This window comes from Microbacterium sp., assembly GCF_051860965.1.
Taxonomy (GTDB): Bacteria; Actinomycetota; Actinomycetes; order Actinomycetales; family Microbacteriaceae; genus Microbacterium.
On sequence record NZ_JBIMKU010000002.1, the window covers coordinates 1 to 55,620 of the forward strand.

Here is a 55,620-nt window from a genome sequence, read left to right on the forward strand (position 1 = left end):
CCATCGACCCCACACCGGGCTCGGAGGCTCAACCCCCGCCGAACGCGTTCACAACCTCACGGGGAAGAACAGCTAGATCAGACCTCCGTCGACGGAGCGCGAGTACTCGGCAGGGTCCTCGGGAACGAGCACGGGCGTCTCGCGGTTGAGGCTCTCGCCGCGGAAGAACGGCTTGGAACCCGGGAACGCGAACCACAGGAACATGAGCAGCACGCCGAACGCGAGCGCTCCGATCCCGAGGACGAACGTGCCGCCGATGCCCAGCAGCACGGTGTAGCCGTAATCGACGTCGTACATGTCGATCGCCGACTGGATGAACGCGTACGTCAGCATGGCGGCGCCGAGCAGCGGGAACAGGAAGCGGTAGAAGAAGTTGCGGGCGGAGGTGAAGAGCTCCTTGCGGAAGTACCAGACGCACGCATAGCCCGTGATGGCGTAGTAGAAGGCGATCGCGAGGCCGAGCGAGAGGATGGAGTCCTGCAGGATGTTGTCGCTGATGAGCGACATGCCGACGTAGTAGACGATCGCGACGATGCCCATGACGAGCGTCGAGAAGGACGGCGTCTTGTAGCGCGGGTGCACGGTCGCGAACCGCTTCGGCAGAGCCCGATAGGCAGCCATCGCGAGCGTGCCGCGGGCCGTCGGCAGGATCGTCGTCTGGGTCGACGAGATCGCCGAGATCATCACGGCGACGACGAGCAGCCAGCCGGCGGGTCCGAGCAGGCCGTCCTTGATCGCGAGGAAGAAGTCATCGGCGTTCGCCTCGTTGCCCAGGCCCGTGCCGGTCTCGCCGAGGCCCGCGTACATCATGGCCGCGATCGTCACGCCGACATAGGTGACGAGCAGGATGACGGTCGTCAGGAGCGCCGCGCGACCGGGGATGCGCTTGGGATCCCTCGTCTCCTCGTTCAGCGCGAGGCAGGTGTCCCAGCCCCAGTAGATGAAGAGGGCGAGAAGGATCGCCTCGGTGAATCCGCTCCAGTCGGTGAACGCGAACGGGTTGAACCACTCCCAGTCGAAAGGCGTCGGGTCGGGGGCCGTGCCCGCGAAGAAGTGCCAGAGGGCGGCCACGACGAAGATCGCCAGGGCGAGGTACTGGAAGCCCAGCAGGATGTTCTGGATCCTCTCGCCGATCTCGACGCCGCGCCAGCTGACGTAGGTCATCGCGGCGATGAACACGACGCCCGTCGCGGTCACGAGCACGTAGTTCTCGGCGAGGGAGCCGTCGCCGAACAGCGACCAGAAGTAGATGCCGGCGATCTGCGCGAGGTTGGCGAGCACGACCATTCCCGCGACGGCGACACCCCAGCCGCCCATCCATCCCACCCACGGTCCGAACGCCTTCGTCCCCCACGTGAAGGTCGTGCCGCAGTCGGGCACGTCGTTGTTCAGCTCGCGATAGGCGAAGGCGATGAAGAGCATCGGCACGAACGCGATGACGAAGGCGATGGGCGCCTGCGCACCGACCGCGAGCACGACGAAGCCCAACGTCGCGACGAGCGAGTACACCGGCGCCGTCGACGCGAGGCCGATGACGGTCGATCCCCACAGTCCGAGGGTTCCCGCCGCGAGCCCCTTGCCTTCGGGTCGGTCGAGGTTGGTGGTTGCCATGCCCTGAACGTAGGGTCAGCGCGGGAGCGGGTCAAGGGCGGCGCGCGCGACGGACCGGCCGGAGGTGTCGTCATGAGAGGACGATCCGGACGGCGTCGCCTCCGGCGCTGAGCAGCCACGCGCGACCTCGGCCGTGGTCGGCGTACGGCGGCAGTTCGCGCGACGCGCTCAGCACCCGGTACTCGGCCCCGCAGCTCGTGTCGATCACGAGATCGTGATCCGCCCGCACCGATGCGAGCAGCCGCCAGTTCGCCTGCCACTCGTCGGGGTCTCCGACGAGCACGACGGGACCGTCGGCGATGACAGAAGGCTCGTCGGCGTACTGGGCGAGCGTGAGCGTCCGGATGCCCTGCTCGGCCCATGCGTCGAGCACGGCACGCGTTCTCGACGCGCGACGCGTCACGAGCCCGGTGAGAGGCGCGCTCGGCGCCCAGACCCGGTCGATGTCGATCCGATCGCGCTCGAGGGCATCGGTCCACGCGATCTGCACGGCGAGACCGCCGAATCGCCCGCGCCCCGATGGCGCGTCGGGCGCATAGTGCGCAGGGTCTCCGCCCGCGGCGAGGTGCTCCGCGCGGGAGGCGGTCCCGAGCACCAGTCGCTTGGGCAGCAGGTCGCCCAACCGCGCGGCGGGGCCCGTGAGGCGCTGCGCGGACGCGACGACGAGGATGCCGCATTCCCCGGCGCTCCGGAACACGCGCTCGAGCCGCTCGACCAGCACCTGCGCATGGTCGGGGCTCAGTCGCGCTGCCAGTGCGTCCAGATCGTCGATGACGACGACGGTGCCGGGCGCCGGAGGCGCGTCGACGAGCGCTGTCACGGCATCCCACGCCCCCTCGCCCGACGCCGGCACGCGCACGAGCGACGCTGCCTGTGCGGCGAGCGTGCGCAGCGCCGTCGAGCGGCCCGAGCCCGCCCCGCCCACGACGAGGAGCCCGCGATCGGAGATGTGCACTCCGATCGCGCGCTGCCGCTGGCGGTCGGGCTCGTCCGCGAGGCCGAGGACCAGTTCACCCGAGGTGACGTGCCCGAGCTCGTCGAGGGCGACCCGCGTCGGCAGATCCGGCAGCCACGGTCGTCGCGGCGAGGGACCGACGTCGCGTCGCGTGACGGCGGCGACATCATCGGCGTTCGAGAGCGCGATGCGCACCCGTTGCGGCGCGGCGTCCGACCCCCGCCGCACATACGCGAGCCCGCGAGCGCCGACCGTTCCCGGAAGGCGCGCCGCATCGTCGGTCCCGAGCACGGCGCGGCTGTCACCGGCATCCGTCACCCGAAGGCTCACGCGCAGCGGACAGTTGGCGAGCAGGCTGTCGCGCACGACGCCCGCGATGCGCTGCGTGCCGAGCACGAGGTGCATGCCCAGGGCGCGCCCGCGCGCGGCGACGTCGCCGAAGACGGCGTGGAGTTCGGGATGGTCGCCGAGCAGGGCCGCGAACTCGTCGACCACGATGACGAGACGAGGCATCGTCACGCGCGGGTCGAGGATGTCGCGCGCGCCGCATCGGGCGAGCTCCGACTCGCGCCACCGGACCTCGGCTCGCAGACTCTCGATCGCGCGTCGAGCGCCCGACCCGTCGAGGTCGGTGATCACCCCGGTCACGTGCGGAAGTCCGCGCAGCCCGTCGAACGCGGTGCCGCCCTTGAAATCGGCGAGGAGGAAACTCACCTCGCGGGTGGAATGCGTCGCGGCGAGCGCGAGGATCCACGTGATGAGCAGCTCGCTCTTGCCGGACCCGGTCACCCCGGCGACCACGGCATGCGGACCGTCGAGGACGAGATCGACGAAGGATGCCGCGCCACCGCCCCGGCCGATGGCCGCCAGGAGCGACCCCGGCCGCGACACCGGCGCGGAGGCGATCAGCTCTGCGAACGCGACCGGCTCGTCGCGGGCGGCGGCTGCGCCGAACGTGCGTTCCGCCCGCGCGGCGAGGGCCTCGGCCGCTTCGATCGCCTGATCGACACCGATGCCCTCCACCGCGAGCGGCACGACCGCGCCCTCGTGATCGAGCGAGGCACGATTCGGGCTGTGAACCGTGAGGATCGCGCCGCACTCGGGCGGCGCGGGTTCGTCCGCGTCGACGCGTGCGATCACCACGTCGGCGCCCGCACCGAGCGCCATCGCGACGGAGACGCCCGCCGTCGCGGTGCGATGAGGCAGGGCTTCGGCCCACGCGCACCCATCCGGAAGCTCGCCGACCAGGCGCACCTCTCCGGGAGGCAGAGAGAGGCACAGCTGCAGCACGAGAGCGCGCTGCACGGCTGCCGCGGTCGCCGTTCCGCCCCGGATCGCGACACCCGCGCGGAGCGGGATCGTCACGGGCGCGCCGCTCAGCCGTGCCGCACGAGCTCGCAGCGCGCCGGCATCCGGATCCCCCACCCCTCCGGCGAGGCGCAGGCCGCTCGCGACCTCGCCGGCCCCTACGACGAGGACGTCACCGCGACCGGGCACACTCCGCCAGACACCTCCGTCGCCCACGAGGAAGGATGCGACATCGGGACGCACCGACCACTGCCGGCGCCGCTCCGCCTCGTGCCGCTCGTCGACGATCGCGCTCACGCGCATTCGCGCCGTCGCTGCCTCCTCCCTTGCACGTCTTCGCTCGCGCGACGCGGCCCGCCGCCCGTCGACGACGCTCGCGACCGCGATGAGAGGACCGAGCGCCGCGAGCAGCAGCGACAGCACAGAGCCGGTGACCAGCCAGAGCACGACCGCGCCGATGATCGGCACCGTCGCGGCGACGAGGGGCAATGGGGGCCGCGGCGGTGCCTGCCACGCGTCGGGAAGCGGCGGGATGTCGGGCTCGTCGTCGAGCAGGCGATGCCGCGGCGGATCGAGGATCTGTTGCACGCGTCCAGTCCACCCGACGCTGGTACGTGACGAAGCGCGCGCGGCCGGGAGTGCGGAGTACCGCCGTCAGACCTCGTCTGTGGAGGAGACGTCGAGCGGCCCGGTCGAGCCGCGTTCGGTCGGCGCGGTCGGCTCCGTGGGCTCGGACGGCTCGATCGAGTCGCCCTCGCGCGCCACGTCCAGGACGATGATCGTCACGTTGTCGCGCCCGCCGTTCTCGAGTGCCGCCTCGAGCATCGCGCCGACGGCGTCGGCGGGATCCGAGTTCTCCGCGAGGAAGTGCTGGATGCCGTAGTCGGTCAGCTCCTTGGTGAGCCCGTCGGAGCAGATGACGAAACGATCGCCGTCCACGACGTCGAGCCGCACGTAGTCGGGCGTGACGCCATCGCTCGGTCCGACCGCACGGGTGATGACGTTGCCGTAGGGGTGGTTCTCGGCCTCTTCGGGACTCAGCCGCCCCGCGGCCACGAGCTCCTGCACGACGGAGTGGTCGGTCGTGATCTGATCGATCGCGCCGTCGCGAACGAGGTACACGCGGGAGTCGCCGATGTTCAAGGTGACCCAGTGCGGGACGTCCTGCGAAGCGTCGAGGAAGACGCCCGTCACCGTCGTGCCGGTGCCGTCGTCGGTCGTCTCGGGATGCGACGCGATGTCCTTCACGGCACGCGCGAGCGCCTTCTCGATCGCCCTCGTCGACACGTCGCCGTCGACGAGGCCGCGCAGGCGATCGACGGTGCTCGCACTCGCGATCTCACCGCCGATGTGGCCGCCCATGCCGTCCGCGACGATGAAGAGCGGGTACGCGGCGAGCACGGCATCCTGGTTGGTGTCGCGACGCCGCCCCGTGTGGGTGACGGCGGCCCACGTGAGCGTGAGGTCGCCGCTCGGCAGCGAGACGGTGCGTGAATGAGTGGATGCTTCCGCCACGCCGCTCCTCCCCGTCACCGCTTCTTCGTGATCCATGCATCGGGATCGACGTGCTCACATACTAGTCGCTTCACCGGCCCCGCCTCGGGTCGCGCCCGCGGGAGCGCGCTCGACATCGCCCCGTCGCGCTGCCACGCGGCCGTCTCGTCACACCTGCGCGCCGGGGTCCTCCGGCAGGGCGAAGAGCGCATCGATCGCCTCGATGTCCTCGGCTCCGGGCGTCCACGCGGTCGCGGCGGCGGCATTCGCCTGCACCTGCTCCGGGGTCGTCGCACCCGCGATGACGCTCGCGAGTCCCGGCTGCGCGAGGAGCCACCCGAAGGTCGCCTCGAGCATCGTGATGCCGCGCTCGTCGCAGAACACCTGATAGGCCTCGAGCGCGTCCCACGGCGCCTCCTGCCAGACGTGCTGACGCTGGCGCATGATGCGCGTGTCGGACGGCGCGTGGTCGCGGGTGAACTTCCCCGTGAGCAGTCCGTTGTGGAGCGGGAAGTACGGAAGGAACCCGAGGCCGAATCGCCGCACAGCGGGCAGCACCTCGCGCTCCGCCGCGCGCGCGAGCAGGCTGTAGTGGTTCTGCGCGCTGACGAACGGGATGCCGGCGCGTTCGGCCGCGACGTAGTGCGCCTCGGCGATCTGCCACCCGCTGAGGTTCGAGTGCCCGATGTAGCGCACCTTCCCCTCGCGGACGAGATCGGCCAGGGCATCGAGCGTCTCCTCGATCGGCGTGTGCGGATCGGGCACGTGCAACTGGTACAGGTCGATCCAGTCGGTCTGCAGACGCGAGAGCGATCCTTCGACAGCGCGGCGGATGTACGAGCGGGATGCCTTCGCCCCGGACGCCGGATATCCGATCTCCCGGCCCGAGTGGCCGAACTTCGTCGCCAGCGTGACGCTGTCGCGACGACCCTTGAGCGCCTCGCCCATGAGGGTCTCGGAGTCTCCGGCATCCTTCCCGTACATGTCGGCCGTGTCGAGGAAGGTCACTCCCGCGTCGATCGCCGCGTCCAGGACGTCCCTGGTGCCGGCGAGCGTCTGCGTGCGCGTGCCCTCACGGCCGAAGTTGTTGCAGCCGAGGCCGGTGGCCGAGACGAGGAGACCGGACGCGCCGACGCGGCGCAGCGGGATGCTGGTAGTCATGCTTCCACGCTAGACGAGGCGATGCCCCTCCGCGCTCGGCGGAGGGGCATCGTCGGTGCCGGATCAGGCCTTGGGCGGCTCGGGAGCTGCCGGCGGCTCGGTGGGCGGCGTCGTGGGCGGCTCGGGCGCGGCAGGCGGTGCAGCCGGAGGCGCCGTCGGCGGCGCGGGCGGCTCGACCGGGGGCTGTGCGGCCGCGGGCGGCGGCGTGTAGCCCGCCGGCGGAGCGGGGGGCGCCGTGTAGCCGGCCGGGGGCTGGTAACCCGCTCCGGGCTGCGTGACGGGGTTCGCGGGGTATCCGCCCGTCGGTGTCTGGGCGGGGATGCCGCTCCAGACCGTCGTGTCGCGGAGGAAGCTGTTCGCCCACGGTGCGGCCGGAACCGCGGTGTTCCAGCGCGACTTGTCGAACGCGTTGATGCCGAGCCAGACGATGGCGAGGAAGAAGTACAGGATGAGCCAGACGGCTTCCTTCTGGAGCTTCAGGCCGACGCGCCACGCGGCGAGCAGAGTGTAGACGAACGCTGCGAGTCCGAGGAGATTGCCGATCACGGGGACCCAGGACAGGACGATCGTCCCGCCCCACAGGATCAGGAGCCACCACGGGTTGAGGTCGCCGAGCTTGGCGAAGATCAGAGTGTTGTAGACCGGCACCCACGCCCGCCATTTGCCCTGGACTCCGGCCTTCTCGAAGATCCTCATCAGGAACAGCGAGGTCAGCACATAGCCGGCCAGCGCGAAGATCAGGAAGATGGGCAAGAAGACGAAGATCCACGCGAGCGCATAGCCCGTGCCGTAGTCGTCAGTGGTCATGAACGCGTCCCCTCGGAACGATTGCGACGCCAAGCGCCGGCGCGCCCTCGGCCCGCGCCCCACATGCTAGCGAGGCATCCGCCTCCGTGTCAGCAGGCGCGGCGAGGATGGCCTCGCCCGCGGTGGATCGATAGCCTGACGAAGACGGACTCGTCCGATCCTCGGAAGGAAACCCATGAGCGACTCCCCTCCCCCCGTTCCGCCGCTTCCCTCGCGTCCCGCCGCCGAAGCCGCCGCCGCGGCGCCCGCCTACGACCCCGCGACGGATCCTGACGACACGGGAGTCCCGACGTCGCTGCACGGCGAGGTCGACGACATCGGCCGCGGATTCTTCCGTGCGCTCTTCGACCTCTCGTTCCGCACGTTCATCACGCGGCGCCTCGCGAGCGTGTTCTACCTCGTCGGACTCATCGCGATCGGCATCGGCTTCATCGTCTGGTTCGTCGGCGGCATCCTCCGCGGCGTCGGCGCACTGTGGATCAACCCCGGTGCGGGCATCTCGCTCATCATCGCGACGATCATCCTCGTGCCGATCGTCTCGTTCCTGGCGATCATCACGCTCAGATTCATCATCGAGGGCGTCGTGGCCCTCATCGCGATCGCCGAGAACACCGAGCGCACGGCCGAGAACACGCGCCGCTGACGGTCAGGCGAACAAGTCGAGTTCCCCCGACCTGCCCTCGCGGACGCGGAAGCCCGCGGCATCCGCCCATCTCACGAAACCCGCGCGCGACGCGATGCGCGGCCGATCCTGCGCGAGTCGACGCACGAGGGCGCCCTTGGCGTGCTTGTTGAAGTGGTTCAGCGCACGCACCGCACCGTCGGCGCCGTTCGTGACGACGCGCACGTAGACGGACGGCACGTCGTCGGGAACCGGGCCGAGCGCGACATATGCCTCGGAGCGCATGTCGAGGACGAAGGGGATGGATGCCGCCGCCAGCGCGTCCGCCACCGCATCGGCCCACACGCGGGTCATCGCCGGCAGGCCGGGCAGCGATGCGGCCGCACCCAAGCGGTAGGCGGGAATGCGGTCGAGCGCGCCCACGGGACCGAACGGCGCGGATTGGATCATCACGTGGCGTGCGAGCCAGCGCCGGGAGGCGGCGTCGAGGGATGCCGCATCCATCGCGTCGTACAGCACACCCGTATAGCGGTCGACCGCCGGCATGGTCGGCGCCCCGCGGACGGCCGCGTTCACCGCGATCTCGTCGAGCTGGCGAGGGCTGAGCTTGAGCACCCGTGCCGCTGCCACGGGGTCGTCCGACAGCGCAACGAGCGCGTCGAGGACCTGCGCGCGCTGCGGCGCGAGGGATGGGAGAGCCAGTGAGTCGAGGTCGAGCGCGCGCTTCGACCCGCCCGGGCGCTTGGTCTCGGACGGCGGAAGCAGGATCAGCATGGGAGGTCCTCGGAGACGCCGCACGCCGCCCGGCGGAGCCGGGCGGCGTGCGAAGGTGTGAAGCGGATCAGCTGACGAGCGACGCGTTCCCCGCCACGATCGAGAGCTCGTCGCCCTCCATCGACAGGAAGCCATCCTCGGCGTTCGCGATGATCTTCTCGCCCGAGGTCTGGGTGATGCGCACCTGTCCTTCGGCGAGGATCGCGAGCACGGGCTCGTGGCCCGACATGAAGCCGATCTCGCCCAGGACGGTCTTGGCCACGACGAGCGAGGCCTCCCCCGACCAGATCTCGGCATCCGCCGAGACGAGGCTCACGTTGATCGGCATGTCAGCCGTTCTCCTTCTGGATCTTCGCCCACTGCTCCTCGACGTCCGAGATGCCGCCGACGTTGAAGAAGGCCTGCTCGGCGACGTGGTCGAAGTCGCCCTTCACGATCGCGTCGAACGACTCGATGGTCTCCTTGATCGGAACCGTCGAACCCTCGACACCCGTGAACTTCTTCGCCATGTAGGTGTTCTGCGAGAGGAACTGCTGGATGCGACGAGCGCGCGACACGACGATCTTGTCCTCTTCGGAGAGCTCGTCGACACCGAGGATGGCGATGATCTCCTGCAGCTCCTTGTTCTTCTGGAGGATCTGCTTGACGGCCGTGGCCACACGGTAGTGGTCCTCGCCGATGTAGCGCGGGTCGAGGATGCGGCTCGTCGAGGTCAGCGGGTCGACGGCGGGGTACAGGCCCTTCGACGCGATCTCGCGCGAGAGCTCGGTCGTCGCGTCGAGGTGCGCGAACGTCGTAGCCGGGGCCGGGTCGGTGTAGTCGTCGGCGGGGACGTAGATCGCCTGGAGCGACGTGATCGAGTGTCCGCGCGTCGAGGTGATGCGCTCCTGGAGCACACCCATCTCGTCGGCGAGGTTCGGCTGGTAGCCCACCGCGGACGGCATACGGCCGAGGAGGGTCGAGACCTCGGAACCCGCCTGCGTGAAGCGGAAGATGTTGTCGATGAACAGCAGCACGTCCTGCTTCTGGACGTCGCGGAAGTACTCGGCCATCGTGAGGGCCGAGAGGGCGACGCGCAGACGCGTTCCCGGCGGCTCGTCCATCTGGCCGAAGACGAGCGCGGTCTTGTCGAAGACGCCCGCCTCCTCCATCTCGGCGATGAGGTCGTTGCCCTCACGCGTGCGCTCGCCGACGCCGGCGAACACCGAGACACCACCGTGGTCCTGCGCGACGCGCTGGATCATCTCCTGGATGAGGACGGTCTTGCCGACACCGGCACCGCCGAACAGGCCGATCTTTCCACCCTGCACGTACGGCGTGAGGAGGTCGATGACCTTGATGCCGGTCTCGAACATCGTGGTCTTCGACTCGAGCTGGTCGAAGTTGGGCGCCTTGCGGTGGATGCCCCAGCGCTCGGTCACCTCGATCGTCTCGCCGGGCGCGGCGTTGAGGACGTCGCCCGTGACGTTGAAGACCTTGCCCTTGGTGACGTCGCCGACGGGGACCGTGATCTGGTCGCCCGTGTCGCGCACCTCCTGGCCGCGGACCATGCCGTCGGTCGGCTTCAGCGAGATCGCACGGACGAGGTCGTCACCCAGGTGCTGGGCGACCTCGAGCGTGATCTCGGTCGACTCGCCGTCGATCGTGATCGTCGTCTTGAGCGCGTTGTAGATGTCGGGGATCGAGTCGTGCGGGAACTCGATGTCGACGACCGGGCCGGTGACGCGCGCGACGCGCCCGACGACCGCGGTACCGGTCTTCTCTGCGGTGAGGCTCATGGCTTCATCCTCTTTCGTGTGGTCTTTACTTGCCCGATGCCAGAGCGTCGGCGCCGCCGACGATCTCGGCGATCTGCTGAGTGATCTCGGCCTGGCGCGCGTTGTTGCGCAGGCGCGTGTAGTTGGTGATGAGCTTGTCGGCGTTGTCGCTCGCGGACTTCATGGCCTTCTGCGTCGCTGCGTGCTTGGCGGCCGACGACTGCAGGAGCGCGTTGAAGACCCGGCTCTGGATGTACACCGGGAGGAGCGCGTCCAGCACGACCCCGGCATCCGGCTCGAACTCGTAGAGCGGGTACACCTGGGCCGACGCGGACTCTTCGGCCTCGACGACCTCGAGCGGCAGCAGGCGCACCGTCTCGGGCGTCTGCGTCATCATGCTGACGAAGCGGTTGTAGACGAGATTGATCTCGTCGACGCCGCCGTCGTCACCGCCGCGGTCGTACGCGTCCAGCAGCACCGCCGCGATCTCCTCCGCCGTGTGGAAGTGCGGGGTGTCGGTGTCGCCCGTCCACTCGGCGGCCGCTTCGATCCGTCGGAACTGGAAGTAGCCGACGGCCTTGCGGCCGATGAGGTAGAACACCGGCTCCTTGCCCTGCTGGCGCAGAAGCTCGGCCAGCTCGACGCCCTCGCGGAGGATCTGCGAGTTGAACGCGCCCGCGAGGCCGCGGTCCGACGCGAAGATCACGACGGCGGAACGCCGGATGACCTCGCGCTCGGTCGTGAGCGGGTGCTCGACATTCGAGTGCGTCGACACGGCCGAGACCGCCCGTGTCACGGCACGCGCGAAGGGCGACGACGCGCGCACACGCGCCATCGCCTTCTGGATGCGCGAAGCCGCGATGAGCTCCATCGCCTTCGTGATCTTCTTGGTCGTCTGAGCAGTGTTGATCTTCTGCTTGTAGACCCGGAGTTGTGCGCCCATGGTTTCTGCCCGGCCCCGCCTTAGCGGCGGCCCTTGACGATCTTCTCCTGGTTGACGTCATCCACCTCGGCGGCATCGACCTGCTCGTGACCGAGCTTGCCGATCGCCTGACCCTTGCCGGCCTGGAACTCGAGGATGAACTCGTCGACCTTCTTGCCCAGCTCGGCAGCGGTGTCGTCATCCAGGACGTTCGTGTCGCGCAGCGTGTCGAGGATCGTCGTGTTGCGACGGAGGTAGTCCAGCAGCTCGCGCTCGAACGGCAGGACGTCCTCGACCTCGATCGAGTCGAGCTTGCCGTTCGTGCCGGCCCAGATCGAGACGACCTGCTCCTCGACGGGGTACGGCGAGTACTGCGGCTGCTTGAGCAGCTCGGTCAGTCGGGCACCACGCGAGAGCTGGCGACGGGACGCCGCGTCCAGGTCGCTCGCGAACATCGCGAACGCCTCGAGCGAGCGGTACTGGGCGAGCTCGAGCTTCAGCGTGCCCGAGACCTTCTTGATCGACTTGACCTGCGCGTCGCCGCCGACGCGCGACACCGAGATGCCGACGTCGACCGCGGGACGCTGGTTGGCGTTGAAGAGGTCGGACTGCAGGAAGATCTGGCCGTCGGTGATCGAGATCACGTTGGTCGGGATGTACGCCGACACGTCGTTGGCCTTCGTCTCGATGATCGGCAGACCCGTCATCGAGCCGGCGCCCAGCTCGTCCGACAGCTTCGCGCAGCGCTCGAGCAGACGCGAGTGCAGGTAGAAGACGTCACCGGGGTACGCCTCGCGGCCCGGCGGGCGGCGGAGGAGCAGCGACACGGCGCGGTACGCCTCGGCCTGCTTCGTCAGGTCGTCGAAGATGATCAGGACGTGCTTGCCGTCGTACATCCAGTGCTGGCCGATGGCCGAGCCGGTGTACGGGGCGAGGTACTTGAAGCCGGCGGGGTCGGATGCGGGAGCCGCGACGATCGTCGTGTACTCCATCGCACCGGCGTCCTCGAGCGCGCCCTTGACGGCGGCGATCGTGGAGCCCTTCTGGCCGATGGCGACGTAGATGCAGCGGACCTGCTTGTCGACGTCGCCCGACTCCCAGTTGGCCTTCTGGTTGATGATCGTGTCGAGCGCGATCGCGGTCTTGCCCGTCTGGCGGTCGCCGATGATGAGCTGGCGCTGACCGCGACCGATCGGGATCATGGCGTCGATGGCCTTGATGCCCGTCTGCATGGGCTCGTGCACCGACTTGCGCGACATGACGCCGGGCGCCTGCAGCTCGAGAGCGCGGCGGCCGTCGAGCGGCGCGATCTGGCCGAGGCCGTCGATCGGGTTGCCTAGCGGGTCGACGACGCGGCCGAGGTAGCCGTCGCCGACGGCGACCGAGAGCACCTCGCCCGTGCGGGTGACGGGCTGACCGGCCTCGACGCCGGAGAACTCGCCGAGGACGACGACGCCGATCTGGTGCTCGTCGAGGTTCAGGGCGAGACCCTGCGTGCCGTCCTCGAACTGCACGAGCTCGTTGGCCATGACGCCCGGGAGCCCCTCGACGTGCGCGATGCCGTCGGCGGCATCGATGACGGTGCCGACCTCGGTCGCCGCGGCGCCCGTGGGCTCGTAGGCGGCGACGAAGTCCTTCAGCGCGTCACGGATGGCGTCGGGGCTGATAGACAGTTCTGCCATTGTCTTCCCTTTGTTTCCTGTCGTTCTCGATGGGGACGAGCCCCGAAATCTCCGCCGGTGGCGGGAAGTGTGTGTCAGCCAGCGAGTCGCTGGCGGAGGTCGGCGAGACGTGCGGACACGCTCGCGTCGATGACGTCGTCGGCGACCTGCACCCGCAGTCCGCCCACGAGCGACGGCTCGATGACGGTGTTGACCGAGACGTTCTTGCCGTACCGCTGCGACAGCGACGCCGTGAGGCGGTCGACCTGCGCGGCGCCGAGCGGAACCGCCGTGAAGACCGTCGCCACGATGCGTCCGCGCTGATCGGCGACGAGCTTGGTCGCGCGCGAGAGCAGCTGCCGCACACGGCGCTCGCGCGGCTGCTGCACGAGCGATGCCGCGATGAGCGTCGTCGCGGGGCTCGTCTTGCCGCCGATGAGCTTCTCGACGAGAACGCCCTTGGCGGACGCCTCACCGAGCCGGCTGCCCAGCGCGAGCTCGAGCTCCGAGTTGCCGGCGATCGCGCGCGAGAACCGGAACAGCTCGTCCTCGACGTCCGCGTTCGGCTCGGCGATCGCCGCGGCGCGGATCGCGAGCTCCTCGACACCGTCGACGAGCTCGGATGCCGACGACCAGCGCTGCTCGGCGACCGTCGTGAGGAGCTTCACGGTCGCGGCCGAGACGCTTCCGCCGAAGGCTGCGGCGACGAGACTGCTGCGTGCGGCCGGGGCCGCGGCGGAGTCGGCGAGCGCGCCGCTCAGCTGCGACGAGTCGCCGAGGGCGCGCGCCGCGGCGAAGAGCTCGCGGGCGACGTCCAGGTCGACACCCGACGCGGCGTCGAGCGCCGCCGTCGTCGCCGCGAGGGCCTGAGTGGTCGCGCTGCCCATTACGCCTTACCCGCCGTCTCGGACGCCTCGAGCTCCGCGAGGAAGCGATCGACGACGGCCTGAGCCTTCTTGTCGTCCGAGAGCGTCTCGCCGATCACGCCGCCGGCGAGATCGAGGGCGAGGGTGCCCACTTCGCTGCGCAGCGACACGAACGCCGTCTGGCGCTCGGCCTCGATCTGCGAGTGCGCCGCGGCCGTCAGACGCGCGGCCTCGGAGGTCGCGGTGTCCTTCGCCTCGGCGACGATCTTCTTGCCGTCCTCACGGGCGGCGTCGCGGATCTCACCGGCTTCCTTGCGAGCATCGGCGAGCTGCGCCGTGTACTCCTCGAGCGCGGCCTCGGCCTTGCGCTGGGCCTCGTCGGCCTTCGCGATGTTGCCTTCGATCGCAGCACTGCGCTCGTCGAGCAGCTTCTTCATCCGGGGAAGGGCGACCCTCCAGAAGATGAAGAGGATGATGACGAAGCACACCGCCGACCAGATGATGTCGTACGGAGCCGGCAGCAGAGGGCTCGGCGCAGCTTCGCCCTCTTCTGCGGCGATTGTGACAAGAGCGTTCAGCATCCTGTCTCCTTAGCTCGAAAGTGACGGATCAGGCGTAGCCGAAGATGAAGGCCGTGGCGATGCCGATGAAGGCGAGCGCCTCGGTGAAGGCGATGCCGATCCACATGAGCACCTGCAGGCGGCCTGCGAGCTCGGGCTGACGGGCGACCCCCTCGATCGTCTTGCCGACGACGATGCCCACGCCGATGGCGGGGCCGATGGCTGCGAGGCCGTAGCCGACGGTCGCGATGCTGCCGGTGACCTCGGCGAGAACCGTAGTTGCGTCCACGAGTTGGTTTTCCTTTCGGTTACGGGTGGCTGTGCCGACCCGGGATCAGTGCTCTTCCGCCACCGCGAGCTGGATGTAGACCGCGGTGAGGAGAGCGAAGACGTACGCCTGGAGGACTGCCACCAGGAGCTCGAACAGAGTGAAGACGAAGCCGAACGCGAGCGAGCCGACCCCGAGGAGCGACCACCACCCGCCGGCGGTGAAGAAGAAGAACTGCGTCGCCGCGAAGAACAGCACGAGCAGAAGGTGGCCGACCATCATGTTCATGAGGAGTCGGAGCGTCAGCGTGACGGGCCGGACGACGAAGGTCGAGATGAGCTCGATCGGCGTGACGATGATGTAGATCGGCCACGGCACGCCCGACGGGAAGAGCGAGTTCTTGAAGAAGTTCTTGGGGCTCTTCTTGATGCCCGCGTAGATGAACGTCACGTACGACACCAGTGCGAGCAGCAGCGGGACCGCGATGATGCTCGTGCCGGCGATGTTCAGGAACGGGATGATGCCCGTGATGTTCATGAACAGGATCATGAAGAACATCGTCGTGAGGATCGGCAGGAACCGGTCGCCGTCCTTCTTGCCCAGCAGGTCGTGCGCGATGTTGACGCGGACGAAGTCCAGGCCCATCTCGACGAGGCTCTGGAAGCGGCCGGGAACGACCTTCATGCGGCGCGTGCCGAGCCAGAAGATCAGCACGACGGCGATCGTCGCGAGGAACTGGATCAGGTGGATGCGCGTGATCTCGAACGGCTGACCGAAGACGTAGAGCCCCGGGAACGTGATGACGGCGTCGGGGAAGAACTCGAAGATCGACGGCGCGTGGAAACCGCCATCGTCCGATTCGGCAGCAGTGGCGATCAGGCTCGCAGCTTCAGTAAACAGCGCTGGCTCCAGCTTCGGGGCAACGGCCGGAACCGGTGCGACGATGGTCGGTGAGAGTCACTCCGCGCAAGCACTCACGGGTGAGGCGGCGGGCGCAGACCCAGCCTATCAAACCTGAGGGGCTCCGGAATCCGCCGAGGCAGGCTTCCCTTACTCGGACGGGCGATCTTCGGGATTCTCGGTCGGAAGCGCGGCGTCTCCGACGTACGGGACACGCATCCGGAGCATCACCACGACGTCGATCGCGAGCGAGGTCAGGATGCTGACCACCACCGCGACGAAGAACACCGTGGGGTTGAGCCACGGCTGCCCGCGCAGCGTGAAGAGGACCACGAGGAAGATCACGAACTTGAGAAGCCAGCCGCCCATGACGATGCCGAAGAAGAGCTGCACGAAGAGCGGATCGCCGTACCAGCGGTTGGCGATCAGGATGCTGATCCCCGTGATCGCGAGGAACACGGCGGCCAGGAGCACGCCCGCGAGCGCGCTCCACAGGCCCTCGGTGTCGGCGACGAGGAAGCCGATGACGGCTCCCAGGACGGCGAGCACCGCCGTCGCGGCTCCCGACCACAGCAGGGTCGTGCGGAGGATCGGCGTACTCGAGATCTGCTGCGGGGAAGTCATCGGGCGTCCTCCAGGACGTTCGGTGGCGGGGTGGATGCCGCGGCCCGGCGTTTCGCCGAGAGCCGCGAGGGAGAGAAGGTGAGCACGAGGCAGACGGCGACGCCCACGACGCCGAAGGCGACGCCGAGGAGATACTCGCCCGGCCAGTCGGCCTGCGCACCGATGTACATGAGCAGGACCGCGAGGCTCACGACGGCTGTCCATGCGTAGAAGATCAGCACGGCATCCCGATCCGAATGCCCCATGTCGAGCATGCGGTGGTGCAGGTGCTTGCGGTCGGGCGAGAACGGCGACTTGCCCTTGCTGACGCGCCGGACGACGGCGAGCCCGAAGTCCAGGAGCGGCAGCAGCACGACCACGACGGGAAGGATGATCGGGATGAACGCACCGAGCAGCTGGGAACGGCCGAACTCGTCGGGGTCGAACATCGACGGCTCGAGGTCGCCCGTGATCGCGATGGCCGAGGTCGCCATGAGGAGGCCCAGCATGAGGGCGCCCGAATCGCCCATGAACAGCTTGGCGGGGCTCCAGTTGAGCGGCAGGAAGCCGAGACACGCCCCGATGAGCGCGGCGGCGATGAAGGAGGCGAGGTTCGAGTACGTGCTCGCGCCGAAGTCGCGCACGAGCAGGTACGAGTAGGCGAAGAAGACGACGTTCGCGATGAGGCAGACGCCGGCGACGAGACCGTCGAGGCCGTCGATGAAGTTGACGGCGTTCATGACGATGACGATCGCGAAGATCGTGAGGGTGAAGCTCACCCAGGTCGACACCACCGTCATCCCGCCCAGGGGGATCGCGTAGATCTGCAGGCCGCCGAACCACGCGATGAGCCCGGCCGCGAGGAACTGCGCCCCGAGCTTGATCATCCAGTCGAGGTCCCACAAGTCGTCGGCGACACCGATGACGACGATGAGGAACGTCGCGCCGAGGATCGCCCAGATGCGCTCGGGCTGCGCCCAGATGAGGGAGAAGAAGGGATGCTGCGCCGACATCAGGAACGCCGCCGTCACTCCCAGGAACATCGCCACGCCGCCGAGGCGCGGCGTCGGCGTCTTGTGGACGTCGCGCTCGCGGATGCCGGGGTAGAGCTTGTACCTGAGGCTGAGTCGCCAGACACCCCACGACAGCGCCAGCGTCAGGGCCGCCGTGAGGATGATCGTGAAGACGTACTGCTTCACAGGGTCGCGCCCGGCGGGGGGTCCTCGGCGGGGTCCGGCTCGAGCAGATCCCCGAGCACCTCGCGCAGGCGAGCCCGCTCGACGGCCCCTTCGCGCAGCACGCGCACGACCGGCTCGTCGCCGCCGACGAGACTCGTGGCATCCACGATCGTCGACGAGATCCCCCGCGCGGACGGCCCTCCGTCGAGGTAGATCTCCACGGACTCCCCGAGCATCGCGCGGGCGTCGTCGACGAAGACCGCCGCGTTCTTCCCCGTCAGGTTCGCGGACGACACCGCGAGGGGCCCCGTCTCCTCGAGCAGCTCGAGGGCGATCCGGTTCGCCGGCATCCGCACCGCGACGGTGCCGTGCGTCTCGCCGAGGTCCCACGTGAGGGACGGCTGCGCCGGCAGCACGATGGTCAGCCCGCCGGGCCAGAACTCCTCGACGAGGCGTTCGACGGCGGCGGGGACGTCGGCGACGAGCGCGCGCAGCGTGTTCACGCCCGACACCAGCACGGGCGGGGGCGACTGCCGGCCGCGACCCTTGGCATCCAGCAGCCGCTGCACGGCCGCGGCGTCGAACGCGTCCGCCGCGACACCGTAGACGGTGTCGGTGGGGAGGACGACGAGTTCGCCGCGTGCGATCGCGCGCCGCGCGGCGCGCATGCCGGGAAGGAGCTGCGACTCGTCGCTGCAGTCGAAGAGGGAGGACATGACCCCGACAGTCTACGGCCGCGTGCCTGGGTGGAACGGGCGAGCGCTCAGGGGCGCAGCGCGGTCGTGGCGCGGTCGCGCATCGTGAGGTCGGGATGCGTCGCCGCCGCCCGCCAGCCGTCCGCCGCGAGGATCGCACGGATCTCTGCGCCCTGCCATTCGCCGTGCTCGATCACGATCGTGCCTCCGCCGTGCGCGAGGCGCAGTCCGACGCGGCTCAGCACGCGCACGACATCGAGACCGTCGGCGCCCCCGTAGAGCGCAGCCGGCGGGTCGAAGAACCGGACTTCGGGGTCGCGGGGGATCGCGGCATCCGGAACGTACGGAGGATTGGATGCCACGACGGATACCGTTCCGTCGAGCTCGGGGAACGCGCGCTCGAGGTCGATGAAGGCGAGGCGGGCGTTGTCCGCGCCGACGAGGGCGAAGTTCTCCTTGGTCCAGACGAAGGCGTCGACCGAGTTCTCGGCGGCGAAGACCTGTGCGTGCGGCACCTCGGTCGCCATCGCGAGGGCGATCGCACCGCTGCCCGTGCCGAGATCCACGGCGATGGGTGCGGGCGCGGCGGCGGCACGGAGGGCGTCGATCGCGAGCTGCGCGACCATCTCGGTCTCGGGACGAGGGACGAAGACGCCCGGCCCCACGCGCAGCTCGAGGTGACGGAAGGGCGCCGTGCCCGTGAGGTGCTGGAGCGGCTCGCGCGTCGCGCGTCGCGCGACGAGACGGTCGAGCTCCTCCGCCTGCGCGGGTGCGAGAGCGTCGCCGCGGATCGCGGCAGCCTGCACTCCCCCGCGTCCGGTACCGAGCACGTGGGCCGCGAGCAGCTCCGCGTCGACGACGGGGTCGGCGATGCCGGCGCGCGCGAAGGTGTCGGCGGCGCGGTGGAGCGCGGCCTGCAGCAAGAGGGGGGAGTCCATGGGCAGGGCACAGCCTAGCGACGTCACACGGTCCTGCGGGAATGCGCCCTCCCCTAGGCTGGTTCACGGTCACGACCCTCCGCGAAAGGCCCGACATGCCCGGCATCCACTCCGACATCACCACCGCCTTCGGCGACACGCCGCTCGTGCGCCTCAACCGCGTCGCGGAGGGCGTTGACGGCAACATCCTCGCCAAGCTCGAGTTCTACAACCCCGCCGGCAGCGTCAAGGACCGCCTGGGCATCGCGATCGTCGATGCCGCCGAGGCATCCGGCGAGCTCAAGCCCGGTGGCACGCTCGTCGAATCGACGAGCGGCAACACGGGCATCGCGCTCGCCATGGTCGGGGCCGCGCGCGGCTACCGCGTCATCCTCACGATGCCCGCCTCGATGTCGAAGGAGCGCCGCACGCTCCTGAAGGCCTTCGGGGCCGAGCTCGTGCTCACCGACCCGACCAAGGGCATGTCGTTCGCCGTCGAGGAGGCCAAGCGCATCGTCGCGGAGACCCCCGGCGCGGTCTGGACGCGACAGTTCGAGAACGAGGCGAACCCCGCGATCCACCGCAAGACGACTGCCGAGGAGATCCTGCGCGACACCGACGGCAAGGTCGACTACTTCGTCGCCGGGATCGGCACGGCCGGCACCATCACGGGCGTGGGCCAGTTGCTCAAGGAGCGCGTGCCCGGTGTGAAGATCGTGGCCGTCGAGCCCGCCGACTCCCCCATCCTCACCAAGGGCACCCCCGGACCGCACAAGATCCAGGGGATCGGACCGAACTTCGTGCCCGAGATCCTCGACCGGGACGTCATCGACGAGGTCATCGACGTCGAGTTCGACGACGCCATCCGTCTCGCACGCGAGACGGCGACCAAGGACGGCATCCTGGTGGGCATGTCGAGCGGGGCCGCGATCTGGGCTGCGCTCGAAGTCGCCAAGCGACCGGAGGCCGCGGGCAAGAACATCGTCGTCATCATCCCGTCCTTCGGCGAGCGCTACCTCTCGACGGCGCTCTACGAGCACCTCTCCGAGGACTGACGTGTCGTTCTGGGGGCGCATCCGCGAAGACGTCGCCGCGGCGAAGCTGCGTGACCCCGCAGCGCGCGGCGGCGTCGAGATCGCGCTGCTGTACCCCGGGCTGCACGCCATCTGGGCGCATCGCGTCTGGCACGGGCTGTGGGTGCGGGGCTTCCGCTTCGTCGCACGTCTCGGCTCGCAGCTCACCCGCTGGACGACGGGCATCGAGATCCACCCGGGTGCGACGATCGGCCGCCGGTTCTTCATCGACCACGGCATGGGTGTCGTGATCGGCGAGACCGCCGAGGTCGGCGACGACGTCATGCTCTACCACGGCGTGACGCTCGGGGGTCGTCAGCGCGAGGGCGGCAAGCGTCACCCGACGCTCGAGGACGGCGTCGCCGTCGGAGCGGGCGCGAAGATCCTCGGCCCGATCAGGGTCGGCGCACACTCCGTCGTCGGGGCGAACGCCGTCGTGACGAAGGATGCCCCGCCGGACAGCGTCCTGGTCGGGGTGCCCGCCAAGCCCCGCTCGCGGCGCGCGGGCGAAGACACGCGCGCGATCCTCACCGCGCCCGAATACGTCATCTGAGCGACGCGAGCCATCGCTCGACCGCGCGGCGCCCGCGCAGCCGGACGACCGGCCAGCCGGCATCCATCCGCTTCGTCATCCGGTCGCGGGTCGTCGGGTGACTCGTCCACGCCCACAGGACGACGTTCTCGTGCGGATCGCGTGAGAACCACGTCGACGGACGCTCGCGATTGCCGTGCCAGAGTTCCTCGCGGCGGATGCCCCGCCTGAGCGTTCTGCGGATGATCCGGCTCATCACGAGCCGGCGGGGGTGGTCGAGCCACACGACGAGGTCGGCTCCGGCATCCGTCCCCGGGTCGAGGAGTCCGTCCAGCCGCGACGTCCAGTTGCCGTCGATCACCCAGCCGTCGGGATGCGCGGCGACGAACGCCGCGATGATCGCGTGCGCTTCGCCGAGGTCGCGGTACTGCCAGTCGGCGGCCCAGAACACGGCGTCGAGCTCGAGCCGAGGGAGGGCCGTCCGGCGCGCGATCTCGCCCGCGAGCGTCGTCTTGCCGGATCCCGATGTTCCGAGGACGCGGATGCGACGCGGATGCGGGGTCTCAGGCATCCATCGATGCTAATCGCGACGCGCGTCGACCTTCTTCTTGATGAACAGGGGCGGCAGCAGCCACGTCGCGAGGGCGGTGACGAGCCAGACGACGAGGGTGCCGATGATCCACGAGACCGGTCCATCGATGCCGATGCCCGCCGCCGGGATGACGACGGCGATGAGCAGCGCGACGAAGGTCGAGACCAGACCGATGCCGCCGAGGAACGCGCTGGCGTGGCGGCGGGTGATCTTGAACAGCCACGGCGCGAGCACGCTCTGCAGGACGGCGAAGATGAGGACCGCGAGCACGATCCCCCACCAGTCGTTCCAGTGCAGGTAGAAGCCCGGCAGGATGAGGTCCGCCGCGACCAGCCCGAGGAACGCCGAGACGACGAAGATGGCGGCGCGGATGAGGAACGTGATCACGCGCTCACCCTAGCGCTCCGCCTGCGGTTGACCGCGAACCCACGCGCCGGGTCGGCGCGTGAACCCGAACCCACGCACTTCCGACCAACCCACGCAGTTCTCGGCGACGAATCGGGTGGGTTCGCGAGAAGTGAGTTGGTTGGCCGGCGGGGTGACCTCTCGGGTCCGGGGGGCGGCGGGGTCAGGACTCCGCGCCGAGAGCGGCGAGGCGCGCCTCTTCGTCGGCCGTGATCGCCGACTCGATGATCGGGTCGAGCGCGCCGTCCATCACCTGGTCGAGGTTGTACGCCTTGTAGCCCGTGCGGTGGTCGGCGATGCGGTTCTCGGGGAAGTTGTACGTGCGGATGCGCTCGGAGCGGTCCATCCCGCGGATCTGGGACTTGCGGGCATCGGATGCGACGGCATCCAGCTCCTCCTGCTGCTTCGCGAGGATCCGTGCACGCAGCACGCGCATGCCGGCCTCGCGGTTCTGCAGCTGGGACTTCTCGTTCTGCATCGACACGACGATGCCCGTGGGCACGTGGGTGATGCGCACGGCGGAGTCGGTCGTGTTGACCGACTGACCGCCCGGCCCCGACGAGCGGAACACGTCGATCTTGAGGTCGTTCGGGTTGATGTCGACCTCTTCGGGCTCGTCGACCTCGGGGAAGACGAGCACGCCGGTCGTGGAGGTGTGGATGCGCCCCTGCGACTCGGTCACGGGCACGCGCTGCACGCGGTGCACGCCGCCCTCGTACTTGAGGTGCGCCCACACGCCCTGGGCGGGGTCGGTGGACGAGCCCTTGATCGCGACCTGGACGTCCTTGTAGCCCCCGAGGTCGGACTCCGTCCGCTCGAGCAGCTCGGTCTTCCACCCCTTGGACGCGGCGTACTGCAGGTACATCCGCAGGAGGTCCGCGGCGAACAGGGCGCTCTCGGCGCCGCCCTCACCGCCCTTGATCTCCATGATCACGTCGCGCGCGTCGTCGGGATCGCGCGGGATCAGCAGTCGGCGGAGGCGCTCCTGCGCCGCGGCGAGGGCGTCCTCGAGTCCCGGCACCTCCTCGGCGAACGCGTCGTCCTCGCGGGCGAGCTCGCGCGCGGCATCCAGGTCATCGGAGGCCGCGAGCCAGTCCTCGTGCGCCTTGACGATGCGCGACAGCTCGGCGTATCGCCGGTTGACGCGCTTCGCACGAGCCGCATCAGCGTGCACGGCCGGGTCGGAGAGCTCCTCCTGGACCGCCTTGTGCTCGTCGATCAGCCCTTGGACGGACTCGAACATCGCCGGCTCAGCGGATGCTGTTGTCGTCCGCGTGGGTGCGTCCGCCGCTCGACGCGGGCGCCGGGATCGACTTCTGCATCTGCACGAGGAACTCGACGTTCGACTGCGTCTCCTTGAGCTTGCCGAGCACGACCTCGAGCGCCTGCTGCGGGTCGAGACCCGCGAGGGCGCGACGCAGCTTCCACGTGATCTTGACCTCGTCGGCCGAGAGGAGCATCTCCTCGCGACGCGTCGACGACGCGTTGACGTCGACCGCGGGGAAGATGCGCTTGTCGGCCAGCTGGCGCGACAGGCGCAGCTCGCTGTTGCCCGTGCCCTTGAACTCCTCGAAGATCACGTCGTCCATCTTCGAACCGGTCTCGACGAGGGCCGTCGCGAGGATCGTGAGGGATCCGCCGTTCTCGATGTTGCGCGCGGCGCCGAAGAAGCGCTTGGGCGGGTAGAGGGCGGATGCGTCGACACCGCCGGTCAGGACGCGACCCGACGTCGGCGCCGAGATGTTGTAGGCACGGCCGAGGCGCGTGATCGAGTCGAGCAGCACGACGACGTCGCGACCGAGCTCGACCAGGCGCTTGGCGCGCTCGATCGCGAGCTCGGCGACGGTCGTGTGGTCTTCGGCCGGACGGTCGAAGGTCGAGGCGATGACCTCGCCCTTGACCGTGCGCTGCATGTCGGTGACCTCTTCGGGGCGCTCGTCGACGAGCACGACCATGAGGTGGACCTCGGGGTTGTTCGTCGCGATGGCGTTGGCGATCTGCTGGAGGACGATCGTCTTGCCGGCCTTGGGCGGTGCGACGATGAGGCCGCGCTGGCCCTTGCCGATCGGGGCCACGAGGTCGATGATGCGCTGCGTGAGCTTCTCGGGCGCCGTCTCGAGGCGCAGACGCTCCTGCGGGTAGAGCGGCGTGAGCTTGCCGAACTCGACCCGGTTCGCGGCGTCGTCGACCGAGAGGCCGTTGATCGCGTCGACCTTGACGAGCGCGTTGTACTTCTGGCGGCTGGACTGCTCGCCCTCGCGCGGCTGCTTGATCGCGCCGACGACGGCGTCGCCCTTGCGGAGGTTGTACTTCTTGACCTGGCCGAGCGAGACGTAGACGTCGCTCGTGCCGGGCAGGTAACCCGACGTGCGCACGAAGGCGTAGTTGTCGAGCACGTCGAGGATGCCCGCGATCGGGATCAGGACGTCGTCCTCGCCGATCTCGGTCTCGAACTCGTCGCCCTGGCCGCCCTGCGGGCGGCGCTTGTTGCGCTGGCGGTTGCGGGCGTTGCCCTGGGCGCCGTCATCGTCGGAATCGGATGCGGCGGCTTGCGGCTGGTTCTGGCCGCCCGTCGAGTTCTGGCCGTTCTGCTGACCCTGCGCCGGCTTGTCGCCCTGCGCGTTCCGGTTGCGGTTGCGGCTCCGGCTGCGGCTGCGGCTGCGGCCCGAGCCCTCGGCGGGCGCGTCGCCCTCGGCCGACGCGTCGCCCTCAGCGGAGGCGTCGGATGTGTCCGCCGACGCCTCACCCTCGCCGGCGGCAGTGTCCTGCGCGGCCGCGGGCGCCTCGTCGACGGCAGTCGATTCTTCGGCGGATGCCTCGGCGGCGGGCGCGTCGGCGGCGGATGCCTCGGCCGGCGCCTCTTCGGCGGCGACCTCGGGCTTGGGGTCGGTGCTCTTGGCGCGGCGCGGAGCGCGCTTGCGGACCGGCTTCGCGGCGACGGGCGCCTCGGGCTCGGCCGGCGCGTCGACCTCGACCGGTGCGGCCTCGGCGGCGGGCTCGGCCTCGGCGGCGGGCTCGGCCTCGACCGGGGCCTCTTCGGCAGCCGGCGCGGCCTGAGCAGCAGCCTCGGTCTCGGGCTGGGCCTCGGCGTCGGCCTCGGGCGCCGCCTCAGCGGCCGCCTCGGTCTCGACCGTCTCGGTGGAAGGCGCTTCGTCGGCCGCGGGTGCGGTCTCGACGGCGGCCGCCTCGACGGCCTCAGCGGCGTCGGTGGTTTCGATGTTGGCGTCGGCCTCGGGCGCGTCGGTGCGCTCTTCGGTCTCTGCGCCTGAGATGTGGATCTCGGAGATGGACTCCACGAGTTCTCCCTTGTGAAAGCGAATGAGATTCGGATGGATATGCACGACCGCACGGTCGCATGCACGACGTAGGAGCCCCGCTCCGCCCTCGGCTGATCAGACTCGGACCCTTGCGGGACCGCGCTGTGACGAGCTCAGAGACCGGGCACGGGGGGTGTGCGGTGGTTTCGCAGATGTGCGACGGAGGCCAGATTCACGGGTTACGTGGAACCCTCCGCATACTCCCTCACTGTACCACCCTTGACGTCGACGGCGAGCATGAGCGCATCCCACGGGGTGTCGGTGCTCTCCGCGACGAGCTCCGCCGCCTCCAGCCGGCGACCGGGGCCGTCGGCGAGCACGAGGACGCTGGGACCCGCTCCCGAGACCACCGCCGCGAAGCCCGCGGCGCGCAGTGCGCGCACGAGCCGATCGGTCTCGGGCATGGCCTGCGCGCGATAGTCCTGGTGCAGCCTGTCGCCCGTCGCGGCGAGGAGCAGCTCCGGGCTCTGGGTCAGCGCGGCGATCAGCAGCGCCGACCGCGAGACGTTGAACACGGCGTCCTCGCGCGGCACGTGGAGCGGCTGCAGGCTGCGTGCCACGCTGGTCGACATCGTGAATCCCGGCACGAGCACGAGCGGGGCGACGCCGCGGTGGACGAGCAGCTTCTTGTGCTGCGGTCCGCCCTCGTCGACCCACGCGATCGTGAAGCCGCCGAAGAGGGCGGGGGCCACGTTGTCGGGGTGTCCTTCGAGCTCGGTCGCGAGGCGCAGGAGCGTCTCGTCGCCGATCTCGACGTCGCCCTCGAGGAGTCCCTTCGCGGCGAGCAGGCCCGAGACGACCGCAGCACCCGACGAGCCCATCCCCCGCCCGTGCGGGATGACGTTGCGGGCCTCGAGGCGCAGGCCCGGCATCCGTCTCCCCATCGCCTCGAAGGCGTAGGCGATCGAGCGCACGACGAGGTTCGAGGCGTCACGCGGCACATCGGCCGCGCCCTCGCCCGAGACGGCGATCTCGAGCTCGCCGTCGGGCAGCACCGTGACGACGAGCTCGTCGTACACGCTCAGGGCGAGACCGAGGGTGTCGAATCCCGGCCCCAGGTTCGCGCTCGTGGCGGGAACCCGCACGAGGACGGATCGTGTCACGCGGTCGCCTCGACGGGGGCGAGTTCGAGGACGGATGCCACCTCGGACGTGGTCGCGTCCACCACGGTGGGCTCGACCGTCGATCCGTCGGCGTTGCGGAGGGCCCACTGCGGATCCTTCAAGCCGTGACCGGTGACCGTCAGCACGACGCGCGCACCCGCGGGCACGATTCCCGCCTCGGCGCGGTCGAGCAGTCCGGCGACGCTGATCGCCGACGCCGGCTCGACGAAGATGCCGACTTCGCCCGCGAGCAGCTTCTGCGCCGCGAGGATGCGGTCGTCGTCGATCGCGCCGAACCAGCCGTCCGTCGCGTCGCGCGCCTCGAGGGCGAGCTCCCACGAGGCGGGATTGCCGATCCGGATCGCCGACGCGACCGTCTCGGGGTTCTTCACGACCTCGCCGCGCACGAGCGGCGCCGACCCGTCGGCCTGGAAGCCGAACATGCGAGGCACGCGCGTCGAGACGCCGCGCTCGGCCTCTTCGCGGTAGCCCCGCGAGTAGGCCGTGTAGTTGCCGGCGTTGCCGACGGGGATGAAGTGGAAGTCGGGTGCGTCGCCGAGCTGCTCGACGACTTCGTACGCCGCCGTCTTCTGGCCCTCGATGCGGTCGGGATTGACCGAGTTGACGAGGTGCACGGGATAGTGGTCGGCGAGCTCTCGGGCGATCTCGAGGCAGTCGTCGAAGTTGCCGCGGATCTGGATGAGCCGGCCGTTGTGGGCGACGGCCTGCGACAGCTTGCCCATCGCGATCTTGCCCTCGGGGACGAGGACGGCCGCGGTGATGCCCGCATGCGCGGCGTACGCGGCGGCGGATGCCGACGTGTTGCCCGTCGAGGCGCAGATGACGGCCTTCGCGCCGTGCTCGACGGCGCGGGACAGCGCGACGGTCATGCCGCGGTCCTTGAACGAACCGGTGGGGTTCATGCCCTCGAACTTGACCCAGACGTCGGCGCCCGTGAGGCGCGACAGCGCGGGGGCGGGCAGCAGCGGGGTGCCGCCCTCGCCGAGGGTCACGACGGTCGAGGCATCCGTCACACCCAGCCGGTCGGCGTATTCGCGCAGGACTCCGCGCCAGACATGTGCCATGTCAGTCTCCTTCTACTCGCAGCATCGAGACGACCCGCACGACGACATCGCTCGCGGCGAGTCGTTCGACGGTGTCGCTCAGGTCTTGTTCGCGCGCCCGGTGCGTGCCGATCACGAGACGGGCGGTCGTGGCGTCCTCGCCTGTGACGGTCTGCTCGACCGTCGCGATCGAGACGTTGCCTTCGCTCAGGATGCCGGCCACCGTGGCGAGCACGCCCGGCTCGTCGGCGACCTCGAGCGTGACCTGATAGCGCGTCACGACGTGGCCGACGGGCACGATCGGCAGGTTCGCGCGCGTGGACTCGCCCACACCGACCCCGCCCGCGATGTGGCGGCGAGCGGCCGAGACGACATCGCCCAGCACGGCGGACGCCGTCTGCACGCCGCCGGCGCCCGCGCCGTAGAACATGAGGTTGCCGGCGGCCTCGGCCTGCACGAAGACGGCGTTGTTCGCGCCGTGCACGCTCGCGAGGGGGTGCGTGCGGGGAACCAGCGCGGGATAGACGCGCACCGAGATGGAGTCTCCGTCATCGCCCGACAGCCGCTCGCACACCGCGAGGAGCTTGATGACGTAGCCGGCGTGGCGCGCGGCATCCATCATCCCCTTGTCGATCTTCGTGATGCCCTCGCGGTGCACCGTCTCGAGCGGGACCGAGGTGTGGAAGGCGAGGGATGCCAGGATCGCGGCCTTCTGCGCCGCGTCGATGCCCTCGACGTCCGCCGTGGGATCGGATTCGGCATAGCCCAGCGCCTGCGCGTCGGCGAGCACGTCGAGGAACTCGGCGCCCTCGGTGTCCATGCGGTCGAGGATGTAGTTCGTCGTGCCGTTGACGATGCCCATGATGCGCTGCACGCGGTCGCCCGCGAGCGAGTCGCGCAGCGGGCGGATGATCGGGATCGCACCCGCGGCGGCGGCTTCATAGTAGACCGACGCTCCGACCTGGTCGGCCGCATCGAAGATCTCGGAGCCGAAGGTCGCCAGGAGCGCCTTGTTGGCCGTCACGACGTCGGCGCCCGAGTTGATGGCCTGCAGGATGTACGTCCGCGCCGGCTCGATGCCGCCCATGAGCTCGATGACGATGTCGGAGCCCAGGATCAGGGTCTCGGCGTCGGTCGTGAAGAGCTCCTTCGGCAGATCCGCGTCGCGGGGAGCGTCGACATCGCGCACGGCGATGCCGGCGAGCTCGAGTGTCGCACCCGCGCGATCGGCGAGCTCGTCACCGTGGCGGAGGAGGAGCGCTGCGACCTGGGAGCCGACGGCTCCCGCGCCCAGCAGCGCGACCCGCAGGCGGCGGTAGTCGGTCATACATTCCCTTTCGTGGGGGTGCCGATGCCCGCATCGCGGGACAGCAGATCATCGATCGTCTCACCGCGCACGATGATCCGCGCCCGGCCGCCGCGCACGGCGACGACGGGAGGGCGCGGGACGTAGTTGTAGTTGCTCGCGAGCGAGAAGCAGTAGGCGCCCGTCGCGGGCACGGCGAGCAGGTCGCCGGGCGACACGTCCGCCGGGAGGTACTCGTGATCCACGACGATGTCACCCGACTCGCAGTGCTTGCCCACGACGCGCACGAGCGCGGGTGCGTCATCGCTCGTGCGCGATGCGATGCGCGCCGAGAACTGGGCGCCGTAGAGGGCCGGCCTCGCGTTGTCGCTCATGCCTCCGTCGACGCTCACGTAGAGGCGCGTCGCCCCCTCGCCGAGCTCGACGGACTTGGTCGTGCCGACCTCGTAGAGCGTGACGCCCGCCTGGCCGACGATCGCGCGGCCCGGCTCGAAGGCGAGGTGCGGGACCGGGATGCCGCGCCTCGCGCACTCCCCCGCGACGGCGTCGACGATGCCCGCCGCGAGCTCCTCGATCGGCGTCGGATCGTCGGCGGACGTGTAGGCGATGCCGAACCCGCCGCCGAGGTTGAGGACGGGGAGGTCGCCGATCGCGGCATGCACCTCGACGAGACGAGCCGCCGATTCCCGGAATCCGGCGGTGCCGAAGATCTGCGATCCGATGTGGCAGTGCAGGCCGACGAGCTGGAGCCCGGATGCCGCACGCACGCGAGCGGCGATGGCCGGGGCATCCTGCAGCGTGAACCCGAACTTCTGATCCTCGTGGGCCGTCGCGAGGAAGTCGTGGGTCTCGGCGTGCACACCGCTGTTCACACGGAGCAGGACCGGCTGCACCACGCCGCGGCGCTCGGCGATGGCCGCGAGCCGGTCGAGCTCGACGATGCTGTCGACGACGACCGAGCCGATCGCGACGTCGACGGCGTTCTCGAGCTCGGTGACGCTCTTGTTGTTGCCGTGGAACCCGAGCCGCGACGGGTCGGCACCCGCACGGAGAGCGACGGCCAGCTCACCACCGCTGCACACATCGACGGCCAGACCCTCTTCGGTGACCCAGCGCACGACCTCGGTCGACAGGAACGCCTTGCCGGCGTAGTAGACGCGGGCCTGCACGCCGTGCGCGGCGGCCGCGTCGCGGAACGCGCCGAGCGTGCGACGCGCGTGGGCGCGCACGTCGTCCTCGTCGAGGACGTACAGCGGTGTGCCGTACTGCTCGGCGAGCGCCGTCGCCGGCACGCCGCCGATGCGGATCACTCCATCGTCGCCGCGACCGCTGCCGGTCGGCCACACGGCGCGAGCCAGGGCGTTCGCGTCATCCGGAATCCGCAGCCACGACGGAGCCGCGGTGCGAGGGGACGGGACGGCGGACACGGTGGAACCAATCAGATGGAAGCTTCGGCGCAGAGGAGCGGGCGGTGGATGCACGCCCGAAACGGTTCCTGAAGTCTAGGGCACCCGGCATCCGCGCCCCGGCATGTGTCAGCAGGTGCCGGGCTCGCGCATCGCGGGGTCGGTGAGCATGGACGGGGAGATGTCGAGCGTCGCGACGAGCTCGTCGCCGCTCACCGCCACCGTCGAGAGCGTGAGCCCGGCGGGCAGGCTCGAGGCGATGCAGACCGGCCAGTCCCGCAGCACGGCGTTCGAGAGCACGCCGAACTGACGGCGCAGCTCGTCCGCCGTGACATCCGCCCCCGCGACCTGCAGCGACGCGGGAGTCAGCACGAGGTCGCCGTCCTGGGCGCTCGGGGTGAGCGATACGCCGATGGGGAACGCGACGCCGAACAGCGACAGCTCGGTCGAGATCGTGACGTCCGGCTCGGCGATGCCCAGCGTCTCCTCGGGGAAGCCGTCGACGTTCGCCATCAGCGCGCGCAGCTGCTCGGCGTCGAGTTCGACCGCCGCCGTCGCACTGCCCACCGACGATCCGTTCAGCGCGATGTCCTGCGCGTGCACCGTCACGTCGCCGGCGAAGCCGCGCAGCACGACGTCATCCGCGGAGACCGTCACGTCATCCAGCTTGCCGCCGATGAGCTGCGGGATGACGGTGCCCACGACGTCGACGTCGAACTGCTGATCGGCCGAGAGATCGAGGTTGGATGCCACGATCCCGCGGATCGCGTTGGTCACGACCGAACGGGCGATCGCCTCTGCCAGGAACCACGCCCCGACGAGCAGGCCGATCACGACCAGCAGCGCGACGACCCACGGCCATCGGCGCCGCCGGGCGGGCGCGCCCTCGACGCGGATCGGGACCGTGCCGCTCACGCGGACTACATCCGCTCCGGTGCGTCGACGCCCAGCAGCGTCAGCCCGTTGCGCAGCACCTGGCCGGTGGCGTCGTTGAGCCACAGGCGCGTGCGGTGAACGGCTTCGACCGGGGCATCCCCGAGCGGGATGACGCGGCAGCTGTCGTACCAGCGGTGATACAGCCCTGCGAGCTCCTCGAGGTACCGCGCGATGCGGTGCGGCTCGCGCACTTCGGCCGCGTAGGCGACGATGCGCGGGTATTCCTGCAGCGCGCCGAGGAGTGCCGACTCGGTCTCGTGCGTCAGCAGCTCCGGCGCGAACTCCGAGCGGTCGACGCCGGATGCCGCGGCGTTGCGCGCGACGTTGTGCGTGCGCGCATGCGCGTACTGCACGTAGAAGACGGGGTTGTCGTTCGTGCGCTTCTGCAGCACGTCGAGGTCGACGTCGAGGTTCGAGTCGGTCGAGCTGCGCACGAGCGCGTAGCGCGCGGCATCCTTCCCGACGACCTCGACGAGGTCCTCGAGCGTGACGACGGTGCCGGCGCGCTTGGACATGCGCACGGGCTGGCCGTCCTTGACGAGGTTGACCATCTGTCCGATGAGGATCTGCAGGTTGACGCCCGGCTCGTCGCCGAACGCCGCCGTCATCGCCATGAGGCGCTGCACGTACCCGTGGTGGTCGGCGCCCAGCATGATGATGCAGCGGTTGAATCCGCGCTCGCGCTTGTCGAGGTAGTAGGCGAGGTCGCCCGAGATGTAGGCCGGCGTGCCGTTGGAGCGGATCACGACGCGGTCGCGGTCGTCGCCGAAGGTCGTCGAGCGCAGCCAGAGGGCGCCGTCCGCCTCGAACATGTGGCCGAGATCCGAGAGCCGCGCGACGGCGCGCTCGACGGCGCCCGACTCGTGCAGGTCGTTCTCGTGGAAGTACACGTCGAAGTCGACGCCGAAGTCGTGCAGGCTCTGCTTGATCTCGGTGAACATGAAGTTCACGCCCAGCTCGCGGAAGGCCTCCTGCTTCGCCTCGGGATCGAGCGCATCGATGTCTCCGTCGTAGGCGAGGGCGACACGGCGCGCGATGTCGGTGATGTAGCCCCCGCCGTACCCGTCCTCGGGTGTCGGGAGGCCCTCGTGCGCCGCGACGAGGCTCCGCGCGAAGCGGTCGATCTGGGCGCCGTGGTCGTTGAAGTAGTACTCGCGCGTGACCTGCGCGCCCTGCGAGGAGAGGATGCGGGCGAGGGAGTCGCCCACGGCGGCCCAGCGGGTCCCGCCGAGGTGGATGGGGCCCGTGGGGTTCGCGGACACGAACTCGAGGTTGATGATCTCGTCGGACCGCGAATCGTTCGTGCCGAAGTCGACGCCCGCGTCGACGATCGTCTTGGCGAGGGCGCCGGCGGCCGCGGCATCCAGTCGGATGTTGATGAATCCCGGGCCTGCCACCTCGACGCTCGCGATGCCGTCGACGGACGCGAGCGCGTCGGCGATCTCGGCGGCGAACTCGCGCGGGTTGGCGCCCACGACCTTCGCGAGGCGCAGCGCGACGTTGGACGCCCAGTCGCCGTGGTCGCGGTTCTTCGGGCGCTCGAGCGGGAGGTCGTCTGCCGCGAGCCCGGCCGCTGATCCCTCGCGTCGCGCCTCGGCGAGCGGGGTGACGACGGCGAGCAGAGCGGAAGACAGGGCTGCGGGATCCATAACCGCACCAGTCTAGTTCGGCGGCGCCATGCTCCGGATGGGCGCGAGACCGGCCGCTGAGCGGGAGAACGGTGCCGCGGTCGTCCCTCCGTCTTCGCGTGGTCTCCGACGGGTCAGACGGCGAAGGCCCGCTCGAGGGCGGAGAGCACGAACTCCCACCCCTGGCGATACGACTCGACCGGCTCGTCGGTCGCCCAGGGGCCGGTATGGCGGACGGTCAGCACAGTGCCCCCGGCGGCGTCGTCGGCGAACGTCACCTCCACCGCCTCATCGGCCGACGCACCGTCGTCGTCGGTCCACACCCACGTGAAGGCGAGGCGTTCGAGCGGCTCGACGACGAGGTACTCCCCCGCGACGGCCATGCCGTGCGCGGGCGCGGCGAAGCGGTACTTCCCGCCGACCCGCACGTCGGCGGCGATCTCGACGTCCGACCAGTGGCTCCACCACCACGTCGCGAGCCCGCGCTCGGTCGCCCACGCCTGCCAGACGCGCTCCCGAGGGGCATCCATCCGCGCCGTCAGCTCGAGCGGGCGCTGCTGCATGAGCGTCCAGTCGGCGGCGGGAGTCGGGGCGGACGCAGCTCCCAGCACGTCCGCGAGCGCCGCGAGGGATGCCTCCCACCCCGCGCCGTAGCCGCCCGTCCAGTGCGGACGCAGGCGATCGTGCGTGATGCTCACGCGCGTGCCGGCATCGGTCGGGGTGAGACGGATGCGCACCGACCCGGGATCGTCGTCGCCCGACCACCACACGTACGACAGAGCGCGCGGTGCATCGCACGAGACGAGCTCGGCGCGACGCACACGACCGCCGCCGATGTCGACATGGAAGACGTCGCCGGCGGCCGTGGGCATCGGACCGGTCACGGTGCCCAGCACGCGCGCGATGCGCTCGCGCGTCGTGATCGCATGCCACACCTCTTCCGGCGTCGCACGGTACTCGCGCGCCAGCGAAACCGTCTGCTGCGCGGCGTCGCCCGTCAGGGCGCGGACGATCGGATCGGTCATGATTCCTCCTCGGATGCAGCGCGGCGACCGCGGTGCAGTTCGGTGTCCAGCGCGTCGAGTCGCGTCAGCCAGAACGCGACCTGCGCGTCGACCCACTGCTGCGCCTCGGTCATCCGCTCCGCCTGCAGCGCGTAGATGCGTCGCGAACCGGCGGGCATGCTTCGGGCGAAGCCGGCATCGCGCAGCACCTTCAGATGATTCGAGACCGCCGGCTGACTGATGCCGAACTCATCTCGGACGACATCGGTGAGCTCGCCCGCGGCCTTGTCGCCCTGCGCCAGCAGTTCGACGAGACGCCGGCGCACCGGATCTCCGAGGACATCGAGAGCATGCATGACCTCTTTGTATCACTCTCTGCTGATATCAGCAAGAGTTGATATCACGAGATCTGGATCAGCTCAGTGAAGTCGTCGGCGGCGGGCGCGAAGTCGTCGATGGATGCCGCACCCGCCGCGAACCCCGTGTCGTCCGGCACGACCCACGCGTCGACGTGCATGCGCTGCAGACCGACGTATCCGCCGTGGTAGCTCAGGAACGCGCAATCCGCGGCATCCCGCCCCGTCGCGATCCGCACGAGGGAGCGCCGGTTCGCGAGGCGCGTGCCGTCGATGACGTACCAGGCGCCGTCGAGGTAGGCCTCGGCCACGGCGTGGAAGTCCATCGGGCGGAGCCCCGGCGCGTAGCAGGCCGCGTAGCGCGCCGGAGTGTCCATCGCACGCAGGAGCGCGATGACGAGGTGCGCGTAGTCGCGGCACACGCCCTGACCCGTCATCAGCGTCGTGACCGCGCTGTCGGTGCCCGCGCTCAGGCCGGGCGTGTAGGTCGTGCTGGTGGCGACGAAGTCCGACACCGCGGCGATGAGGTCGTGGCCGTGGAGTCCCTTGAACTGACGCCGAGCCTGCGGGAACACCTCGTCGGACTGCGCGTAGCGGCTCGGCCGCAGGTACGTGATCGCCTCGAGGTCGCTCGTGCGCGTCGAGACGTTCTGCCCCTCGATCGTCGCCTCGTACCGGACTTCGAGCAGCCCGGGCTCGGCCGTGAGGCGGTGCAGACGGCTGCCGGACTGGTCGACGATCTCCGTCGGCGTGTACACGCGATCGCCCTGCGTGAACGTGAGGAGCTCGCTCGCGACCGGAGTCTGCTGGGCCGCGGTGACCTGCAGGATGAGGTCGACGGACGCCCCCAGATCGAGGTCCAGTTCGGCGGTCACGACACGTTGCACCGAAGAATCCTCGCATGCCCGATGCCGCGCGCCGAACGGGGTGTGGAGGGCCCACATCCATCCCCCGCGACACGCGGTGGGACACTGTCGGAAACCGGGATGCGCGGATCCGCCCGCAGTCGTTTACCCTCGTGGAATGCACGCGCACGGACGCCCCCGCGCACGGCGTTCGTGGCTCGCCCTCGCGGGCGTCGCGGCCGCCGTCGCGATCGTGTGCGCCTTCGGCCTGATCCGGCCCTCCACAGCGTCCGCGCCGCCGGCCGTCGCGGCGGCGGACGCCGCTCCTCCGGCGACCGCGCCGCTCGCCCTGCCGGAGCATCCCACCGTCCTCGTCTTCGGCGACTCATGGGTCTACGGATCCGCCGCCAACGTGCCCACGCTCGGCTTCGCGTACGTCGCGGCCGAGAAGCTGGGGTGGAACGCGGTCGTCGACGGCGTCCGCGGGAGCGGCTACCTCAAGCCCGGCCTCGACGGACCCGCCTACGGCGAGCGCATCGCGGCGCTCGATCCCGCCCTCGACCCCGACCTCGTCATCATCGAGGGCTCGATCAACGACCGGCGCCTCTACCCCGATGGCTACGAAGCCGCCGTCACGACCGCGTGGGATGCGCTCGCGGCGATCTATCCCGACGCGCAGATCGTCGTGCTCGGGCCGGCGCCGCAGGTCCTGCCGATCGAGAAGGCGACCTCGCAGATCGACGACGAGCTCTCGGCACTCGCGGCCGACCGAGGGTGGCTGTACATCTCCCCCATCGATCAGGGGTGGATCACCGACGCCAACTACGCGGCCGTCATCGACACCAGCGAGCTCGGCAACAACCATCCGTCGACCGAGGGCCACGCGTATCTCGCCGTCCGTCTCGACGAGGCGCTCGCGGCGCTGTCCGGAGCGTCCGCCATCGTCGCGGACGCACCCGTCGACGGCGGCGGAGTGCGCTAGCCCAGCGCGTCCTGCGCGAGCAGAAAGGCTTTGACGTCCTGGCGCCTGCTCACACCCGCTTTGCGCAGCAGCCGGTTGACGTGAGACTCGACCGTCCGGACCGAGACGACGAGGGCCTCGGCGATGACGGCGTTGGAGAGTCCCGAGGCGACGAGCTCGGCGATCTCGCGCTCGCGCCGCGTGAGGGCGACGGGTGGGATGCCGACGTCGACCGTGCCCGCGGACCGCAGTCGATCGCGCTGGGCGACGATCTCGCCCGCCGAATCCGACGCGCCGACGGCCGCGAGCGCGGTCTCGGCGACGTTCAGGGCCTCCCGCGGCCGGCCGGCCGCTTCGAGTTCGGCGATCGCGGCGACGAGAGCGTCGGTATCGGCGCGGACGAGGGCTTCCGCGATGCGTCCCTGGCGGACGATCCCCGACATCCGCACCTCGCCGATGCGGTCCGACACCCGAGCCCAGATCTCCTCGTCCGGCACGTATGTCACGGCCTCGAGATAGCAGCATGCCGCTGAGAACAGCGCCCCGCGCTCCCACAGCGCATCGCCGGCATCGAGACACGCTGCCGCGGCGGCCGTCGGTCCGCCTTCGATGAACGCCATGCGCGCGTACGGCATGCCGCTGGTCTGACCGACGAGGGGTCCGTCCACGAGACCTGCGGAATCGACCTCGGCGAGCAGCTGCTCCATGAGTGCGCGCTGACCGCGACGCGCCGCCATCTCGGCCGCCATGGTCTTGAGCCCTATGAACGACAGCGAGGGGTGCGGCGCGGCCAGTCCGAGGAAGGCCGACTCGCTCAGGATGTGGTCCGCGTCATCCGGCCGCCGGTCCATCGAGGCGCAGAGCGCCGCGAGGAAGGCGTACATGCGGATGAGCGTCGCGTCGAGGTCTCGCTGCGCCGCCGCCAGGCCCTCGGCTGCCAGCCGCGCCGCGGCGTCGAACCGCTCGGCCGTGAGGTGCGAGACGACGACGAGCGCGTCCGCGATGGGATCGGGTTCGGCGCCGAGCGCGGCGCGGTGAGCGAGGACGGCATCCGCCTGCTCGCCGAGGCCGCGCGCCAGCATCCAGAACGCACGCGCACGGAGAACGGCCGCGTGGGCTTCTGCCGAGAAGCGCGACACGTCGACGCCGTCGAGGGGGTCGCGCTCCGGCACGACGAGGAAGGTCGATTCGAGCTCGGCTGCGCGTCCGAGCAGCAGGCCGCCCTCGCGCGGAAGGGTTGTGGCCCGCGCACGCAGTTCGGCGACGGCGCTCGCGGCGTCGCCGCGCCCCGCGCGCTCGGCCAGGCGCGCGCTCTCCCACTCCGCACGCTCCCGCTCGGCGCCGTCGAGTCCGCGCGCGGCCGCGACGAGCGCATCGAGCTCCTCGGCGTCGTGCGCGCCGTCGAGTTCCAGCGCCGACAGCAGCGCGGTCGCGGTCGCGAGGGTGGGCGCGGAGTGCCACGCCTCGCGTGCGCGGAGAGTCCGCCGACGCGTCCGATCGTGCACGAGGCGCACGAAGACGGCGGCGTCGCGCGGCGTCGTCGCGCCGTCCTCCAGTGCGGCGCCATCGGCGAGCACATCGTCGACGACGGCGAGCAGCTCGGATCGTCGCCCCGCTCGGGACTCATGCCGGAAGTACTCCACCAGAAGCGGTGGGCGGATCGACACCACAGGGACCCCGGCCACGTCGACGACCGAGAGGAAGGAGCGGTCCTCCAGCTCGCTGACGCGCTTGACGCCGACGGCGCGGACCGCCGTCGCGATCCCGATCGGTCCGAGCAGACCGAGGATCTCGAGAGCGTCCACGGCTCTGCGCGACAGCGGATGCAGGATGACTTCCGCCATATGCCGGAGCGACGGCGTCCAGAGGGAGCCGGTGGCGTGCGCGACACCGTCTTCGACCACGAGCGTGCCGCCACGGTGTGCGGCGTCGACGACCGCCGCGGCGAGACCGACGTTGCCGCCGGACTTCGCGAAGACCCGGCTGAGGGTGGCGGGATCGATGCGGTGCCCCGCGGCGGACTCGAGCGCCGTCTCGAGCTCGGCGTACCCCATCCCGGGGAGGCGCATCGCATAGGTCGTCGTGAAGGCACCCGTCGGCAGGACAGGGTCGTGACGACCCCGATGCACGAGTCGGGACGACAGGATCGGAACCGACGCCTCCGTCTGCACGGTGCGCAGGACTCCGGCTGAGACGGGATCGAGCATGTCCCAGTCGTCCACCACGATGAGCGTGCGTCCCGGCGAGATCGACTCCGAGACCGCCGCGACGGCGGCCGCGATGCTGGCGGCTCGGCCGTCCTGCGCCTCCTCGACGCCCGCGACGCGGAGCGCGACGAGCGGCACCTGCGCGAAGGACGACAGACCGCGCGCGCCGATCGTCTTCCAGCCGAGGGCGGCGAAGTAGTCGCCGATGCGACGCAGCAGATGCGTACGCCCGCTTCCGTGCTCACCCTCGATGTCGAGACTGCGACCGCTCTGCAGGACGTCGACGGCGGAGAGGAACAGCTCGTTTCTCGTACTCACGCCGCCTCCTCGCCGCTGTACCTACGGAGGATCTCCCTCCAGTACGCAAAGTACACGGCGTAGCACAGCAGAACTACGGCATTCTGCGCTGCGATGCATTGATACTACGCAAGTGCCCGGGCGTTAGTACCCAGTGATGAGAGCGAAGATCAGCGCTTGCCTTTCAGGTGCGCCTTCGCCTCCTTCTCGATGAGGACCGGAACGAAATCGCGGACCTTGGCATCAGCGAACGTCGCCCGCGACTTCTCGATCGCGTCGACGACGCTCTCTCGCGACGCATCCGGAAACCGCTCCTGCAGCCGATCGGCGATCTCTGCGATCGCCTTCTCCTCGTCGACGGACTTGTCGTCGGGCATGATCGCTCCCTCTGCAGCGGGATCACGTGCTGCGTCTGCACGAACTCTATCGATGGAACGCGCCGATGGCCGCCTTCGTCGGTGCAGACCACGTCGTCGACCGAGCTGCCCGCGGGGCGACCGACCGAGCGAGGCGATCTGCGCCGATGCTCTCGGTAATCTGACGGCATGAGGACGCCATGAGCGCGGCGCTGGATGCCGGACCGTTCTTCCACGGCACCAAGGCGGATCTCCGCGTCGGCGATCTGCTGACGGCGGGGTTCCGGTCGAACTACCGTCCCGAGATCGTGATGAACCATGTCTACTTCACCGCCCTGCCCGACGGCGCGGGTCTTGCGGCCGAGCTCGCGGCGGGCGACGGTGAGCCACGGGTCTACGAGGTCGAGCCGACGGGTGCGTTCGAAGACGACCCGAACGTGACCGACAAGAAGTTTCCGGGCAATCCGACGCGGTCCTATCGGAGCGCGGAGCCCATCCGGATCGTGCGCGAGGTCGCGGACTGGACGCGCCTGACACCCGACGAGCTGCGCTCATGGCGCGAGCGGCTCGCGGCGCTCCGCGCCGACGAGCGCGGCGAGATCATCAACTGACCGTCACTCCGAGCCGGTGAAGGATGCTCCGGCCATCGCGAGCTCCCGCAGGTCGTCGGCATCGCCGACGGTCATGGATGTGATGTGCAGGGCGTCGAGCCCTGCGAGCGCTGCGGCGGAGCATCCATCGCCGTCCTCCCACGGTGAGTAGGGAAGGCAAGAGGACAAGTCCGCGATCCCGCCCGCCGCCGGATCGTCGACCGCGGTCGTGTGCGACGCACCCAGCAGCACCTGCGAGAAGTCCTGCGCGCCGGTGCCGCCGATGAGCTCCTGGTACCACCACTCGCCGCTCGGCGGGTACACGCCCGAGTACCCGACCGGCGTCTCGGTCACGTCGCCGAACGTCGACGTCACGAGCTCGAGTCCACCGGTGAACGGGATCGTCGGGGTGAACTCCGGAGAGAGCGCCCTCACGCCGTAGGCGACGACTTCGTCGACGCTGTCGACGTACGCCGTCACCGTGCCGTCGAGCGTCTCCCAGTCGCTGCGCACGAACCCGTCCCCGAGCTGCTCTCGCGATGCGGGCTCCCCCAGCAGAGCGGTGTAGCTCGAGTACTGGACCCCGCTCTCCAGTCCGTCGACAGCGGCGAGCAGGTCGACGTCATCGCCGACGCCCTGGGTCGGAGAAACGGCCGGCTGCTGCGCCGGCGCGATGAATCGGTCGTACACGAGGAATCCGACGCCCAGCACTCCGCCGATCGTCACGATGAGCGCGAGTACGCGCTGCAGTCCGCGATCGGGATGCAGCAGCCAGTCCCACGCCGACTTCCTGCTCGGTGCCGGTTCTTCGTGCCCCACGCGTCACACACTAGCGGCGAGGCGGTGGGCTGACCGCTGATAACCTAGAGCGTCCGCCTCCGTAGCTCAGGGGATAGAGCGTTGGTTTCCGGTACCAAAGGTCGCTGGTTCGATTCCAGTCGGGGGCACACACGGGACATGGGGTCGCGGGGCATCAAGCCCTCGCGGCCCCATTCTCGCGACAAGGCGCCCAGCCCCTCGAACCCCGGCGGCGTGCGCAGCTGCACGTGGCCCAGCCCGAATGAAGGGGCGCGAATCGACCCCACTCGCTGAGGTGAGCGCGGATTCTAGCGGATGCGCGCCGTGAATGCGTGTCCCCCAAAGGGTGGACAGACACCGGCAAAGTCTCACCTCTAGGTTGAAGGTGATCCGACACCGGGGCGAGCGGTCCTCAGCGCAGACATAAGGCTCTGGACCCTCGAAGCCAGCCACGGTGCGGCGCAGGCCCCGCCAGAGATGTCCCCAGCGTCGAAGGTGGTTCCCCAGTCACTGCGGCGGGGCCTGCATCTATTCCCTCTTGCCAGACATGACCCTCGGCCGACCGGGATGAGAGGTCGTGAGGGCCACACGGTGTGCTCAGCATAGACATCGCGTCGCGTCAGGGCCAGAGCCAATTCGCGATCGCGCGCTCGCGCGGGTGGTGCCGACGTGCAGGTCAGGCGAACAGCCCCGCCGAACCCATCACGCGATCCGGAGAGAGCCGGATGACGACGCGCTGCGGGTTCGCGCGCGGCTGACGATAGCGCTCGGCGTAGAGGGCGACGGCGTGCGCCACCGCCGCGGGGTCTCGCTCGATCGTCGCCTCGCCCGCGATGCTGATCCACTGCGGACCCGACACCTGCGCCACGGTCGCGCGCGCGTCGCGCTCGATGTTGCGGACCTTCTGGGTGCGGTCGCTCGTGATGATGCGCACGACACCCTCGTCGAGTGTGTAGCCGACGGCGACGACGTGGATGACGCCGCCGCGCCCGAGCGTCGACAGCGTGGCGAGATGGCGGTCCGAGACGAATCGGCGCCCATCGTCGCTGAGGGAATCGAGGGATGCCATGCATCCCATCCTGGCGTGTGCCGGGGCGGCGGGGCGCGATGTCGCGGGCGCGCGGCGCACACGAAGATCGCCCCGGAGCCGAAGCCCCGAGGCGATCATCAGTACGATATGCGGTTTCTGTTTCGGTTCCCTTGCGGGTTCTTTCGTTTCCGTTTTCTCTTCGTGGGGATGACATTACTCCGGCGCGAACGGACGTCAAGACTTCGTCCCGAAGTCACCTCTACGTCACGTTGAAGGTGAAGGATGCGGCATCCTCCGCGTCACTCGTGGCCCACCATCTTGAGGCCGACGACGCAGCCCACCAGACCCAGGATCAGCAGCATCTTGACGATCGAGAAGTCCTCGTCGCCCGTGATCATGGCGTACGCGACGGTGAGGGACGCGCCGATCCCGACCCAGACGGCGTACGCCGTGCCCGTCGAGATGTCGCGCATCGCCCACGCGAGGCCGCCCATGCTGAGGAGGAGGCCGACGACGAAGACGACCGACGGCCAGAGCTTGGTGAAGCCCTCGGACTTGCCCAGGGCGGTGGCCCACACGGCTTCGAGGACTCCGGAGACGATGAGGATGACCCACGACACGGCTGACTCCATGGCCAGTCTTGTCGCTCACCGGGTACTGATCCGTCGTCCGGGGATCCGGTCGAGGATCCGGCATCCACGATACCCATCCCGCCTGATCACCGCCTGGGCACACTCAGACGAGGAAGAGCCAGTCCAGCATTCCGGGGTTGTGCGCGTGAACGAGCACCGCGAACACGACCGCGTCGAAGAGGAGATGCACCGTCACGACGTAGGTGAGCGAGCGGGTCTTCATGAAGATGAAGCCCTGCAGGAGAGCGAACGGGATCGTGAGCAACGGCCCCCACGCCTGGTACCCGAGCTCCCACAGGAACGAGACGAAGACGACCATCTGGAGGATGTTCGCCTGCCAGTCGGGGAAGTGCCGGCGCAGCAGCGCGAAGACCGTGCAGATGAAGAACAGCTCGTCCCAGATGCCGACTGCGCCGACGCCGACGAACAGGCGCCCGATCAGCTCCGGCGTGTCGACGACAGGCCAGTTGAGGTAGACCCCCGACGTGATGAAGTAGAACGGCAGGATCAGCCACCCGAGCACGAGCACGAGCACGAGCCACGTCCACTGGAACGTCGTCCACCGCCCTCCCCCGCGCCACGGGAAGCGGATCGCGTGATCGCGGTAGACCCAGCGCGAGATGACGTACGGCACCGCGACGGCTCCACCCAGCGCGAGGGCGAATCGCACGAAGGCGAGGTTGTCGAGCTCGGCTTTGAGCGGGATCGCACTCACGACGAGCAGGCCGATCGCGATGAGCGAGATGTCGCGCAGGATGCTGGGAGTGCGCCGGGGCCGCCCCTTCCCGGCGACGAAGGCGAAGTCGTGCGGCGTGCGCCGCTCGACGAGCCATGCGCCGACGAGGGCGGCGGCGAGCAGCATCCATCCGATCCAGGGCACGCGGACGACGAAGAACGCGGGGGCCGCGAGACAGACGAGCGCGGCGGGGATGAGACCCCACGACACGGCTGGTCGGGCGGGGGCGAGAGCGGTGTCGGGATGCGCGGGCACGGGTTCAGTCTTTCAGGGGGTGGGCGATCTCGTCCTGCGGCATGCGCGCGATGAACAGCACGGCGATGCCGAAGAAGAACGGGATGATGCCGGCCACGATGAAGATCACAGACAGCGGGATGACGGATGCGAGCGGCCCCGCGAGCGCCATGGACAGCGGCATGAGCGCGAGCGAGACGAAGAAGTCGAGGCTCGAGACGCGCCCGAGCATGTGCCGCGGCACACGGCGCTGCAGCAGCGTCCCCCAGATGACGTTGCCGTAGCTGAAGCCGAATCCGACGACGAACATCGACGCGAGCAGCATCCAGTACTGGTCGGTGAGACCCACGACGACGTACGGCAGCGTGCTCACGGCCCAGACGAGCGTCATGACCGTGAGATAGCGGCGCGGCAGCGCGCGCGAGGAGACGAAGATCGACCCGGCGACACCTCCCAGGCCGTAGACGGCGAGCAGGAACCCGAACAGCCGCGGATCCTCGCCGATGCGCTCGCGGGTGAGGAACGGCAGCAGCACCTCTTCGGGGCCGACGAAGACGAGAACCCAGATGGTCGCGAAGAGCAGGGTCCACAGCAGCCACGGCGTGCGGACCGTGAAGACGACGGCTTCCTTCAGATCCTGCAGGACCGAGGACGGCGCCTCGGGCTCGGCACCCGGCGGCTCCTCGCCCAGGAACAGCAGGCCGACGAACGCCAGGCCGTAGACGACCGCGATGATGATCGCCGCGTGACTGGGAACCAGCGTCGCGAGGAGCACGCCAGCCGTCGCGGGTCCCGCGGCCTGCTGCAGCGCGGGCCGGATCGCCCCTTCGAGACCGTTCGCGGCGAGGAGCTGCTCGCCCGGGAGGATGCGCGGCAGGATCGCGCTGTACGCGGGGAAGAAGAACCCCGCGCTCGCGCCCAGGACGAATGCGACGACCGTCAGGTGCGGGATCGTCACGGAGCCCGCGAACCCCGCGAGGACGACCGACGTGATGGCCACGAAGTTGGCGCCCTCGACGCACCGCACGATCAGCCGCCGCGAGACGCGGTCGGCGATGATGCCGCCCGGGATCGCGCACACGAGCAGTCCCACGGCGTTGGCGCCCGCGACGAGCGAGAGCTCGAGCGGCCCGCCGCCCGCGCCGATGACGGAGTAGACCATGACGACGGCCCACATGCCGGCCGCGAAGATCGACAGCACGACCGCGCCGAACAGCACCCGGAAGTCGCGCTGCGAGAGCGGCCGCACGAAGCGCCAGCGATCTCGTGCGGCCGGGGTCTCGGGCGGAGTCGGTCCCCGATCGCTCATGGGCGTCGGCGGTAGGTCAGGTCCCTGATGTGCCGCCCCTTCGCCGCGCCCTTGCGCTCGAATGCCGTCACGACACGGCCGTCGAAGCGCTCGGCCCACTCCCCCTCGAACGCGCGCTCGAAAGCGGGCGAGTCATCGAGCACGTCGCGCATCTGATCGGCGTAGTCCTGCCAGTCCGTCGCGAGGCGCAGCATCCCGCCGCCCCTCAGTGCCGACGCTGCGATCGCGGCGAACTCCGCGGTGACCAGGCGCCGCTTGTTGTGCTTGTTCTTGTGCCACGGATCGGGGAAGAAGATCCAGAGCTCGTCGATGGATGCCGCGGGCAGCAGATGCTGCAGGACCTCGGGCGCGTTCGCCTCGACGAGACGCAGATTGCGCACATCGGCGCGGTCGGCGTCGAGCATCGTGCGGGCAAGGCCCGCGCGGAACACCTCGACGGCGAGGAAGTCGGTCTCGGGGTGATTCGCGGCGGCATGCACGATCGCGTGCCCCTGCCCCGAGCCGATCTCGACGACGAGCGGCGCACTCCTGCCCCACACGGTCGCGGGGTCGATGGCGGAGCCGGGAAGGATGCTCGTGACGGCGGCATCCCGTTCCGGCTCGATGACGTAGAAGCCGGCGAGCTCCGCCCACGCGCGGTCCTGGCCGTCGGTCATCCGGCCGCTGCGCCGCACGAACGACACGGGCTTCTCGCGGTAGCGGCGGGGTTCGGAAGCTGCGTCGGACACGCTTCCAGGCTAACGGCGCGGATCGCTCGGGATGAATCCGTCTCGAGGTCTGCGACGCGGGAGTTGGACTCCGCGCCGCGCCGTCAGGCGGTGACGTAGTCGATGAGCTCCTCGACGCGACCGAGGAGCGCCGGGTCCAGGTCGCGATAGCTCTTGACCGACGCGAGGATGCGCTGCCATGCGCGCGCGATGTCGGCCTGATCCCGCGCGGGCCAGCCGAGGGCGCGGCAGACGCCGACCTTGTACTCGACGCCGCGCGGCACGTCGGGCCAGCGCGGGATGCCGACCGAGGACGGCAGGACGCACTGCCACACGTCGATGAAGGGGTGGCCGACGATCTTCAGGTGTGCACCGTGACGGCTTCGCAGCACCTCGGCGGCGAGGCGCGACTCCTTCGAGCCCGGCACGAGGTGGTCGACGAGCACGCCGTAGCGGCGCTCGGCCGACGGCGGATCCTCTTCCAGCATGGGCGGGAGCAGATCGACGCCCTGCAGATACTCGACGACGACGCCCTCGGCGCGCAGGTCATCGCCCCACACCTTCTCGACGAGCTCGGCGTCGTGGCGCCCCTCGACGAGGATGCGGCTCGCACGCGCCACCCGAGCGCGTGCGTCGGGGGCGGCGAACGATCCCGATGCGGTGCGCTTCGGTCCGGTGGCGACGGCGACCGTGGGCGGCGTCAGCACGACGTCCACCCCGTCCACGAGGAATCCCGGTCCGAGCGGGAAGAACCGGCGACGACCGAGGCGGTCCTCGAGCTCGACGAGCCCCGAGGCGACGCCGACGACCGCGCCGCAGAATCCGTCGCCCGCGACTTCGACGACGACGTCGATGGATGCTTCGATCCGCTCGAGCTTCCTGGTGCGGCTCTCGCGCCAGCCTGCAGCGAGCACGTCCGTGCCGTATCGATCGTCCATGCGCATCGCCCTCCGAAGCCGAAAGGCTACGCGAGCGCCCGGCGGCCCACGACTCGACCCGCCGAGTCGTGCCGAGCCTGGGAGAACCCCTACCGTCGCCCGCACGACGCTCAATAGACTCGCGGAGGGGCACGTGCTGCACGAGCTCCGGGGAGGCGTGGCATGCGGGTTCGATGGGCAGTGTCGCTCACTGCGGCAGTGGCGATCGTCCTGGGCAGTGGCGCGTCCGCGGCATCCGCCACCGATCCGGTCGACCTCGGGCAGCCCTACGTCGCGGACGAGTCGAAGGTGCTCTCGTCGTCCGAGCTGTCCGCCGCGAACGAGCGACTCTCCACGCTGTACACGAACACGGACGTCGACCTGTTCGTCGCGCTGGTGCCCGACTTCACGAATCCCTCGGATCGCGTCGACTGGGCGAACGACACCGCGTCGCTCAACGGGCTGAACGAGCGGCAGTACCTGCTCGCGATCGCGACGGACGGCCGCCAGTACACGATCTCCGCCGACGACGCGGGCCCGCTGAGCAACGAGCAGCTCGACGCGATCGAGGCGCAGATCAGGCCCTTCCTGTCGGCGAACGACTGGTCGGGCGCGATCGACGCGGCCGCCGACGGGTTCGAGACCGCGCTCGCCGGCGGCTCGGGCGGCGGCGGAGGGTTCACCGGCATCCTGATCTTCGTCGTGATCGCCGCCGCGATCGGCGTCGTCATCTGGCTCATCGTGCGCAGCCGCCGCAAGAAGACGCCCGTGGGCGGTCGGCCCGGCGGCGCCCCGCTCGAGCAGGTCAGCACGCAGGAGCTCGAGAAGCGCGCGTCGTCCGCGCTCGTCGAGACCGACGACGCCGTGCGCACGAGCGAGCAGGAGCTCGGGTTCGCGAAGGCCCAGTTCGGAGACGCGGCGGCGGCCGAGTTCGCAGCGGCGCTGCAGACCGCGAAGGACAACCTGAACCGCGCCTTCACGCTCAAGCAGCAGCTCGACGACGCGACGCCGGACACCGAAGAGCAGGTCCGCGCGTGGAACAGCGAGATCCTGAGCCTGTGCGAGACGGCGAACGCCGGCCTCGACGAGAAGGCGGCCGCGTTCGACGAGCTCCGCAAGCTCGAGCAGAACGCGCCCGAGGCCATCGCCCGCGTACAGACCGAGCGCGCAGCCGTCGCCGCCGCACTCGAGGCCGCGACGGCACAGCTGGCGACGCTCTCGGCGAGCTACGCCCCTGAAGCCCTCGCGACGGTCGCCGACAACCCCGAGCAGGCTCGGCAGCGCATCGCCTTCGCCGACGAGCAGCTCACGCTGGCGCAGGAATCCATCGGTGCGGGCAAGGGCGGCGAAGCAGCCGTCAGCATCCGCGCCGCCGAGGAGTCCGTCGGCCAGGCCGACCTGCTCGAGAAGGCGATCGCCAAACTCGGCACCGACCTCGCCGAGGGCGAGAAGAACGCCACGGCACTGCTCGGCGAGCTCGAGAGCGACGTCGCCGCTGCATCCGCCCTGCCTGACGCCGACGGGCGCATCGCCGCCGTCATCGCGTCGACGCGGGCCGAGATCGAGAAGGCCCGCGGGTTCCTGACCGGCGCGAACCGGCGACCGCTGTTCGCGCTCCAGGGCCTCGAGGCGGCCAACACGCAGATCGACGGACTCGTGCAGGGGGTGCGGGATGCCGCGGCCCAGGCCGAGCGCGCCCGCCAGGTGGTCGGCCAGCTCATCATGCAGGCGCAGGCGCAGGTCTCCACCGCCGAGGACTACATCACGTCGCGCCGCGGAGCGATCGGCGCCGAGGCGCGCACGCGCCTCGCCGAGGCCGGGGCCGCACTCGTTCAGGCCCAGCAGCTGCAGCAGACCGCTCCGGAGCAGGCGACGCAGTATGCGCAGCGGGCGAATCAGCTCGCGGGCCAGGCGATCCAGTACGCCCAGAACGACGTCGGCTCGTTCCAGGGCGGCGGCATGCTCGGCGGAGGCGGCTCCGGTGGCGGAGGCAACGGCGGGATGCTGGGCGCCGTCCTCGGCGGCATCGTGATCAACTCCCTGCTCGGCGGCGGCGGAGGCGGAGGCCGGTCCTCGGGCGGCATGGGCGGCGGCCTCGGCGGCATGCTCGGCGGAGGGGGCCGCAGCGGCCGCAGCTCGGGCAGTTTCGGCGGCGGCGGCACACGCTCGCGCCGAGGAGGTGGTCGATTCTGATCGCTTCGGACCCGGCATCCACTCTCGAAACCACACAGTCCTAACGGAAGGAAAACCCGATGGCAAAGCAGTCCATCTTCGGCCGCATCTCGACCCTCGTGAAGGCGAACATCAACTCGATGATCGACTCCGCCGAGGACCCGCAGAAGATGCTCGACCAGCTCGTGCGCGACTACACCAACTCGATCGTCGACGCCGAGGGGGCGATCGCCGAGACGATCGGCAACCTGCGCCTGCTCGAGCGCGACCACCAGGAGGACGTCCAGGCCGCGACCGAGTGGGGCAACAAGGCTCTCGCGGCGAGCCGCAAGGCCGACGAGCTGCGCGGAGCGGGCAACAGCGCCGACGCCGACAAGTTCGACAACCTCGCCAAGATCGCGCTGCAGCGCCAGATCAGCGAGGAGAACGAGGCCAAGGCGATCGCGCCCACGATCGCGTCGCAGACCGAGGTCGTCGACAAGCTCAAGGACGGCCTCAACGGCATGAAGCAGAAGCTCGAGCAGCTGAAGTCGAAGCGCTCCGAGCTGCTCGCGCGCGCCAAGACCGCCGAGGCCCAGAACAAGGTGCACGACGCCGTCCGGTCGATCGACGTGCTCGACCCGACGAGCGAGCTCGGGCGTTTCGAAGACAAGGTCCGCCGCCAGGAAGCCCTCGCGGCCGGCAAGCAGGAGCTCGCGGCATCCACCCTCGACGCCCAGTTCAACCAGCTCGAGGACGTCGGCGAGCTGACCGAGGTCGAGGCGCGGCTCGCCGCCCTCAAGACCGGTCAGCCGCAGAGCGCCATCGAAGGCTGATCTCGCGTCCGAAGGCGCCGCTCCCTCCCGGGGGCGGCGCCTTCGTCGTTCCGGTCGAGGACACCGCCCGCGCGGGGCAAGATGGGGGGATGACGCGATACCTCGTGGTTCCGCAGTGGCAGGGAAGTCCGTCCTCGCGCGCGATGCAGCTCATCGACGGAGCCGACGCCATCGCGGGTGATCTGCCCCGTTCGGCGACGATCGTGCTCGACGTGCCGGCCGGCGCGGGCGAGGCCCTCGGAACCGGCGTGCGGCGGCTGAGCACTCTGCTGAGCATCAGCGAGCGCATCGTCGAGGCGCTCGCGCCGTTCGAAGAGCCGGTCCTCACGGTCGGCGGCGACTGCGGGGTCGCGCTCGGCGCGATCCAGCACGCGGTCCGCCGGCATCCGTCGCTCGCCGTCGTCTGGCTCGACGCGCACCCCGACTTCAACGATCCCGCCTCGTCGCCGTCGGGCGCGTTCGCGGGGATGGTCCTGCGTGCCGTCGTCGGCGACGGCGAGGACGGCCTCGCGCTCGATCCCGGCGACGTTCCGCCGGGCCGCGTCGTCGTGGGCGGAGCCCGCTCGTTCGACGAACCCGAGGCCGAAGCGATCGATCGGCTCGGCGTCGCCGTGCTCCCGGTCGACGCGCTGCGCGACCCCGAGACGCTGGTCGCGGCCCTGCGGGCGACGGGGGCAGAGGCGCTCTACATCCACGTCGACGTCGACGTGCTCGATCCCGCAGAGCTCACCGGCAACGCGCATCCCGAGCCCTTCGGGCTCACGGTGGGCGAGCTCACCGGCGCTATCGCTGCCGCGCGATCGGCCGTGCCGCTCGTCGGCTCGTCGATCGCGGGCTACTCCCCCGCGTCTGCCGCGACGGCGTCGGACGATCTCGGCGCGATCCTGCGCATCGTCGGGGCTCTCGCGTGAGCCCCATCGCGACACCGCCCGCCGGCTGGGAGGCCGACGCCGCGCGCGCCGTCGCGCGCGGCGAGAAGCTCGACCGGTTCATCCCCGGCGTCCTCCTCGACTCTCCGATCAGCCGCCTCGGCTACTGGTACGGCAGCACCGTCGGCTGGGTGTGGGGCTCGATCTGGAGCACGGGCCGCGTGACGAAGCAGCAGGGCCTCTGGGTGTTCCGCGGTATGCCGTCGTGGACGTACGGCCGCGGCGGCACATGCGTCGGCGGATGCTTCCTCACCGGCGACGGCGCGATCACCCCGCGCCTGCTGCAGCACGAGGCCGTGCACAAGCGCCAATGGCAGCGCTACGGGTTCCTCATGCCGGTGCTCTATCTGCTCGCCGGCCGCAATCCGCTGCGCAACCGCTTCGAGATCGCCGCGGGCCTGGAGGACGGCAACTACGTCCCGCGCACGACGGCCGCGCGGCCCACGCGGTAGGCCTGGCGCCCGAGGGTGATCACGACGGCGAGCGGGAAGACGATCCAGAAGAGATTCGGCAGCACGGCCACCATCAGGAAGCCGAGGATGTCGCCGCGCTCCAGCGCCTGACGCGTCATCTCGAGCCCGCTCGAGATCTCGACGAGGAAGTAGATCACGGTCTTCCAGAACGTCGCGACCGTGACGATCAGACCGACCACGACGCCGGACCACCTCTTCGCGTGGAAGAGCACCCAGACGATCACGACGACCTCGAGCAGGTTCGCCCAGCTCTGGGCGCTGCCGAACGAGTCGAAGTCCGCGTACCGGTGATCGAACGTGCCGTAGAAGACGTGTCCCGGCCACATGCCGGCGAGCGGTCCGCCGTCGTGCGAGAGCGGCCCCAACAGCACGTAGCACGCGTCGTACGTCTGGATGACGGCGGAGATCGTGAGCCAGACCACCGCCCACAGCGGAATGCGCAGATCCCGCGGATCGACGGCGGATTCGGTCGGATGCACGACGACGGGGGCGGTCATGCGAAGAAGATAGCGGGTCGAGGTCCGCGACGCGCGGATGAGGACGGCAGGCGCCCGCGTGTTCCGGACGCCTGGGCGTCGGAGGACTGTCAGCGGGCGGTCGCGAGTCCGTACTGCTCGGGCGTGTGGATCGCACCGGCCGCGACGCCGTTGCGGGTCGTCAGGTGATCGACGATGTCGGCAGTGCCGAGGAAGCCGCCCAGGAGATGGATGCGGGTCGCGTCGTCCTCCGCGCAGAGCATCTCGTCGGCCCATGCCGTGACGGCGCGGGCGAGAGCCTGGCCCGGCGCGCAGCCACGACCGCTGCCGGCCTCACCGGAGCGGACCGAGCGGTCGAGCCACGTGAGGGTCATGCGCGCGGGGGCGGAGACGGGCGCCTGCCACGAGGCATCCGGGATCTCGATGAAGACCCGACCCGTCGAGCAGATCGGCAGCGTCGCGAGGAGCGTCTCGAGATCGACCAGCGACGACTCGTCGGCCGTGATGAGGTGCTGCACCCGCGTGTGCTTCGACGCACGGCACGCGCTGGCGCTGTGCGCGGTGGTCTCGGCGGTGCTGGTCATGATCAGACCAGTATACCCCTGTGTAGGTATGCCTTACCTTGGTGCGCGGACTCGATCACTCCGCCGCGATCAGCACACGCCGCAGCTCGCGGAGTTCGTCGTCCGAGAGGCCGTGCGCACGCAGGTAGTCCCCCGGCGACCCGTGGACGGCATCCACCCGTGCGAGCGCCGCACGCATCACGGGCGCCGGCGAGCGCGTCGCGAGGTCCTCGAGATGAACGGCATCGGGATGCTGCGTCCGCAGCCACGAGAGGATCCTGCGATTTCGCTCAGCGGGCAGCAGGGTCTCGGTGCGCGCGTAGTCGGCGACGACGGCGTCCTCGTCGACACCCGCGGCACGCAGCGCGAGTGCGACCGTGACCCCTGTCCGGTCCTTGCCGACGGTGCAGTGCACGAGAACGGGCTGGTCGGTCACGATGCCCCGGACGACATCGACCACACCGGCGGCCGAGTCCTCGATGAGCCGCCGGTACATCTCGTCGAGCGACAGGTCCTCCTCGAAGAAGGAGACCACCGAGCCCAGGAAGAGGGGAACGCGCTGCGTCTCGATGCCGAGCCCGTCGAGGCGGCTCGGCGCGTGGCGCACCTCGTCGTCGTCGCGCAGGTCGATCACGCGCCGGATCCCGAGGCCCGTGATCGCCGTGCGACCCTCCTCGTCCAGGTGGGTGAGGTTGCCCGAACGGAACAGGATGCCGGCGCGCGTGCGCCCCGATCCCGCCGTCAGGCCGCCGACGTCGCGGAAGTTCGTCGCGCCCGGGACGTGGATCTCGGACGTCACTGCGATCGAGGCGGCACGGGATATCGGCCCGCGATCGTGATGCGGTTGAACGCGTTGATCGACACGAGCAGCCAGCTCAGCGCGACGTACTCCTTCTCGGTCAGGATGCCGCCGACGTGGTCGTAGACGTCGTCGGGGATCCCGTCCTCGTGGATGAAGGTGAAGGACTCCGTGAGCTCGAGCGCGGCGCGCTCCCGCTCCGTGAAGACGCCCGAGTCGCGCCACGTCGCGACCTGGGCGATCGTGTCGGCGTCGAGCCCCGCCTCGACCGCGCGATCGACGTGCACGCGCACGCAGTACGCGCAGCCGTTGAGCTGGGAGGCGTGGATCTGCACGATCTCCTTGAGGCGCGCATCGATGCCCGCGTCACCCGCGAGGTCCTTGACGGTCTTCGAGAACGTCTCCAACGCGTTGTAGGCATCGCGGGCGGATCTCGACAGGTGCACTCGGGCTTCGCTCATGACGCCAGCGTACCCAGCCGACCTGGCCGGTGGGCCAGAATGAGGGGCGTGAGCGACCCCATCGACGAGTTCTCGTTCCTCGCGGCGCAGGCCGCCGACGCCGGCATCGCGGGGCCTCTCCCCCGCGGTGAGCGCATCGATCTCGCCCTGCCGGACGGCCGGATGCTCAGCGCCCTCCGCTACGGCGACGAGTCGCCCGTCGTCACGTTCCTCCACGGGGCGGGCCTCAACGCCCACACGTGGGACACGACGATCCTCGCGCTCGGACTGCCGTCGCTCGCGATCGATCTCCCGGGCCACGGCGACTCGTCCTGGCGCGAAGACATGGCCTACCTCGCGCCCGTGCTCGCACCCGATGTCGCGACGGGGATGGATGCCTGGACCGACCGCCCGCAGCTGCTCGTCGGACAGTCTCTCGGCGGGCTCACCGCGGCGGCGGTCGCGGCATCCCGTCCCGACCTCGTCACCGAGCTCGTCGTGATCGACATCACGCCGGGCATCGACCCGAACGGGGGCGCCCGGCAGATCCGCGAGTTCTTCGCCGGCCCGACCGACTGGGCGTCTCGCGAGGAGCTCGTCGAGCGTGCGCTGTCGTTCGGGCTCGGCGGATCACCCGAGGCCGCCGCGCGGGGGGTGTTCTTCAACTCCCGCATCCGCCCGGACGGCCGCGTCGAGTGGAAGCACCACTTCGCCCACCTGGCGAATGCGATGTCGGCGTCGGGCGTCGATCCGGCGACCCCCGACGCCGTCGCCGCCGCGCTCGGCGAGCAGGGCTGGAACGACCTCTCCGCCGTCACGGCTCCCGTGACGCTCGTGCGCGGCGACCACGGGTACGTGACGCAGGCGGATGCCGCGACCTTCGCCGCGCGGGTGCCGGCGGCATCCATCGTCGTCGTGCCCTCGGGGCACAACGTGCAGGAGGAGATCCCGGTCCGACTCGGCGCGATCCTCGCCGCGAAGGCCGGGAAGGGTTAACGCTTCTGTTGCGTTCGCCGTAACGGACGCCTCGCGCGCACCACGACATCTCTAGGCTGAGGGACGCACACGCACCGCCCGAGGCCCGCGCGTCCCGCAACCGCAGGGACGTTCCTCCGAGAGGACCCGCACATGTTCCGTCGCACCGCACTCGCCGCCGCCGCCCTGCTCGCCGCAGGCGCCCTGGCGCTCACCGGGTGCACGTCTCCGGCGCCGGCGCCGACCGCGACGGGTGACGCCGATCCCGACGCGTCGGTCGCGATCCGGCTCGTGCTCGAGCCCGGCAACCTCGACATCCGCGAGACGGCGGGTGCGGCGGTCGATCAGATCCTGGTCGACAACATCTATCAGGGGCTCGTGTCTCGCACGCCCGAGCAGGACATCGTGCCCGCGCTCGCCTCGGACTGGGAGGTGTCGTCGGACGGACTGGAGTACACGTTCACGGTGCGCGAGGGCGTCACGTTCCACGACGGGCAGGAGCTCACGCCGCAGGACGTCGTATGGTCGCTGCAGACCCGGAAGGATACCCCGGCCTGGCGGGACTCCGCCCGGCTCGCGAACGTCGAGACGATCGCCGCCGACGGGCAGGACGTCACCCTCACCCTCAGCGAGCCCGACTCGAGCCTGCTGTGGAACCTCACCGGCCGCGCCGGCATCATCCTCAAGCAGGACGACACGGTGGATTACAAGACCGCCGCGAACGGCACCGGTCCCTTCACGCTGACGAACTGGCGACAGGGCGACAGCATCACCTTCGCGCGCAACGAGGAGTACTGGGGCGACAAGGCCAAGGTCGCCGAGGTCGTGTTCGACTACATCCCCGACAACCAGGCAGCTCTCAACGCGGCCCTCGCGGGCGAGGTCGACGCCCTCACCGGGTTCGACGCGAACCTCACCAGCCAGGTCGAGGCGAACGGCGACTACCAGGTCGTGCTCGGTCAGTCGACCGACAAGGGCACGCTCGCGTTCAACCAGACGTCGGGCCCCCTCGCCGACAAGCGCGTGCGTCAGGCTATCCGCCAGGCGATCGACCACGACGCGTTCGTCGAGGCCCTCGCATCCGGCTCGACGCTGTACGGTCCGATCCCCGAGCTGGATCCGGGCTACGAGGACCTCTCCGACGTCGCGCCCTACGACCCCGAAGCCGCCAAGGCGCTCCTCGCGGAAGCGGGCGAAGAGGATCTCGAGCTGACCCTCACGATCCCGAACTTCTACTCCACGACGATCCCGCAGATCCTCGTGTCGAACCTCAACGACGTGGGCATCACCCTCGAGGTCGATCAGGTCGACTTCGGCACGTGGCTCAACGATGTCTACACGAACAAGGACTACGACCTCAGCTTCGTGCTCCACACCGAAGCGCGCGACTTCGAGAACTGGGCGAACCCCGACTACTACTTCACCTACGACAACCCCGAGGTGCAGCGGCTGTACCAGGAGTCGCTCGCCGCGACCGACGAGACCGAGGCCGCCGACCTGCTCGCCCAGGCCGCGAAGATCGTCTCCGAGGACGCCGCCGGCGACTGGCTCTACAGCGGAGCCTCGGTCGTGGCGGTCGGGACTAACATCACGGGTATGCCCTCGATCAACGTGAACGAGCGCCTCAACCTCGCAGAGCTCGCCAAGAGCAACGGGTGATCAGATACACGCTGACGCGCCTGGCCCTGCTTCTGCTCGGGCTGTTCGTCGCCAGCGTGCTGATCTTCTTCACCCTGCGGGTGCTGCCCGGTGACGTCGCACAGCTGATCGCCGGCACGGGCTCGACGCCCGAGCAGGTCGCCGCCATCCGCGAGAGACTGGGGCTCGACCAGCCCCTCCCCCTGCAGTACCTCGACTGGATCGGCGGCGTGCTGCGCGGCGACCTGGGCACTTCGCAGATCACGGGATCGACGGTCGCGAGCGAGCTGGTCGAGAAGGCGCAGGTGACGCTGCCGCTGGGCATCATGGCGCTCGTCATCGCCGTGCTGTTCAGCGTGCCGCTCGGCGTGCTGTCGGCGATGCGCCGAGGACGCGCCGACGGCACGGCACTGAGCGTGGGCGCCCAGGCGGTCGCGGCCGTGCCCGTCGTCTGGGCGGGCATGATGCTCGTCGTCGTCTTCGCCGTCTGGCTCGGATGGCTGCCCGCCCAGGGCTTCCCACGCGCGGGCTGGAGCGATCCGTGGGCCGCCTTCCGCGCGCTCCTGCTGCCGGCTCTCACGATCGGCATCGTCGAGGGTGCGATGCTCATGCGCTTCGTCCGCAGCGCGACGCTGCAGGCCGTCGGTCAGGACTTCGTGCGCACGGCGGCCGCGAAAGGACTGACACGGGATGCCGCGCTCCTGCGCCACGGTCTTCCCGTCGTCGGACTCTCGGTCATCACGGTGCTCGGGCTCCAGGTCGCGGGCATCATCGTCGGAGCCGTCGTGATCGAGCAGCTGTTCACCCTGCCGGGTATCGGACGCATGCTGGTCGCCGACGTCGGAGCGCGCGACCTCCTCAAGGTGCAGGGCGAGCTGCTCGTGCTGACCGGCTTCGTGCTCGTCGTCGGGTTCGTCGTCGACCTCGTGCACCGCCTCAT

Annotated in this window: 57 protein-coding genes, 1 tRNA gene and 1 riboswitch (1 of these 59 only partly in view); of the genes, 14 read left to right on the forward strand and 44 right to left on the reverse strand. The window is 70.0% G+C overall.

From position 1 onward, the window contains the following. Positions 1–72: 72 nt before the first annotated feature. The 5 genes from ACTIFV_RS03535 to ACTIFV_RS03555 form a co-directional block, all read right to left on the reverse strand. Positions 73–1,611 (reverse strand): APC family permease, encoded by a 1,539-nt coding sequence (locus tag ACTIFV_RS03535; RefSeq protein ID WP_439591398.1) that lies wholly within the window; start codon positions 1,609–1,611, stop codon positions 73–75. Between the two features lie 70 nt (positions 1,612–1,681). Next, positions 1,682–4,462, reverse strand: a complete 2,781-nt coding sequence (locus ACTIFV_RS03540; RefSeq protein ID WP_439591399.1) for an FtsK/SpoIIIE domain-containing protein — start codon at positions 4,460–4,462, stop codon at positions 1,682–1,684. A gap of 66 nt (positions 4,463–4,528) precedes the next feature. Continuing rightward, complete coding sequence (locus ACTIFV_RS03545; protein WP_439591400.1) at positions 4,529–5,389, reverse strand: PP2C family protein-serine/threonine phosphatase; 861 nt, start codon at positions 5,387–5,389, stop codon at positions 4,529–4,531. Positions 5,390–5,536: 147 nt separating this feature from the next. Then, positions 5,537–6,529, reverse strand: coding sequence for an aldo/keto reductase (locus ACTIFV_RS03550; protein WP_439591401.1), 993 nt, complete (start codon positions 6,527–6,529; stop codon positions 5,537–5,539). Positions 6,530–6,592: 63 nt separating this feature from the next. Further along, the gene (locus ACTIFV_RS03555) at positions 6,593–7,336 is read right to left on the reverse strand and encodes a large exoprotein (RefSeq protein ID WP_439591402.1); all 744 of its coding nucleotides are present in this window, start codon (positions 7,334–7,336) and stop codon (positions 6,593–6,595) included. Positions 7,337–7,511: 175 nt separating this feature from the next. On the opposite strand from ACTIFV_RS03555, the gene ACTIFV_RS03560 reads away from it, so the two are divergent. Then, the gene (locus ACTIFV_RS03560) at positions 7,512–7,979 is read left to right on the forward strand and encodes a DUF4282 domain-containing protein (RefSeq protein WP_439591403.1); all 468 of its coding nucleotides are present in this window, start codon (positions 7,512–7,514) and stop codon (positions 7,977–7,979) included. Positions 7,980–7,982: 3 nt separating this feature from the next. Here the strand turns inward: ACTIFV_RS03560 and ACTIFV_RS03565 are convergent, their stop codons facing one another. The 9 genes from ACTIFV_RS03565 to atpB form a co-directional block, all read right to left on the reverse strand. Further along, positions 7,983–8,732 (reverse strand): YaaA family protein, encoded by a 750-nt coding sequence (locus tag ACTIFV_RS03565; RefSeq protein WP_439591404.1) that lies wholly within the window; start codon positions 8,730–8,732, stop codon positions 7,983–7,985. A gap of 67 nt (positions 8,733–8,799) precedes the next feature. Next, entirely contained in the window at positions 8,800–9,060 is a 261-nt protein-coding gene (locus ACTIFV_RS03570; RefSeq protein WP_439591405.1) for a F0F1 ATP synthase subunit epsilon, read from the reverse strand. Between the two features lies 1 nt (position 9,061). Then, complete coding sequence (gene atpD, locus ACTIFV_RS03575) at positions 9,062–10,510, reverse strand: F0F1 ATP synthase subunit beta (protein WP_439591406.1); 1,449 nt, start codon at positions 10,508–10,510, stop codon at positions 9,062–9,064. A 25-nt stretch (positions 10,511–10,535) separates the two neighbouring features. Beyond that, complete coding sequence (locus tag ACTIFV_RS03580) at positions 10,536–11,432, reverse strand: F0F1 ATP synthase subunit gamma (protein WP_439591407.1); 897 nt, start codon at positions 11,430–11,432, stop codon at positions 10,536–10,538. A gap of 20 nt (positions 11,433–11,452) precedes the next feature. Beyond that, complete coding sequence (gene atpA / locus ACTIFV_RS03585; RefSeq protein ID WP_439591408.1) at positions 11,453–13,093, reverse strand: F0F1 ATP synthase subunit alpha; 1,641 nt, start codon at positions 13,091–13,093, stop codon at positions 11,453–11,455. A 74-nt stretch (positions 13,094–13,167) separates the two neighbouring features. Continuing rightward, the gene (locus ACTIFV_RS03590; protein WP_439591409.1) at positions 13,168–13,959 is read right to left on the reverse strand and encodes a F0F1 ATP synthase subunit delta; all 792 of its coding nucleotides are present in this window, start codon (positions 13,957–13,959) and stop codon (positions 13,168–13,170) included. Then, a complete protein-coding gene (locus ACTIFV_RS03595) occupies positions 13,959–14,519 on the reverse strand; it encodes a F0F1 ATP synthase subunit B (protein WP_439591410.1) in 561 nt (186 codons plus the stop codon). Before ACTIFV_RS03595 ends, ACTIFV_RS03590 begins: the two co-directional genes overlap by 1 nt. A gap of 28 nt (positions 14,520–14,547) precedes the next feature. Continuing rightward, positions 14,548–14,787 carry an ATP synthase F0 subunit C gene (gene atpE / locus ACTIFV_RS03600; RefSeq protein WP_165124136.1) on the reverse strand — a complete coding sequence of 80 codons (240 nt, stop codon included), beginning with the start codon at positions 14,785–14,787 and terminating at the stop codon, positions 14,548–14,550. 45 nt (positions 14,788–14,832) lie between these two features. Beyond that, a complete protein-coding gene (atpB, locus tag ACTIFV_RS03605; RefSeq protein ID WP_439591829.1) occupies positions 14,833–15,594 on the reverse strand; it encodes a F0F1 ATP synthase subunit A in 762 nt (253 codons plus the stop codon). Here atpB and ACTIFV_RS03610 point away from each other — a divergent pair. Further along, positions 15,511–15,720 (forward strand): hypothetical protein, encoded by a 210-nt coding sequence (locus tag ACTIFV_RS03610; protein WP_439591411.1) that lies wholly within the window; start codon positions 15,511–15,513, stop codon positions 15,718–15,720. The genes atpB and ACTIFV_RS03610 overlap by 84 nt on opposite strands. A gap of 96 nt (positions 15,721–15,816) precedes the next feature. On the opposite strand, the gene ACTIFV_RS03615 is transcribed toward ACTIFV_RS03610, so the two are convergent. Genes ACTIFV_RS03615 through prmC form a run of 4 tightly spaced genes read right to left on the reverse strand, consistent with a single transcriptional unit; the run spans position 15,817 to position 19,080 of the window. Continuing rightward, positions 15,817–16,290: a hypothetical protein gene (locus ACTIFV_RS03615; RefSeq protein ID WP_439591412.1), complete on the reverse strand. Its 474-nt coding sequence runs from the start codon at positions 16,288–16,290 to the stop codon at positions 15,817–15,819. Then, a complete protein-coding gene (locus tag ACTIFV_RS03620) occupies positions 16,287–17,468 on the reverse strand; it encodes an MraY family glycosyltransferase (protein ID WP_439591413.1) in 1,182 nt (393 codons plus the stop codon). Before ACTIFV_RS03620 ends, ACTIFV_RS03615 begins: the two co-directional genes overlap by 4 nt. Then, entirely contained in the window at positions 17,465–18,163 is a 699-nt protein-coding gene (locus ACTIFV_RS03625) for an L-threonylcarbamoyladenylate synthase (protein ID WP_439591414.1), read from the reverse strand. The genes ACTIFV_RS03620 and ACTIFV_RS03625 overlap by 4 nt, the downstream gene beginning before the upstream one ends. A gap of 47 nt (positions 18,164–18,210) precedes the next feature. Further along, positions 18,211–19,080, reverse strand: a complete 870-nt coding sequence (prmC, locus tag ACTIFV_RS03630) for a peptide chain release factor N(5)-glutamine methyltransferase (RefSeq protein WP_439591415.1) — start codon at positions 19,078–19,080, stop codon at positions 18,211–18,213. A 95-nt stretch (positions 19,081–19,175) separates the two neighbouring features. Between prmC and cysK the strand changes: the two genes are divergently transcribed. Both cysK and epsC read left to right on the forward strand, forming a co-directional pair. Beyond that, positions 19,176–20,114 (forward strand): cysteine synthase A, encoded by a 939-nt coding sequence (gene cysK / locus ACTIFV_RS03635; protein ID WP_439591416.1) that lies wholly within the window; start codon positions 19,176–19,178, stop codon positions 20,112–20,114. 1 nt (position 20,115) lies between these two features. After that, complete coding sequence (epsC, locus tag ACTIFV_RS03640) at positions 20,116–20,685, forward strand: serine O-acetyltransferase EpsC (RefSeq protein ID WP_439591417.1); 570 nt, start codon at positions 20,116–20,118, stop codon at positions 20,683–20,685. Here epsC and ACTIFV_RS03645 read toward each other — a convergent pair. The 13 genes from ACTIFV_RS03645 to ACTIFV_RS03705 all read right to left on the reverse strand — a co-directional run bounded on the left by ACTIFV_RS03645 (position 20,678) and on the right by ACTIFV_RS03705 (position 34,668). Beyond that, complete coding sequence (locus ACTIFV_RS03645) at positions 20,678–21,235, reverse strand: toxin (protein ID WP_439591418.1); 558 nt, start codon at positions 21,233–21,235, stop codon at positions 20,678–20,680. The genes epsC and ACTIFV_RS03645 overlap by 8 nt on opposite strands. A gap of 9 nt (positions 21,236–21,244) precedes the next feature. Beyond that, positions 21,245–21,643, reverse strand: coding sequence for a hypothetical protein (locus ACTIFV_RS03650; protein WP_439591419.1), 399 nt, complete (start codon positions 21,641–21,643; stop codon positions 21,245–21,247). A gap of 181 nt (positions 21,644–21,824) precedes the next feature. Next, entirely contained in the window at positions 21,825–22,904 is a 1,080-nt protein-coding gene (prfA, locus tag ACTIFV_RS03655) for a peptide chain release factor 1 (RefSeq protein ID WP_439591420.1), read from the reverse strand. A gap of 7 nt (positions 22,905–22,911) precedes the next feature. Next, positions 22,912–24,957 carry a transcription termination factor Rho gene (gene rho, locus ACTIFV_RS03660; protein WP_439591421.1) on the reverse strand — a complete coding sequence of 682 codons (2,046 nt, stop codon included), beginning with the start codon at positions 24,955–24,957 and terminating at the stop codon, positions 22,912–22,914. A 200-nt stretch (positions 24,958–25,157) separates the two neighbouring features. Then, positions 25,158–26,081: a homoserine kinase gene (thrB, locus tag ACTIFV_RS03665; protein ID WP_439591422.1), complete on the reverse strand. Its 924-nt coding sequence runs from the start codon at positions 26,079–26,081 to the stop codon at positions 25,158–25,160. After that, positions 26,078–27,166, reverse strand: a complete 1,089-nt coding sequence (gene thrC, locus ACTIFV_RS03670; RefSeq protein ID WP_439591423.1) for a threonine synthase — start codon at positions 27,164–27,166, stop codon at positions 26,078–26,080. Before thrC ends, thrB begins: the two co-directional genes overlap by 4 nt. A gap of 1 nt (position 27,167) precedes the next feature. After that, positions 27,168–28,472, reverse strand: coding sequence for a homoserine dehydrogenase (locus ACTIFV_RS03675; RefSeq protein ID WP_439591424.1), 1,305 nt, complete (start codon positions 28,470–28,472; stop codon positions 27,168–27,170). Further along, positions 28,469–29,878: a diaminopimelate decarboxylase gene (gene lysA / locus ACTIFV_RS03680; RefSeq protein ID WP_439591425.1), complete on the reverse strand. Its 1,410-nt coding sequence runs from the start codon at positions 29,876–29,878 to the stop codon at positions 28,469–28,471. The genes ACTIFV_RS03675 and lysA overlap by 4 nt, the downstream gene beginning before the upstream one ends. 108 nt (positions 29,879–29,986) lie before the next feature. Further along, entirely contained in the window at positions 29,987–30,772 is a 786-nt protein-coding gene (locus ACTIFV_RS03685) for an LmeA family phospholipid-binding protein (protein ID WP_439591426.1), read from the reverse strand. A gap of 5 nt (positions 30,773–30,777) precedes the next feature. Beyond that, positions 30,778–32,442 carry an arginine--tRNA ligase gene (gene argS, locus ACTIFV_RS03690; protein ID WP_439591427.1) on the reverse strand — a complete coding sequence of 555 codons (1,665 nt, stop codon included), beginning with the start codon at positions 32,440–32,442 and terminating at the stop codon, positions 30,778–30,780. Between the two features lie 113 nt (positions 32,443–32,555). After that, positions 32,556–33,446: an SRPBCC family protein gene (locus ACTIFV_RS03695; RefSeq protein ID WP_439591428.1), complete on the reverse strand. Its 891-nt coding sequence runs from the start codon at positions 33,444–33,446 to the stop codon at positions 32,556–32,558. Then, positions 33,443–33,781 (reverse strand): ArsR/SmtB family transcription factor, encoded by a 339-nt coding sequence (locus tag ACTIFV_RS03700; protein WP_439591429.1) that lies wholly within the window; start codon positions 33,779–33,781, stop codon positions 33,443–33,445. The genes ACTIFV_RS03695 and ACTIFV_RS03700 overlap by 4 nt, the downstream gene beginning before the upstream one ends. Before the next feature lie 44 nt (positions 33,782–33,825). Further along, entirely contained in the window at positions 33,826–34,668 is an 843-nt protein-coding gene (locus ACTIFV_RS03705) for a transglutaminase-like domain-containing protein (protein WP_439591430.1), read from the reverse strand. Between the two features lie 136 nt (positions 34,669–34,804). Here ACTIFV_RS03705 and ACTIFV_RS03710 point away from each other — a divergent pair, with 136 nt between their 5' ends. Then, positions 34,805–35,608 carry an SGNH/GDSL hydrolase family protein gene (locus tag ACTIFV_RS03710; protein ID WP_439591431.1) on the forward strand — a complete coding sequence of 268 codons (804 nt, stop codon included), beginning with the start codon at positions 34,805–34,807 and terminating at the stop codon, positions 35,606–35,608. Here the strand turns inward: ACTIFV_RS03710 and ACTIFV_RS03715 are convergent. Both ACTIFV_RS03715 and ACTIFV_RS03720 read right to left on the reverse strand, forming a co-directional pair. Continuing rightward, positions 35,605–38,112 carry a LuxR C-terminal-related transcriptional regulator gene (locus ACTIFV_RS03715; RefSeq protein WP_439591432.1) on the reverse strand — a complete coding sequence of 836 codons (2,508 nt, stop codon included), beginning with the start codon at positions 38,110–38,112 and terminating at the stop codon, positions 35,605–35,607. The genes ACTIFV_RS03710 and ACTIFV_RS03715 overlap by 4 nt on opposite strands. Positions 38,113–38,261: 149 nt before the next feature. Continuing rightward, positions 38,262–38,468: a three-helix bundle dimerization domain-containing protein gene (locus tag ACTIFV_RS03720; protein ID WP_439591433.1), complete on the reverse strand. Its 207-nt coding sequence runs from the start codon at positions 38,466–38,468 to the stop codon at positions 38,262–38,264. A gap of 179 nt (positions 38,469–38,647) precedes the next feature. Between ACTIFV_RS03720 and arr the strand changes: the two genes are divergently transcribed. Beyond that, complete coding sequence (gene arr, locus ACTIFV_RS03725) at positions 38,648–39,058, forward strand: NAD(+)--rifampin ADP-ribosyltransferase (protein ID WP_439591434.1); 411 nt, start codon at positions 38,648–38,650, stop codon at positions 39,056–39,058. 3 nt (positions 39,059–39,061) lie between these two features. Here arr and ACTIFV_RS03730 read toward each other — a convergent pair whose 3' ends face one another. After that, positions 39,062–39,856, reverse strand: a complete 795-nt coding sequence (locus ACTIFV_RS03730) for a hypothetical protein (protein ID WP_439591435.1) — start codon at positions 39,854–39,856, stop codon at positions 39,062–39,064. 55 nt (positions 39,857–39,911) lie between these two features. Here ACTIFV_RS03730 and ACTIFV_RS03735 point away from each other — a divergent pair. Beyond that, positions 39,912–39,984: transfer RNA gene (locus tag ACTIFV_RS03735), tRNA-Arg, on the forward strand. A gap of 527 nt (positions 39,985–40,511) precedes the next feature. On the opposite strand, the gene ACTIFV_RS03740 is transcribed toward ACTIFV_RS03735, so the two are convergent. From ACTIFV_RS03740 to ACTIFV_RS03765, 6 genes are all read right to left on the reverse strand, one after another. Further along, positions 40,512–40,904, reverse strand: a complete 393-nt coding sequence (locus ACTIFV_RS03740) for a PPOX class F420-dependent oxidoreductase (RefSeq protein WP_439591436.1) — start codon at positions 40,902–40,904, stop codon at positions 40,512–40,514. 260 nt (positions 40,905–41,164) lie between these two features. Further along, the gene (locus ACTIFV_RS03745) at positions 41,165–41,485 is read right to left on the reverse strand and encodes a DMT family transporter (protein ID WP_439591830.1); all 321 of its coding nucleotides are present in this window, start codon (positions 41,483–41,485) and stop codon (positions 41,165–41,167) included. Positions 41,486–41,494: 9 nt separating this feature from the next. Then, a riboswitch (guanidine-III (ykkC-III) riboswitch) is annotated at positions 41,495–41,559 on the reverse strand. Positions 41,560–41,600: 41 nt separating this feature from the next. Further along, positions 41,601–42,488, reverse strand: coding sequence for a CPBP family glutamic-type intramembrane protease (locus tag ACTIFV_RS03750; RefSeq protein ID WP_439591437.1), 888 nt, complete (start codon positions 42,486–42,488; stop codon positions 41,601–41,603). A gap of 4 nt (positions 42,489–42,492) precedes the next feature. Continuing rightward, positions 42,493–43,776: an MFS transporter gene (locus ACTIFV_RS03755; RefSeq protein WP_439591438.1), complete on the reverse strand. Its 1,284-nt coding sequence runs from the start codon at positions 43,774–43,776 to the stop codon at positions 42,493–42,495. Then, the gene (trmB, locus tag ACTIFV_RS03760; protein WP_439591831.1) at positions 43,773–44,432 is read right to left on the reverse strand and encodes a tRNA (guanosine(46)-N7)-methyltransferase TrmB; all 660 of its coding nucleotides are present in this window, start codon (positions 44,430–44,432) and stop codon (positions 43,773–43,775) included. The genes ACTIFV_RS03755 and trmB overlap by 4 nt, the downstream gene beginning before the upstream one ends. Before the next feature lie 155 nt (positions 44,433–44,587). Then, positions 44,588–45,421, reverse strand: a complete 834-nt coding sequence (locus ACTIFV_RS03765) for a DUF3097 family protein (RefSeq protein ID WP_439591439.1) — start codon at positions 45,419–45,421, stop codon at positions 44,588–44,590. 198 nt (positions 45,422–45,619) lie between these two features. On the opposite strand from ACTIFV_RS03765, the gene ACTIFV_RS03770 reads away from it, so the two are divergent. The 4 genes from ACTIFV_RS03770 to ACTIFV_RS03785 all read left to right on the forward strand — a co-directional run bounded on the left by ACTIFV_RS03770 (position 45,620) and on the right by ACTIFV_RS03785 (position 49,768). Beyond that, positions 45,620–47,593 (forward strand): TPM domain-containing protein, encoded by a 1,974-nt coding sequence (locus ACTIFV_RS03770; RefSeq protein WP_439591440.1) that lies wholly within the window; start codon positions 45,620–45,622, stop codon positions 47,591–47,593. A gap of 59 nt (positions 47,594–47,652) precedes the next feature. Further along, positions 47,653–48,387: a PspA/IM30 family protein gene (locus tag ACTIFV_RS03775; RefSeq protein ID WP_439591441.1), complete on the forward strand. Its 735-nt coding sequence runs from the start codon at positions 47,653–47,655 to the stop codon at positions 48,385–48,387. 89 nt (positions 48,388–48,476) lie between these two features. Then, positions 48,477–49,298, forward strand: a complete 822-nt coding sequence (locus ACTIFV_RS03780; protein WP_439591442.1) for an arginase family protein — start codon at positions 48,477–48,479, stop codon at positions 49,296–49,298. Next, positions 49,295–49,768 carry a Fe-S oxidoreductase gene (locus ACTIFV_RS03785; protein WP_439591443.1) on the forward strand — a complete coding sequence of 158 codons (474 nt, stop codon included), beginning with the start codon at positions 49,295–49,297 and terminating at the stop codon, positions 49,766–49,768. The genes ACTIFV_RS03780 and ACTIFV_RS03785 overlap by 4 nt, the downstream gene beginning before the upstream one ends. Here the strand turns inward: ACTIFV_RS03785 and ACTIFV_RS03790 are convergent. The 4 genes from ACTIFV_RS03790 to ACTIFV_RS03805 form a co-directional block, all read right to left on the reverse strand. Further along, positions 49,729–50,286: a hypothetical protein gene (locus ACTIFV_RS03790; protein WP_439591444.1), complete on the reverse strand. Its 558-nt coding sequence runs from the start codon at positions 50,284–50,286 to the stop codon at positions 49,729–49,731. The genes ACTIFV_RS03785 and ACTIFV_RS03790 overlap by 40 nt on opposite strands. A gap of 89 nt (positions 50,287–50,375) precedes the next feature. Beyond that, positions 50,376–50,849, reverse strand: coding sequence for an SIP domain-containing protein (locus ACTIFV_RS03795; protein WP_439591445.1), 474 nt, complete (start codon positions 50,847–50,849; stop codon positions 50,376–50,378). 55 nt (positions 50,850–50,904) lie between these two features. Further along, positions 50,905–51,627 carry a tyrosine-protein phosphatase gene (locus ACTIFV_RS03800; protein WP_439591446.1) on the reverse strand — a complete coding sequence of 241 codons (723 nt, stop codon included), beginning with the start codon at positions 51,625–51,627 and terminating at the stop codon, positions 50,905–50,907. Beyond that, positions 51,624–52,088, reverse strand: coding sequence for a carboxymuconolactone decarboxylase family protein (locus tag ACTIFV_RS03805; RefSeq protein ID WP_439591447.1), 465 nt, complete (start codon positions 52,086–52,088; stop codon positions 51,624–51,626). Before ACTIFV_RS03805 ends, ACTIFV_RS03800 begins: the two co-directional genes overlap by 4 nt. A 39-nt stretch (positions 52,089–52,127) precedes the next feature. Here ACTIFV_RS03805 and ACTIFV_RS03810 point away from each other — a divergent pair, with 39 nt between their 5' ends. From ACTIFV_RS03810 to ACTIFV_RS03820, 3 genes are all read left to right on the forward strand, one after another. After that, a complete protein-coding gene (locus ACTIFV_RS03810) occupies positions 52,128–53,063 on the forward strand; it encodes an alpha/beta fold hydrolase (RefSeq protein WP_439591448.1) in 936 nt (311 codons plus the stop codon). 132 nt (positions 53,064–53,195) lie between these two features. Further along, positions 53,196–54,701 (forward strand): ABC transporter substrate-binding protein, encoded by a 1,506-nt coding sequence (locus ACTIFV_RS03815; protein ID WP_439591449.1) that lies wholly within the window; start codon positions 53,196–53,198, stop codon positions 54,699–54,701. After that, positions 54,698–55,620, forward strand: the 5' portion of a protein-coding gene (locus ACTIFV_RS03820) for an ABC transporter permease (protein WP_439591450.1). Its footprint extends 28 nt past the window's final position; only the first 923 of its 951 coding nucleotides appear in the window; its start codon is at positions 54,698–54,700; its stop codon lies beyond the right edge, outside the window. Before ACTIFV_RS03815 ends, ACTIFV_RS03820 begins: the two co-directional genes overlap by 4 nt.

What these genes read in the sequence shown, in the direction of transcription:
- ACTIFV_RS03535 (WP_439591398.1), bottom strand. Translation starts at nt 1,611, where the DNA reads ATGGCAACCACCAACCTCGACCGACCCGAAGGCAAGGGGCTCGCGGCG.
- ACTIFV_RS03550 (WP_439591401.1), bottom strand. Translation starts at nt 6,529, where the DNA reads ATGACTACCAGCATCCCGCTGCGCCGCGTCGGCGCGTCCGGTCTCCTC.
- ACTIFV_RS03555 (WP_439591402.1), bottom strand. Translation starts at nt 7,336, where the DNA reads ATGACCACTGACGACTACGGCACGGGCTATGCGCTCGCGTGGATCTTC.
- ACTIFV_RS03560 (WP_439591403.1), top strand. Translation starts at nt 7,512, where the DNA reads ATGAGCGACTCCCCTCCCCCCGTTCCGCCGCTTCCCTCGCGTCCCGCC.
- ACTIFV_RS03565 (WP_439591404.1), bottom strand. Translation starts at nt 8,732, where the DNA reads ATGCTGATCCTGCTTCCGCCGTCCGAGACCAAGCGCCCGGGCGGGTCG.
- ACTIFV_RS03570 (WP_439591405.1), bottom strand. Translation starts at nt 9,060, where the DNA reads ATGCCGATCAACGTGAGCCTCGTCTCGGCGGATGCCGAGATCTGGTCG.
- atpD (WP_439591406.1), bottom strand. Translation starts at nt 10,510, where the DNA reads ATGAGCCTCACCGCAGAGAAGACCGGTACCGCGGTCGTCGGGCGCGTC.
- ACTIFV_RS03580 (WP_439591407.1), bottom strand. Translation starts at nt 11,432, where the DNA reads ATGGGCGCACAACTCCGGGTCTACAAGCAGAAGATCAACACTGCTCAG.
- atpA (WP_439591408.1), bottom strand. Translation starts at nt 13,093, where the DNA reads ATGGCAGAACTGTCTATCAGCCCCGACGCCATCCGTGACGCGCTGAAG.
- ACTIFV_RS03590 (WP_439591409.1), bottom strand. Translation starts at nt 13,959, where the DNA reads ATGGGCAGCGCGACCACTCAGGCCCTCGCGGCGACGACGGCGGCGCTC.
- ACTIFV_RS03595 (WP_439591410.1), bottom strand. Translation starts at nt 14,519, where the DNA reads ATGCTGAACGCTCTTGTCACAATCGCCGCAGAAGAGGGCGAAGCTGCG.
- ACTIFV_RS03615 (WP_439591412.1), bottom strand. Translation starts at nt 16,290, where the DNA reads ATGACTTCCCCGCAGCAGATCTCGAGTACGCCGATCCTCCGCACGACC.
- ACTIFV_RS03625 (WP_439591414.1), bottom strand. Translation starts at nt 18,163, where the DNA reads ATGTCCTCCCTCTTCGACTGCAGCGACGAGTCGCAGCTCCTTCCCGGC.
- prmC (WP_439591415.1), bottom strand. Translation starts at nt 19,080, where the DNA reads ATGGACTCCCCCCTCTTGCTGCAGGCCGCGCTCCACCGCGCCGCCGAC.
- cysK (WP_439591416.1), top strand. Translation starts at nt 19,176, where the DNA reads ATGCCCGGCATCCACTCCGACATCACCACCGCCTTCGGCGACACGCCG.
- ACTIFV_RS03645 (WP_439591418.1), bottom strand. Translation starts at nt 21,235, where the DNA reads ATGCCTGAGACCCCGCATCCGCGTCGCATCCGCGTCCTCGGAACATCG.
- prfA (WP_439591420.1), bottom strand. Translation starts at nt 22,904, where the DNA reads ATGTTCGAGTCCGTCCAAGGGCTGATCGACGAGCACAAGGCGGTCCAG.
- thrC (WP_439591423.1), bottom strand. Translation starts at nt 27,166, where the DNA reads ATGGCACATGTCTGGCGCGGAGTCCTGCGCGAATACGCCGACCGGCTG.
- ACTIFV_RS03675 (WP_439591424.1), bottom strand. Translation starts at nt 28,472, where the DNA reads ATGACCGACTACCGCCGCCTGCGGGTCGCGCTGCTGGGCGCGGGAGCC.
- argS (WP_439591427.1), bottom strand. Translation starts at nt 32,442, where the DNA reads ATGGATCCCGCAGCCCTGTCTTCCGCTCTGCTCGCCGTCGTCACCCCG.
- ACTIFV_RS03695 (WP_439591428.1), bottom strand. Translation starts at nt 33,446, where the DNA reads ATGACCGATCCGATCGTCCGCGCCCTGACGGGCGACGCCGCGCAGCAG.
- ACTIFV_RS03700 (WP_439591429.1), bottom strand. Translation starts at nt 33,781, where the DNA reads ATGCATGCTCTCGATGTCCTCGGAGATCCGGTGCGCCGGCGTCTCGTC.
- ACTIFV_RS03710 (WP_439591431.1), top strand. Translation starts at nt 34,805, where the DNA reads ATGCACGCGCACGGACGCCCCCGCGCACGGCGTTCGTGGCTCGCCCTC.
- ACTIFV_RS03720 (WP_439591433.1), bottom strand. Translation starts at nt 38,468, where the DNA reads ATGCCCGACGACAAGTCCGTCGACGAGGAGAAGGCGATCGCAGAGATC.
- arr (WP_439591434.1), top strand. Translation starts at nt 38,648, where the DNA reads ATGAGCGCGGCGCTGGATGCCGGACCGTTCTTCCACGGCACCAAGGCG.
- ACTIFV_RS03740 (WP_439591436.1), bottom strand. Translation starts at nt 40,904, where the DNA reads ATGGCATCCCTCGATTCCCTCAGCGACGATGGGCGCCGATTCGTCTCG.
- ACTIFV_RS03755 (WP_439591438.1), bottom strand. Translation starts at nt 43,776, where the DNA reads ATGAGCGATCGGGGACCGACTCCGCCCGAGACCCCGGCCGCACGAGAT.
- trmB (WP_439591831.1), bottom strand. Translation starts at nt 44,432, where the DNA reads ATGACCGACGGCCAGGACCGCGCGTGGGCGGAGCTCGCCGGCTTCTAC.
- ACTIFV_RS03765 (WP_439591439.1), bottom strand. Translation starts at nt 45,421, where the DNA reads ATGGACGATCGATACGGCACGGACGTGCTCGCTGCAGGCTGGCGCGAG.
- ACTIFV_RS03775 (WP_439591441.1), top strand. Translation starts at nt 47,653, where the DNA reads ATGGCAAAGCAGTCCATCTTCGGCCGCATCTCGACCCTCGTGAAGGCG.
- ACTIFV_RS03780 (WP_439591442.1), top strand. Translation starts at nt 48,477, where the DNA reads ATGACGCGATACCTCGTGGTTCCGCAGTGGCAGGGAAGTCCGTCCTCG.
- ACTIFV_RS03790 (WP_439591444.1), bottom strand. Translation starts at nt 50,286, where the DNA reads ATGACCGCCCCCGTCGTCGTGCATCCGACCGAATCCGCCGTCGATCCG.
- ACTIFV_RS03795 (WP_439591445.1), bottom strand. Translation starts at nt 50,849, where the DNA reads ATGACCAGCACCGCCGAGACCACCGCGCACAGCGCCAGCGCGTGCCGT.
- ACTIFV_RS03805 (WP_439591447.1), bottom strand. Translation starts at nt 52,088, where the DNA reads ATGAGCGAAGCCCGAGTGCACCTGTCGAGATCCGCCCGCGATGCCTAC.
- ACTIFV_RS03810 (WP_439591448.1), top strand. Translation starts at nt 52,128, where the DNA reads ATGAGGGGCGTGAGCGACCCCATCGACGAGTTCTCGTTCCTCGCGGCG.
- ACTIFV_RS03815 (WP_439591449.1), top strand. Translation starts at nt 53,196, where the DNA reads ATGTTCCGTCGCACCGCACTCGCCGCCGCCGCCCTGCTCGCCGCAGGC.